Annotated in this window: 47 protein-coding genes, 1 tRNA gene and 1 pseudogene (2 of these 49 only partly in view); 37 read left to right on the top strand and 12 right to left on the bottom strand. The window is 46.3% G+C overall.

The features are described from left to right. Positions 1 to 938, top strand: partial view of a CobW family GTP-binding protein gene (locus tag Q399_RS0113725; RefSeq protein WP_031569352.1) — the 3' portion only. 115 nt of this gene lie to the left of the window's left edge; only the last 938 of its 1,053 coding nucleotides appear in the window; its start codon lies off the left edge, out of view; the stop codon is at positions 936 to 938. 5 nt (positions 939 to 943) lie between these two features. On the opposite strand, the gene Q399_RS21175 is transcribed toward Q399_RS0113725, so the two are convergent. Next, a complete protein-coding gene (locus Q399_RS21175) occupies positions 944 to 1,294 on the bottom strand; it encodes a rhodanese-like domain-containing protein (protein ID WP_084164328.1) in 351 nt (116 codons plus the stop codon). A gap of 18 nt (positions 1,295 to 1,312) precedes the next feature. Then, positions 1,313 to 2,206, bottom strand: a complete 894-nt coding sequence (locus Q399_RS0113715; RefSeq protein WP_031569348.1) for a hypothetical protein — start codon at positions 2,204 to 2,206, stop codon at positions 1,313 to 1,315. 167 nt (positions 2,207 to 2,373) lie between these two features. Between Q399_RS0113715 and Q399_RS0113710 the strand changes: the two genes are divergently transcribed. The 7 genes from Q399_RS0113710 (at position 2,374) to Q399_RS0113675 (ending at position 11,578) form a co-directional block, all read left to right on the top strand. Continuing rightward, positions 2,374 to 4,311 carry a methyl-accepting chemotaxis protein gene (locus Q399_RS0113710; protein ID WP_031569347.1) on the top strand — a complete coding sequence of 646 codons (1,938 nt, stop codon included), beginning with the start codon at positions 2,374 to 2,376 and terminating at the stop codon, positions 4,309 to 4,311. A gap of 147 nt (positions 4,312 to 4,458) precedes the next feature. Continuing rightward, positions 4,459 to 4,535: transfer RNA gene (locus Q399_RS0113700), tRNA-Arg, on the top strand. Positions 4,536 to 4,844: 309 nt separating this feature from the next. Continuing rightward, positions 4,845 to 6,575: an SNIPE associated domain-containing protein gene (locus Q399_RS0113695; RefSeq protein WP_084164327.1), complete on the top strand. Its 1,731-nt coding sequence runs from the start codon at positions 4,845 to 4,847 to the stop codon at positions 6,573 to 6,575. A 439-nt stretch (positions 6,576 to 7,014) separates the two neighbouring features. After that, on the top strand, positions 7,015 to 9,135 hold the full coding sequence (locus tag Q399_RS0113690) for a tetratricopeptide repeat protein (RefSeq protein ID WP_157836310.1): 2,121 nt from the start codon (positions 7,015 to 7,017) through the stop codon (positions 9,133 to 9,135). Between the two features lie 89 nt (positions 9,136 to 9,224). Next, positions 9,225 to 10,217: a DUF3644 domain-containing protein gene (locus tag Q399_RS0113685; protein WP_031569339.1), complete on the top strand. Its 993-nt coding sequence runs from the start codon at positions 9,225 to 9,227 to the stop codon at positions 10,215 to 10,217. A 62-nt stretch (positions 10,218 to 10,279) separates the two neighbouring features. After that, positions 10,280 to 10,978: a phospholipase D-like domain-containing protein gene (locus Q399_RS0113680; protein WP_031569337.1), complete on the top strand. Its 699-nt coding sequence runs from the start codon at positions 10,280 to 10,282 to the stop codon at positions 10,976 to 10,978. Between the two features lie 69 nt (positions 10,979 to 11,047). Next, complete coding sequence (locus Q399_RS0113675; RefSeq protein WP_031569336.1) at positions 11,048 to 11,578, top strand: DUF6680 family protein; 531 nt, start codon at positions 11,048 to 11,050, stop codon at positions 11,576 to 11,578. A 222-nt stretch (positions 11,579 to 11,800) separates the two neighbouring features. On the opposite strand, the gene Q399_RS0113670 is transcribed toward Q399_RS0113675, so the two are convergent. Further along, on the bottom strand, positions 11,801 to 11,998 hold the full coding sequence (locus tag Q399_RS0113670; RefSeq protein ID WP_031569333.1) for a helix-turn-helix domain-containing protein: 198 nt from the start codon (positions 11,996 to 11,998) through the stop codon (positions 11,801 to 11,803). A gap of 149 nt (positions 11,999 to 12,147) precedes the next feature. Between Q399_RS0113670 and Q399_RS0113665 the strand changes: the two genes are divergently transcribed. From Q399_RS0113665 to qatD, 11 genes are all read left to right on the top strand, one after another. Then, on the top strand, positions 12,148 to 12,384 hold the full coding sequence (locus Q399_RS0113665; protein ID WP_031569332.1) for a hypothetical protein: 237 nt from the start codon (positions 12,148 to 12,150) through the stop codon (positions 12,382 to 12,384). Next, positions 12,377 to 13,552 carry a site-specific integrase gene (locus Q399_RS0113660; protein ID WP_031569331.1) on the top strand — a complete coding sequence of 392 codons (1,176 nt, stop codon included), beginning with the start codon at positions 12,377 to 12,379 and terminating at the stop codon, positions 13,550 to 13,552. Before Q399_RS0113665 ends, Q399_RS0113660 begins: the two co-directional genes overlap by 8 nt. Continuing rightward, on the top strand, positions 13,552 to 13,854 hold the full coding sequence (locus Q399_RS0113655) for a hypothetical protein (protein ID WP_031569329.1): 303 nt from the start codon (positions 13,552 to 13,554) through the stop codon (positions 13,852 to 13,854). The genes Q399_RS0113660 and Q399_RS0113655 overlap by 1 nt, the downstream gene beginning before the upstream one ends. Further along, complete coding sequence (locus tag Q399_RS0113650) at positions 13,851 to 14,375, top strand: hypothetical protein (protein ID WP_031569327.1); 525 nt, start codon at positions 13,851 to 13,853, stop codon at positions 14,373 to 14,375. Before Q399_RS0113655 ends, Q399_RS0113650 begins: the two co-directional genes overlap by 4 nt. 17 nt (positions 14,376 to 14,392) lie before the next feature. Beyond that, entirely contained in the window at positions 14,393 to 14,758 is a 366-nt protein-coding gene (locus Q399_RS0113645; RefSeq protein WP_031569325.1) for a hypothetical protein, read from the top strand. Positions 14,759 to 15,320: 562 nt separating this feature from the next. Then, positions 15,321 to 16,229, top strand: a complete 909-nt coding sequence (locus tag Q399_RS0113640; protein WP_031569323.1) for a hypothetical protein — start codon at positions 15,321 to 15,323, stop codon at positions 16,227 to 16,229. A 208-nt stretch (positions 16,230 to 16,437) separates the two neighbouring features. Continuing rightward, entirely contained in the window at positions 16,438 to 17,466 is a 1,029-nt protein-coding gene (locus Q399_RS0113635; RefSeq protein ID WP_051685992.1) for a DUF6685 family protein, read from the top strand. Positions 17,467 to 17,690: 224 nt separating this feature from the next. Further along, complete coding sequence (locus tag Q399_RS0113630) at positions 17,691 to 19,556, top strand: KAP family P-loop NTPase fold protein (RefSeq protein WP_031569319.1); 1,866 nt, start codon at positions 17,691 to 17,693, stop codon at positions 19,554 to 19,556. Continuing rightward, positions 19,556 to 20,389, top strand: coding sequence for a hypothetical protein (locus tag Q399_RS0113625; RefSeq protein WP_031569317.1), 834 nt, complete (start codon positions 19,556 to 19,558; stop codon positions 20,387 to 20,389). Before Q399_RS0113630 ends, Q399_RS0113625 begins: the two co-directional genes overlap by 1 nt. Continuing rightward, complete coding sequence (qatC, locus tag Q399_RS0113620) at positions 20,386 to 21,651, top strand: Qat anti-phage system QueC-like protein QatC (RefSeq protein ID WP_031569315.1); 1,266 nt, start codon at positions 20,386 to 20,388, stop codon at positions 21,649 to 21,651. Before Q399_RS0113625 ends, qatC begins: the two co-directional genes overlap by 4 nt. After that, entirely contained in the window at positions 21,648 to 22,409 is a 762-nt protein-coding gene (gene qatD / locus Q399_RS0113615) for a Qat anti-phage system TatD family nuclease QatD (RefSeq protein ID WP_037046134.1), read from the top strand. Before qatC ends, qatD begins: the two co-directional genes overlap by 4 nt. Before the next feature lie 316 nt (positions 22,410 to 22,725). Here the strand turns inward: qatD and Q399_RS22260 are convergent, their stop codons facing one another. From Q399_RS22260 to Q399_RS0113600, 3 genes are all read right to left on the bottom strand, one after another. After that, the gene (locus Q399_RS22260; protein WP_211253333.1) at positions 22,726 to 23,025 is read right to left on the bottom strand and encodes a helix-turn-helix transcriptional regulator; all 300 of its coding nucleotides are present in this window, start codon (positions 23,023 to 23,025) and stop codon (positions 22,726 to 22,728) included. A 146-nt stretch (positions 23,026 to 23,171) separates the two neighbouring features. Then, on the bottom strand, positions 23,172 to 24,506 hold the full coding sequence (locus Q399_RS0113605) for a hypothetical protein (protein WP_031569309.1): 1,335 nt from the start codon (positions 24,504 to 24,506) through the stop codon (positions 23,172 to 23,174). Between the two features lie 437 nt (positions 24,507 to 24,943). Further along, positions 24,944 to 25,198: a helix-turn-helix domain-containing protein gene (locus Q399_RS0113600; protein ID WP_031569306.1), complete on the bottom strand. Its 255-nt coding sequence runs from the start codon at positions 25,196 to 25,198 to the stop codon at positions 24,944 to 24,946. Positions 25,199 to 25,350: 152 nt separating this feature from the next. On the opposite strand from Q399_RS0113600, the gene Q399_RS0113595 reads away from it, so the two are divergent. The 15 genes from Q399_RS0113595 (at position 25,351) to Q399_RS21630 (ending at position 48,302) form a co-directional block, all read left to right on the top strand. Next, the gene (locus Q399_RS0113595) at positions 25,351 to 25,974 is read left to right on the top strand and encodes a hypothetical protein (protein ID WP_031569305.1); all 624 of its coding nucleotides are present in this window, start codon (positions 25,351 to 25,353) and stop codon (positions 25,972 to 25,974) included. A 125-nt stretch (positions 25,975 to 26,099) separates the two neighbouring features. Then, a complete protein-coding gene (locus tag Q399_RS21640) occupies positions 26,100 to 28,856 on the top strand; it encodes a GlyGly-CTERM sorting domain-containing protein (RefSeq protein WP_157836308.1) in 2,757 nt (918 codons plus the stop codon). A gap of 11 nt (positions 28,857 to 28,867) precedes the next feature. Then, a complete protein-coding gene (locus Q399_RS21635) occupies positions 28,868 to 30,640 on the top strand; it encodes a S8 family serine peptidase (protein ID WP_051685990.1) in 1,773 nt (590 codons plus the stop codon). Positions 30,641 to 30,882: 242 nt separating this feature from the next. Beyond that, complete coding sequence (locus Q399_RS0113570; protein WP_084164325.1) at positions 30,883 to 31,956, top strand: type IV toxin-antitoxin system AbiEi family antitoxin; 1,074 nt, start codon at positions 30,883 to 30,885, stop codon at positions 31,954 to 31,956. Further along, positions 31,934 to 32,782 carry a nucleotidyl transferase AbiEii/AbiGii toxin family protein gene (locus tag Q399_RS0113565; protein WP_031569300.1) on the top strand — a complete coding sequence of 283 codons (849 nt, stop codon included), beginning with the start codon at positions 31,934 to 31,936 and terminating at the stop codon, positions 32,780 to 32,782. Before Q399_RS0113570 ends, Q399_RS0113565 begins: the two co-directional genes overlap by 23 nt. 425 nt (positions 32,783 to 33,207) lie before the next feature. Beyond that, complete coding sequence (locus tag Q399_RS0113560; protein ID WP_031569298.1) at positions 33,208 to 33,675, top strand: hypothetical protein; 468 nt, start codon at positions 33,208 to 33,210, stop codon at positions 33,673 to 33,675. A 451-nt stretch (positions 33,676 to 34,126) separates the two neighbouring features. Beyond that, positions 34,127 to 34,696, top strand: a complete 570-nt coding sequence (locus tag Q399_RS0113555) for a TetR/AcrR family transcriptional regulator (protein WP_031569296.1) — start codon at positions 34,127 to 34,129, stop codon at positions 34,694 to 34,696. Positions 34,697 to 34,755: 59 nt separating this feature from the next. After that, positions 34,756 to 35,916, top strand: coding sequence for an efflux RND transporter periplasmic adaptor subunit (locus Q399_RS0113550; protein ID WP_084164323.1), 1,161 nt, complete (start codon positions 34,756 to 34,758; stop codon positions 35,914 to 35,916). A 15-nt stretch (positions 35,917 to 35,931) separates the two neighbouring features. After that, positions 35,932 to 39,066 carry an efflux RND transporter permease subunit gene (locus tag Q399_RS0113545; protein WP_031569294.1) on the top strand — a complete coding sequence of 1,045 codons (3,135 nt, stop codon included), beginning with the start codon at positions 35,932 to 35,934 and terminating at the stop codon, positions 39,064 to 39,066. Positions 39,067 to 39,086: 20 nt separating this feature from the next. Further along, positions 39,087 to 40,487, top strand: a complete 1,401-nt coding sequence (locus tag Q399_RS0113540; protein ID WP_157836307.1) for an efflux transporter outer membrane subunit — start codon at positions 39,087 to 39,089, stop codon at positions 40,485 to 40,487. 53 nt (positions 40,488 to 40,540) lie between these two features. Further along, the gene (locus tag Q399_RS0113535; protein ID WP_031569289.1) at positions 40,541 to 41,200 is read left to right on the top strand and encodes a Rossmann-fold NAD(P)-binding domain-containing protein; all 660 of its coding nucleotides are present in this window, start codon (positions 40,541 to 40,543) and stop codon (positions 41,198 to 41,200) included. Positions 41,201 to 41,442: 242 nt separating this feature from the next. After that, the gene (locus Q399_RS0113530; RefSeq protein WP_031569287.1) at positions 41,443 to 43,344 is read left to right on the top strand and encodes a putative bifunctional diguanylate cyclase/phosphodiesterase; all 1,902 of its coding nucleotides are present in this window, start codon (positions 41,443 to 41,445) and stop codon (positions 43,342 to 43,344) included. Positions 43,345 to 43,353: 9 nt separating this feature from the next. Next, on the top strand, positions 43,354 to 44,955 hold the full coding sequence (locus Q399_RS0113525) for a methyl-accepting chemotaxis protein (protein WP_031569286.1): 1,602 nt from the start codon (positions 43,354 to 43,356) through the stop codon (positions 44,953 to 44,955). A gap of 143 nt (positions 44,956 to 45,098) precedes the next feature. Further along, positions 45,099 to 45,779 (top strand): type 1 glutamine amidotransferase domain-containing protein, encoded by a 681-nt coding sequence (locus tag Q399_RS0113520; RefSeq protein ID WP_031569283.1) that lies wholly within the window; start codon positions 45,099 to 45,101, stop codon positions 45,777 to 45,779. A 465-nt stretch (positions 45,780 to 46,244) separates the two neighbouring features. Next, positions 46,245 to 48,302, top strand: coding sequence for a sensor domain-containing protein (locus Q399_RS21630; RefSeq protein WP_169739323.1), 2,058 nt, complete (start codon positions 46,245 to 46,247; stop codon positions 48,300 to 48,302). A 283-nt stretch (positions 48,303 to 48,585) separates the two neighbouring features. Here the strand turns inward: Q399_RS21630 and Q399_RS0113510 are convergent, their stop codons facing one another. After that, positions 48,586 to 49,056 carry a PACE efflux transporter gene (locus tag Q399_RS0113510; protein WP_051685986.1) on the bottom strand — a complete coding sequence of 157 codons (471 nt, stop codon included), beginning with the start codon at positions 49,054 to 49,056 and terminating at the stop codon, positions 48,586 to 48,588. A gap of 87 nt (positions 49,057 to 49,143) precedes the next feature. Between Q399_RS0113510 and Q399_RS0113505 the strand changes: the two genes are divergently transcribed. Together Q399_RS0113505 and Q399_RS0113495 are read left to right on the top strand one after the other, a co-directional pair. Continuing rightward, complete coding sequence (locus Q399_RS0113505) at positions 49,144 to 50,016, top strand: LysR family transcriptional regulator (protein WP_031569278.1); 873 nt, start codon at positions 49,144 to 49,146, stop codon at positions 50,014 to 50,016. A gap of 336 nt (positions 50,017 to 50,352) precedes the next feature. Further along, the gene (locus Q399_RS0113495; RefSeq protein WP_169739322.1) at positions 50,353 to 51,801 is read left to right on the top strand and encodes an alpha/beta hydrolase-fold protein; all 1,449 of its coding nucleotides are present in this window, start codon (positions 50,353 to 50,355) and stop codon (positions 51,799 to 51,801) included. A gap of 40 nt (positions 51,802 to 51,841) precedes the next feature. Here Q399_RS0113495 and Q399_RS0113490 read toward each other — a convergent pair whose 3' ends face one another. From Q399_RS0113490 to Q399_RS0113475, 4 genes are read right to left on the bottom strand one after another with little or no spacing between them, the layout of a single operon-like run. Continuing rightward, positions 51,842 to 53,497 (bottom strand): PepSY-associated TM helix domain-containing protein, encoded by a 1,656-nt coding sequence (locus Q399_RS0113490; RefSeq protein ID WP_031569274.1) that lies wholly within the window; start codon positions 53,495 to 53,497, stop codon positions 51,842 to 51,844. Next, positions 53,494 to 53,799 (bottom strand): hypothetical protein, encoded by a 306-nt coding sequence (locus tag Q399_RS0113485; protein WP_051685984.1) that lies wholly within the window; start codon positions 53,797 to 53,799, stop codon positions 53,494 to 53,496. Before Q399_RS0113485 ends, Q399_RS0113490 begins: the two co-directional genes overlap by 4 nt. Further along, positions 53,792 to 54,055, bottom strand: coding sequence for a hypothetical protein (locus tag Q399_RS0113480; RefSeq protein WP_031569271.1), 264 nt, complete (start codon positions 54,053 to 54,055; stop codon positions 53,792 to 53,794). Before Q399_RS0113480 ends, Q399_RS0113485 begins: the two co-directional genes overlap by 8 nt. A 51-nt stretch (positions 54,056 to 54,106) precedes the next feature. Beyond that, positions 54,107 to 56,107 (bottom strand): TonB-dependent receptor domain-containing protein, encoded by a 2,001-nt coding sequence (locus Q399_RS0113475; protein WP_031569269.1) that lies wholly within the window; start codon positions 56,105 to 56,107, stop codon positions 54,107 to 54,109. A gap of 280 nt (positions 56,108 to 56,387) precedes the next feature. Here Q399_RS0113475 and Q399_RS21165 point away from each other — a divergent pair. Beyond that, positions 56,388 to 56,707, top strand: a pseudogene (locus Q399_RS21165) (IS3 family transposase); the annotation flags it as partial. Between the two features lie 181 nt (positions 56,708 to 56,888). On the opposite strand, the gene Q399_RS0113465 reads toward Q399_RS21165, so the two are convergent. Continuing rightward, positions 56,889 to 57,671, bottom strand: partial view of a LysR family transcriptional regulator gene (locus Q399_RS0113465; protein ID WP_031569267.1) — the 3' portion only. It continues 114 nt past the right edge of the window; the window shows 783 of its 897 coding nt (coding positions 115-897); the start codon falls outside the window, past its right edge; the stop codon is at positions 56,889 to 56,891.

Raw genomic sequence — 57,671 nt, 5'->3', positions numbered from 1 at the left:
TCAACGAATTTGGTGAAACCAGCCTGGACCATCTGTTGGTCAGTAAAAGCAGCGATGAGCAAATTGTCGAGCTGTCGAGCGGTTGTATCTGCTGCACTATTCGCGGTGATTTGGCCAAAACCTTAAGTGATGCCACCTGGCGTTTTTCCCGCAACGGCGTGCGCCAGTTTGACCGGGTGGTGATTGAAACCACAGGTTTGGCAGAACCGACACCGATTCTGCAAATCATCAGCAATACGCCAAAACTGTATGACAGCTACCGGGTGCAAGGCACTGTCACTGTGGTCGATGCGGTCAATGGCGCGGGTACTTTGGCGACCCATCCCGAAGCGCAAAAACAGGTGGCGGTGGCGGATTTATTGCTGCTGAGCAAAACCGACCTTGCCACTGATGCCCAACAAGCCGCTACGCGCGAAGCGATGGCGGCACTGAACCCCACAGCGCCGGTTGAGCGGGTGCTGCAGGGCCAAACCCGGGTTGATGAGATTTTAGCGCTGGACCATGCTGAGCCGGTGCAATCGACGGCACCGCTGCACAGCTGGCTGCCGACAGATAAGCTCAGCTTTGCGCCGGTTAGCGGTAAACAAGGCTTGTTGCGGGCTGAGCAAACGAGCTCCGAGCCGGTGGATGTGAACCGCCACAACGACCGTATCCGCGCTTATTGTTATGTATTGGAACATCCGGTCACTGCGGCGCAAATCGACCAGTGGCTGGACGCCTTAATGCCGGAATTGGGGCCGCAGTTATTGCGCCTCAAAGCAATTCTTAATGTCGTGGGTTTTCCTGGCCCGCTGGTGGTGCACGCGGTGCAACATCTGCTGCATCCGGCTGGTCTTTTGACCGAATGGCCGGACGCCGACCGGCGCTGTAAGCTGGTATTTATCACCGACAATTTAAGCGCCGAAACTATCGAGCAAAGCCTGCAGTTTTTGCAGTAAACCGGCTATTTAATCCGGTTTTCCGCTTTTTCTGCCGCTGCTTTTAGCGCCTCATAACCGCCGGCGTTATGTACATTGGTAAACCCCAGCTTTTTCAACTCCGCTTCGGCGAGGCCAGAGCGCCGGCCGGAGCGGCAATACAGCTGGATCTCAGCATTTTTGTCCTGCGTCACAGCGCTAATTTTCGCTGCAATTTCGGTATGCGGAATATTCAGCGCATCTTTTAAATGGCCAGCCTGAAATTCTTCAGCGCTGCGCACATCTATCCAGATTTTATCTGCTGCTAAAGCCAGTGGCGCGGCAAACACCGCAAGGCCAAGCAGCGCTGCTCTGCACAACATATTGAACTGTTTCATTATCAGGCTCCGGTTATATTAGAAATTTGTGCCATACGTCTGATTGTACAGGGCTGTCAGCTCAGCGTGAAGCGCCGGCGCAAACCAGTGTAAATGCGCATCCAGATACGCCTGCTGCTGGCTGACTTTGCTGATGGTCTGGTCGAGGCTGGTCAGTAGCAACCGGCCTTGCGGTGTGTCTGAACAGATGATGTGGCCAGGCAACAGCGCGGGCGATTCCTGCAGCGCAAAACTTTGCACGGCAGGTGGCTTTGGCAACTGCGCCAGATAATGTTCGACCACATTGGGGTACTCAATCAGCAGGTCAATCCGGCCCAGGCTAAACATCTGCAGCAAACCGCCGGCGTTATCCGGCCCGCTACGGGAGAATAAATTGCGCTGATTAGCGGCTTGTTTCAGCAAAGAGTCGAGTTGGTTGCCATAACTGCGATCTGTGTTGAAACCGAGTTTAAAACGTTGATGCGCCGACAGTACCCGCTGCAGGCTGAGTGGTTTGCCGCTGCTTAGCTGCGCCAGCCAGGATCTGAGCCCGGATGATTGCAGCACATAAAGCCTGAGCCCCGGAAAAATCACCTGCGGCTGATGGCTGATCATCCCCCAGCTGCGCCGATCCGGCGACGCTAGCTTGTTGCCTACACAAACATTAGGCCTGTGTTGCAGCAGTTTCGCCGCCTGTGCGGTCGTCGCTTGCTGTCGGCTGATTTTAACCCCCGGTAACTGTGATTCCAGCAGCCGAAAGGTCGTTTCATTGATATCCAGCACCTGCAACGCCTGATTCGGTGCGTGCTCGGTTAGCCAGATGAGTTCAGGCGCGGTGCTGGCCTTTGCGGCTGCAGGCAGACCGAGGCAAAACCAGATAAAAAGCCGGAAATAAAAGGTTTGGCAGTGCATCAGGGAAGCGCCCGTGGTCATTGGACTTGCTCCACTATAACCAATGTCGCGATGTTTGCGAATGCAGCACGCTCGACCTTTTACAGGTGAATAAATCTCAGCTGTAGGTGTTTTGGTAACACATATACTGGCGAAGAAAAACCGGCCTGTTTATCCGGCCTGGCGCCATCATTCAGTAAGGAGCACTGATGAAACACCTGCTGCAAAACCTGCCGATGCATCGCAAGCTATTGTTATTATTGTTTTTCCCTTCCGTTTTACTACTGTGGTTTGCCACCCAGAGTTTATTGGCGCAGTGGCAGCAATATCAAAATGCCGTGCAGGTGCGTGCGGCGATCAGCGACCATCTGCTGCTGGGCCAGCTGGTGAATGCCCTGCAGGTTGAACGTGGCAGCAGCGGGATTTTTATCAGCAGCAAAGGCGCGCGATTTGGCGCTGAAGTAAAAAAAGCCCGCAATGGCAGCGACGAGCGGCTGGCTGCACTGACTGGCCTGCAGCGCGCTGAACTCAATGATCTGATGCAGGCATTGCCGGGCCTGCGCGTCCAGATTGATAGTTTCAACCTGGACGCGACGGCTGCGGCTGCCGCTTATACCAAACACATCAGCCAGTTACTGCAGCGCAATGACGCTGTGGTACAAACGCTGACCGATCTGACGCTGGCACGCCAGCTGGCAACGTTAAATGACTGGATTGAACTGATTGAGCGGGCTGGCCGTGAACGGGCGATGGTAAGCCTGGCCTTTAGCCAGGACCAGGCGGAGCCAGCACTCATTAGCCGGATCGCGCAGAATCAGGGCGCATTTTTGGTCTTCAGCAGCCGCCTACAACAAAGTGCCGACGACAAAGCCTTATTGCAGCAAGCCGACAGTGCCGAATATCTGGCATTGCAGCCACTGGTGCTGCAAAGCGCCAGCGGACAAAAGTTTGGTCAGGATGCTGCGAACTGGTTCAGCGTCGCCAGCAAACGGATGGCGATGTTGATCAGCCGCCAGCAGCAACTGATGCAGCAAATTGGCGACGCCGCCGCCTCGCAGCAAGCAGCCGCCCGGGGCAGTCTGTTGCAGGCGGCTATTTTGCTGTTACTGGCCGTGTTGGTAGTCGCCGGTTTCAGTCTGGCTATTCACCGCAATATTCAGCAGGCGATGCGGCAAATCCGCAGGCTGATGCAACAGCTCACTGGCCGCGACCTGACGGCGCGCAGCCAGTATCAGGGCCAGGACGAATTTGGCCAAATCGCTGCCGGCATGAACCAGCTCGCCGAAGAGCTCCAACAGGTGATGCGGGAGATTTACTTTGCTACGCAGCAGGTGGCGACTGCTGCCGAACAAGCTTCAGCTGTGACGCGCGAAACCAGCGCTGGCGTCGCTCAGCAGCAGCAAGACACTGAAATGGCCGCCACTGCGATGCATGAAATGAGCGCAACTGTGCATGATGTGGCACTCAGCACGGCGGCCGCCGCCGAGCAGGCGCAGGAAGTGCAGCAAAAAGCCGGTCAGGGCCAGCAACAGCTCAGCCAGACTATCACGCTGATCCAACAACTACGCGGGCAAGTGCAGCATACCAGCCAGGAGATTCTGGCGCTGAATGAACACAGCCAGACGATTACTCAGGTACTGGACGTGATCCGCGGTATTGCCGACCAAACCAATCTGCTGGCGCTAAACGCCGCTATCGAAGCCGCCCGCGCCGGCGAACAAGGCCGTGGTTTTGCCGTAGTCGCCGACGAAGTGCGCCATTTAGCGCAGCGCACCCAGCAATCGACGGTAGATATCCAAAAGATGATTGAGACGCTGCAGCAAGGCGCGGCAGCAGCCAATCAGGCGATGCAGCAAAGCTTGCAGCAAGCCGACCGGGGCGCCGCGGTGATCCAGACCACCGGCGAACTGCTGGCAGACGTAGTGCACGGCGTGGCAGCAATCAACGACAAAACGGTGCAAATCGCCTCAGCGGCCGAAGAGCAAAGCACTGTCGCCGAGCAGATTAACGAAAATATCACCCGTATCAGCGACATCTCGCAGCACACCAGTTCCGGTGCCGAAGAGACCGCCGTCACTGCCGCCGAACTGGCAAAACTGGCCGAGCAGTTACAGGCCATGATCAACCGCTTCCGCCTCGCGGCGTGAAGCGGCGCTGCCGGTGCTTGTCACACGGATATATCGGCGGTTGTTCAAATTTTGGCTAATCGATTGATAAATTTTAATAAAGCCGAAAAACCAACGATTTTGCGGCTGGACAAGCGCCAACAGGCACAATACAATGCCCACCGTCGCGCACCCGTAGCTCAGCTGGATAGAGCGCTGCCCTCCGGAGGCAGAGGTCTCAGGTTCGAATCCTGACGGGTGCGCCATATAAATCAACCACTTAGAGGCAACTCAAGTGGTTTTTTTATTTATTGTGCCTTAAATGTGCCGTGAATGTGCCAAATCTAAACCTACCAACGTTGAATCATCTAAATATTTTGACCTTTGCCTCGCTCTGACTGTTGACCTTTTGCGAGATGCATCCGCATTAACAAATCGCTGCTAATTCGACAGATGCAATCATGCGCTCTCGACCCTGACATCTTTGCTAAAGGCTGAAAAGTTCCGATTTACATGCTTGTACCAATAGACAAAAATTGCATAAAAAGGTACAAAAATACAAAAAGGAGTTTGCAATGGATAATGCGCAGTTTGGCGTTTTGGTGATCATCGGTCTTTGCATCGGTTTTGTTTTGATCCTCCGGGCGATGTTCAAATGGAATTCTAAGCTAACAAAACAGGTTGCGGCACTGACTGCAGAAAGTGAAGAACTGCAGCGAGTTATTCAGGAACAAACAACCAGTGCCAACCAAGCACGCCAAATCATCAGCGAGCTTGAGACCAGAAACGAACAGCTCGCTGCTGAGATCCAATCACTAAGCCGTTTCAGCCATATTCGCGATACAACTCTGGAACTCGAACGTCTTACTGGGATCATCGCCCGCAACGACGAAGAAGCGAAAGAGCGGGTTCGCAAGCTCATGGCAGATGCCAATCGTGAGGCTGGCCTCATCACCGAAAAAGCCAATATTTACGCCGAAACGCTTAGGCGTGAAACCAACGCCGATGCCAAAGCAAAGCGGGAAAAACTGCAGGCAACCATTGATGAAGCCAATACTCAGGCAGCAGCTATTATCAGCAAAGCTCAGCAAAATGCTGAGGACATTGCTGGTGATGCTTATCGCGCATTGAAAGAGGCTGACCGGTTAGAAGCTGTTATAGAGGCGCTGAAAAACACCGTAAAAGGTTATGGTGACGCGCATCTGAAGCCAACTTATGGTCTGTTAGATGAGCTCGCAGAGATGTATGCCTTTAAGGATGCAGGGCAGGAGCTTAAGCGCGCTCGCGAGCGCACCAAACTGATGGTTACTTCTGCACGCGCGGCAGCTTGTGACTACGTTGAGAAAAACCGTGCTGAAACGGCCATTAACTTTGTGACCGATGCGTTTAACGGCAAGGTGGACTCCATTTTGTCCCGCTCAAAAACCGACAACTTCGGCAAACTGGAAGCAGAAATTCGCGATGCTTTTGCTTTGGTCAACCATAACGGCAAAGCATTTCGCAATGCACGTATCACTGAAGAATACCTAAAATCCCGTGTTGATGAACTGCATTGGTTAACCGCTGTGAACCTTATTCGTGAACAAGAAAAAGAAGAACAACGGCGGATCCGTGAACAAATCCGTGAAGAAGAAAAGGCCAGGCGTGAATACGAACGTGCCATCAAAGATACAGCAAAAGAAGAAGCGGCTATCCAAAAAGCGTTAGAAAAAATGCAGGCGCAACTGGAAAAAGCCAGTGAAGACCAACGGGCCGAATTTGAAGCGAAGCTAGCTGATTTGCAGCAAAAACTGATTGATGCCGAAACGAAAAATCAGCGCGCACTGTCGATGGCTCAGCAAACCAAAACTGGCCATGTGTACATTATTTCGAATCTCGGTTCCTTTGGCGAAAATGTTTATAAAGTCGGTATGACACGCCGCTTGGAACCATTAGATCGGGTTAAAGAGCTCGGTGATGCTAGCGTTCCATTCCCGTTTGATGTGCACGCGATGATTTGGAGCGAGGATGCCCCGGCACTGGAGCGCGACCTGCATCGTTACTTCCTGCGTGCCCAGTTAAATAAAGTGAACCCACGTAAAGAATTCTTCCGCCTGAGCATCAGCGACATTAAATCTCACATCGAAGAACGCGGCCACGAAGCAGCCTGGACTTTACAAGCCGAAGCCGCTGAATACCGGGAAACACTGGAAATCGAAAAACGGATAGCAGCAGATCCTGCAGTTGCAGCTGAGTGGACCCGGCACCAGATCGAGATGGATGCCGAGCAAGTTATTGATACTTTGGATGATGAAGATCTTGAGTGATATTTGGGGGATGGGTCTTTTCAATTGGCCGACGAGTACAATTGATACTGCCGAATCGTTGCTTTTCACTGAAAGCGGACCTTGCTGAGACCGCAACTGTAGTGGCTCTCGAAATTTTCGAGATGGTCCCACATTGTCCAAAGGCTAAAAATCCGAGCGCTATCCATGTCTATTTTGACTTGCTGGCCAGTTTGTAGTGCTCGATCCGACGAATACAAAGATGTTACATATATGCTGTAATTGCTTGGAGGGTTTGAACCTGCTTTGTTATTGTCGCCACAATGTGGTTGCCGGTAAAGCATTGATAGCGATTGATTTTTTCGCAAGCGCTGCAGGATATTAAAAAACTCAAAATGGCTGCCCCAGCTTAAGAGCGTGGCTATTAGTTGTAATTAAATTATTAAGTTTCAACCGCCATCAAATATAACGAAATTAATATATGACTGAAAAATATGTTACTAGAGTTTCTTTTGAAATTGATTTAAGAAACCAAAGAATGATTGGAGCGTCTGATAGCGATGCTGAAAACGCTCAGGACATTGGAAGGAAGATTGCAGAGTCGATCACACGTTCTTTAGGCAATTTATCTTCTGATTGGATGTATCTGTTTGGTAATTCAATAGCACAGGACGATTACCAAAAAGCCTATGATATATTTGACGAAAATAGGTGGAAGTTACAGTTTTCAGCTAATGTTGAAGTGCTCGATCGATTGAGAAGCATGGATGTATCAAAAATTAGTAGAGACTCTAGAAAAGATTATCTAATATTTTTGATTGGACTTTCTTCACATTTAGGTAAAAGAGAAAAATCTCTTAATGATATAGAAAGTCTACTTCATGAATATGAAGAGGAGTTAGATCCTATTCTTGTTCAGAATTTACTGTTGGAAAAGGCCAATATTGCTGCTATTAATGGCCTTATAAATAAAGCATCGCTCATATACAAACAAGTAATTTCATCTAGTGATAGTGATTCAGGAACCATTGCGTGGGCCTACCAAGGATTATCTAAAATCGCTGAAAACGTACAAGATGAAATTAGATATGCAGAAAAGGCTGCTGATAAACATTTAGAAGCTGGATCAAGAGATGAAGCGGTTAAAAACCTGATCAGAGTCTCGGATATTGAGTCAGCGGACAACCCTAAATTGGCGATCCAATTGATCGATAGGTGTATTGATTTATTCGAGTCGGAAAAATTAATAGATAGAGAATTATTGGCTTCGTTAAAACATAAAAAAGCAGCGTACTTACAAAGAATAGGGCGAGTCACGGAGGCGCTCCCTTTTGCCGAAGAGTCTTGTATTTTGAGACGAGGACTGATTGGTAATGAGATTGAACTTCATGCAAGTCTTGTCTTGGCAGAGATTCTCGCAGCTGCCAATGGAGAGGAAGACAAATCAAGAGAATTAAAAGCAGAGTCTGTGATTCTGGCTGAGAAAATAGATGACGATAACTTTTTTTTAAGATGTGAAATAGGCGATATAATATCGAGATCTGGAGTTATTAATGAGGATTTATTAAATAAAATTATTTCATCAGGCGATAGCTCTATATTGTCAGCTGCCCTGCTGTATCAATCAACAAACAGCACTCTCAGTTTAGAGGAATCATTGGAATTACTTGATAGGTCTAGAAAAGAGATTGAGTATCATAATGACAAGGAAATGCTAGGTCTAATTTTCTTTGCTATAGCTGAAAAGTATCGTGTTGAAGGGCTAGTTGATGATGCTTTTATATATTACAAAAAATCGTTATCTATTAATAAATTTTATCATTCATCCGCACAAAATTGCGCTTCAATGTTGTTCTGCGAAAAGCGTTGGGAAGAGGCTGAAATATTCATTAGGGAAAGAATGGCTCTAGTAGGTGAACTCCCTGGAATATGTTTTGCTTATGCTCGTTGCCTCTATGAGAATAGTAACTACCAGCTAGCACTTAAGTATTTTAAAAAATCAGACCCGTCTACAGAAGGAATTGGTGACTATATATCTTTATGCTTAGAGTCTCTCCATGACTCGGATATAAATGCTAATGAGGAAGCAAGCATTGTTACTAAAAAGACGGTAACTGCCGAACAATTTTATTATGCCTTGGAAGAGTTTTCTAAATCTATAAGTTCAGATTCAAGAATGCATTTTTGGGAGATGGATAAAGAGTCAGGAAAGTACAAGTGGGTTAAAAATCCTGAAGAATTATCAAAACAGATGCTAATTACTTTTCTAAATGGAAAATTTGGCAAAGGTGAGATTGAAATCCTTCAAGAGCCTAGAGCTGGTGCAGGTTTTATTGATTTATACGTATTATTGCCCGGTGGTTTAAAAATTGTAATTGAATTAAAGATGTGTGGCTATGGATATAGCTCAACTTATGCACTTTCAGGGGAGAGTCAGATCATCCACTATCAAATCAATAAATCCACAAAACTTGGTTATCTTGTTGTATTTGATGCTCGAGAAAGAGATTACGGAAAGCATTTTAAAAAGCTGCAGATGATGAATGAACATACAATTTACACTACTGCTATAGATATGCGGCCGGAAATCGTTAAGAAGTGAAATTTTATAAAGCGCTGCTCTCGGACAAATTTTACGCAGCACACCAAATTTTCCGAAGATCGCGGCATTAACTTACCCGAGGGAGCTTCATGAAGTCACGATCTCGATTAATGCTTGAAAAATCTATCGCGGCAATACTGTCCGCAATTGAGATATACAATAAACCCGACTTCAAATATCGAGAGGAGACTTTCTCTGTTTTGTGCATTAACTCTTGGGAGTTGCTGTTAAAAGCAAAAGTACTTAACTTGGCCAGTAATAAAGTTGCTTCGCTGTACGCAATGGAGTACAGGACACTAAAAAGCGGAAATAGGTCTAACGTAAAGAGGCCAAAGACCAATAGATCTGGGAACCCTCTTTCAATTAATCTCTTTGAAGCCTATAGAGTCGCTACCGATGATTATGGCGTTAAGATAGATAAAGCGGTATATGACAATTTGGTTGCGCTTACTGAAATTAGGGATAATTCAATACATTTTGTGAATGATGACTTGCTCTTGGCTCTGAAGATTCAAGAGCTAGGTAGTGCATCACTGCAAAACTACCTTCACCTTGTATCTAATTGGTTTGGTGATGTCCTATCAGGATATAATTTTTACTTAATGCCTCTGTCTTTCTTTCGAAACTTCAATGAAGCACCTGGCGTTTCATTGAACTCCAATGAACGTAAAGTTCTAGAGTACATAAAAAAATCTGAAGAGGGGTATGATGGCAACGGAGATGTTGGCGATTACAACTTGACTCTGAGAATTGATGTTAAATTCCAGAAAGTAAAGAGCACGTCTGGTTTACCTGTTCAGATCACTAATGACCCAGGTGCCACCGCAGTTTATCTATTGGAAGAGGATTTAACTGATAAGTATCCATGGGATTACGATATCCTTAGTACACGCTTGTCCAAGCGATATTCTGATTTCAAAATGAACCAAAAATATCACAGAATCAGAAAAAAACTGGAAGGAGAAAAGAAATTTGCGTACGAGCGGCTTCTAAACCCAAAGAATCCAAGTGGCGGGAAAAAAACATTTTATAACCCGAACATCCAAAAAGAGTTTGATAGACATTATACAAAGATAAGTTGACAAGGCATTGTAACGGACAAGCGGCTGAATACGGCGTTAGAGTTCTCAAAGGAAATTACAGCATGGAACCAGAAATAGTCTTAGCGCATTTGAGGGCTCTACTTGAAAGAGAGCCAAACCTAAAAGAGTACACACCTACCTCTAGAGAGCATCATACATGGTTAGGCCAAGCGCACGCTCTAATCGCTCGGTGGAGCAGCTCTGACGCGATTATGCTTCAAATATCATCACAAAATTTGACCTCGATACATACACGAGAAATGAATATAGGAACGATTTATGCAATTATTCATCGAGCAATAGCAGACCTAGAACTTAGGGTTCCTGCGAAAACTCAAAAAGAGTTTGGTGCTGGCGATGTGTACGACTTCTTCAAATCATTAAACAAAGTCGTTCAAAGTGCCGAAAAATCGATTTTCATTGTAGATCCTTATCTCGACAGCTCTGTTTTTGAGCATTACTTAAACTCCCGACAGAGCGAAGTGACAATTCGTTTGCTTACTTATAACAATGCAAACAGTCTGCTTCCAGCCAAAGACAAATATAATGCTCAGTATGGTAATGTCTTAGATGTTCGGAAGAGTAACAAACTGCATGACCGCGTCATATTTATTGATGGTTACGTTTGCTGGTTAATTGGCCAATCAATTAAAGATGCCGCAAAAGCCAAGCCTACATACTTGGTACCGTCTCCACCAGATATCGTTCCCGATAAACTGGATAGTTACAATGCAATATGGGATTCAGCTACAAAACTTTAACAATTACAAACAGGTACGATTTGCGATCCCTGTTGTGAATGTTAGTTTTACAAAAAAGGTTAACAAAATATGAGCCCACAAGAACTTGCAGAAGCGCAAGTACAAATCGCGAACCTTCAGCTTTGGATAACCGGGCTAGCGATATTTCTAGGCCCACTAGCAGGTGTGCTATTCACTCTTTGGTTTCAAGCGAGAAGAGAGAAAAATGCGGCTAAACAACAACTATTCATAACCCTAATGGGAGAGAGAAAGGGCTTAAAGATCTCTCCGGTTATGGCTAGCGCCTTAAATACAATAGATGTCGTTTACTCCGACTCGCAGCGAGTGAGGGGCCTTTGGCACAAGTACTATTCGCTTCTTGGGCAACCTCCGGGAGAGGAGAGAGGGCATACTTGGCTTGAGCTCCTGACAGCAATGGCGGAAGAACTGAATTACTCGCAACTTAAGCAAACAGATCTAGACAAGTTTTATGTTCCTCAAGGTCATGTTGATGAATTGGAGTTTCAGCGCAAAGCTGCCGAACATTGGGTACGTGTTCTTGAGAACACCGAGCGATTCTTGGTCGAACCACGAGATCAAGATAACAAGCAAAAAAACTAACAACTGGTTCCATACGACGTCGGCGCTAACGCGCCGCCGCGCCTGAACAGGAGCATCACATGCCCTAGTTCTCGAGAAATCGAATGTCCGCAAATAAGGCAAAGCTGACAGTCGTTTTTTGGCCTATCACTACTCACGCAGAGCTGAAGGTCAGATTAGCTTGGCAGCTATCCGCCAGACCATTAGGAGAGATACAAACAACTATCGTCAGCGGTCTGGCGCTCAAACCTTTTCAAACAAATCCTCAACTCGACAGTTAAACAGCTCGCAGAGTTTATCCATAGTTTCAAAGTCCACCCGCTGAGCGGTCTCTTTGTATAACAGCGTGATCGTATTGCGATTCAGTCCGGTCTCCCGCGCGACATCGACGATTTTCAGCTTGTGCTCGCCCATCAGTTTAGCTAAGTGGCATCTAATCAAAATTCACCTCAAACGACAAAATGCCATCTTAGATGGCAAAAAACTGTTGCAAATGTCATTTTGCGATGCTAAATTGCATTTGGAATGACATTTTAACTCTTTAAATGTGATTCTGTTATTTAGGATAACTCAATCGAGGAGTTTATACCATGGCAACAACGGCTACCTATCTGACGACCGAAGAATTGGCGTCATTGATTAAGTACGACGTGCGAACCATTCGTGAAACCCTGAAAGACAAGGTGTTGATGGAGGGCGTGCACTACATCCGGCCTTTTGGCGGCCGGAAAATACTGTTTATTTGGGATGCAATCGAGCGGGATATGGCCAAAGCGATCCCTGCAATGTTGATCCCGATGGCTAATGGAGGACGTGCTCATGGGTAGTATCAGAGTTCGTTCCGGTTCGCCGAATTTACTGCTTGATTTCACTTATCAAGGTGTGCGCTGCCGCGAGCAAACAGCGCTGCCGGATACACCGGCGAACCGCAAAACGCTGGCGAAGCTGATGCAGAAAATTGAAGCGGAGATCCTGCTTGGGACCTTTGTTTATCGCAACTACTTCCCAAACAGCAAGCTGGTCAGCAAGTTTGAAAAAATGGCCGTGCAGCAATTGGCTGTAAACGCGGCGGGTAAAGAGCCGAAGTTTTCCGAGTTTGCGGATATTTGGCTTGATGAAATGGCGGTGAGCTGGCGGCGTTCTTATCAGGAAACGATGGGCGTTTTGGTTGCCAATCGCATCAAGCCGTACTTTGGCAATAAGTTGATCAGCAGCATCACGAAAGCAGACATTCTCCAGTTTCGCGCCTCACTCGGCAAAGTACGTCGCGAAGATGGACAAGGGCTGTCAGCTGGTTATATCAACCGGAACATAAAAGTTCTTTTTATGATCCTCAATGAAGCCGCCGATCGCTATCAGTTTACTGCGCCTGAGCGTTTAAAACCACTGAAAACCCCGAAGTCGGATGTCGACCCCATGACGCTGGAAGAAGTGGAACTCTTCCTTGCGCATGTCGACGCCAAGTTCCGCAGCTACTACATAGTGCGGTTTTTCACAGGGATGCGTACTGCTGAGATTGACGGGCTGCAATGGCGTTATGTTGATTTTGATAACCGGCGGATTTTGGTGCGTGAAACCTGGGTGAAAGGGCGTTTCGAGTACACCAAAAATGATGGCAGCCAGCGTGAGATTGGTATGTCCGAGCCGGTGTATCAGGCGCTTCGTCGCCAGCTCGAGCAGACCGGTGGCAATAAGTTTGTCTTTGCCACCCGTAACGACACGCCGTTTAGCCACCGCAACATGACACAGCGCGTCTGGTACCCGACGCTGCAAGCCTGTGATTTGCGCCCGCGCACGCCTTATCAAACCAGGCATACCACCGCCACTTTATGGCTGGCGGCGGGGGAAAACCCTGAGTGGATAGCCCGGCAAATGGGGCATACCACTACCGAAATGTTGTTTCGGGTGTACAGCCGGTATGTGCCAAACCTGACCCGTCAGGATGGCTCAGCGGCAGACCGGTTATTCAAACGTTTTAGCGGAGGGGCGCAGTGATGATCCAGGTTGAACAAACACCGGCATTTAAACAGCAAGTATTGCAGCAAAGGCTGCACCGGCAGGTACAGCAGTTGGCAGGTTACCTGATGACCACCCTGTTTATTGACCCACATGGCCGGCAACTAGCCACGGTTATTACCCCGCTGACTAAGCAGGATAATACCGAGTTGGTGCTGAACTGGGTCCGGCAACAAGTTTGCTGTGTCAGCTGCTTGCAGGAAGTCGATTTTAAACAACTGCAGCGTGATTTTGTGCGCTGGTTACTCAACCACGATATTCCGGCAGGAGAGCTGCAATGAACGAACAACATGGTTTTTTCGGTATTTTTCAGGTTTGGTTGGGCAATTTTGTTACCGCTGACCATGGCTGGGAGGCAATGCAGCTTCGCAATGTGCCCCGCAAGCACCCGCGCTTTTTTTATCCATACACCAGGCTTGGGCAGCGTGGCTTGCAGCGGCTAAATACGCTGACTGAGCAGGCTTTTTGCCAAAAGCTCGCCCATATGGGCTGCATTCCAGCGTCTCTGTTACTGGGGTACAGCCTGACCCGGGAGTATGGTGACACTGGCCGGGTGATTTGCGAGGTCAGCGGTTATCAGTACCTATATTTTGGTATTGAAGGCATCCTGCAACACTACATCGAGCCCGGTTTTTACGAAGAAGTGCAGCTGTTTTTTGGTGACCAGCTGTTACTTGATGTCTGTTGGTATTTACTCAGAAGCTATGAGCCACTTGGGTTAGACCATGGCGACCATCCAGTGATGCAGTTCTGCCGGATGGTCACCAGCGAAAGCTGGAAAAATCCGCGGTTGGATTCGTGAGCCAGAGGAGGCCAGAGATGCAAACTTTAATACCGGTGCCGGCCTTTTCCGGCAAAAGTAACAACGAAATCGTACTGCTCGACCCGGCCCGGCTGGCGAGCTGGCATGGGGTTGATAAAACTCTGCCCAAGGTGATTTGTAAAACCGCCATTTATGGCAACCATGCGGCGGGTTGGAGCCTGTACTTACACGAAAACGGCTGTTACGAATGGCTGATTGGGTCGGATATTACCGGCAGCAGCAGCGGGGCACTGGATGTGATTGCGCTACTGGGCCACAACCTGTGCCTGATGCCCTGGCAAAAGCTGATATTTTGCAGTGAAGGGCAGGCGTGTACGGCGGTATCTTATATCCGGTTACCGGGACTGGCTGGGTTGAACTAACTGGTTGGATGGGCAGGAATCGTTAATATCTCTCAAGCCCTGGCTATAGCGCAGACAGCCGGGGCTTTTTATTGCAAAGTGTCATCCAAATTTACCACCACGCTCAGAGGCTATTTACTGCCGATTGCACTTTCAAATAGCCACCCGTTACAGCAATCACCCAGTTACTTGTTCGTCAGCTATGAGCATGATGCAGTCGTCCAGATCAGGCGTTCACGCAAGAAACGAATCTCTGCTTTACCTTATTTACGGCTGTTCTGTATTTCAAGAACTCCGCATATCACAGATCATCTAACAAGGCGGCACAGATTTAGTGTGCCACTGCATCGTAGTCAGTGATGTTTCCCAACTTGCAGAAAGACGAAATAAATCAGGTGAATTTCTGAAAATTGCAATTTGGCAGGGGACTTAAGACAATTTTCAACATCGATCATTTCAGATATTGACATTTGATTTCGCTCTGTTAGCCTAAATCTGGTCCTGAAGTAACCCACCAAGTGTATGGTTTACTCTTTCTAGCCCGTTGTTGCAGGACACAGCGGCTAACAAAAAGGGTGAACTCATGTCCAAAAATACGATCAACGAAATTGCAGATTTAGATAAACCACTTGAGCATTTAGCTCAGATGACAGAAAAAATTTGCCGAGAATGTTCTGTCACTACAGATAATGCAAAAAAATTAATTGCCAGTAAGTTTGGTATACCAACATGGTATCAGTTTGAGCGTCAACTCAATGCAACAATTCGACAGAGGGAGGGCGGGCGAGAGCTATTTAATCTTCTGAAAAAAATAGATGAATGTATTAGCCTAAGTAAGTTTGACAGAAACACATTATCTAATTGCAGTAAGCAACTTTTAGCTCTGAGCTTGCAAGACTGCATCGATTTGCCAACGCATTTCCAAGATCACCTCATCTCGCTCAACTACAGCGAATGGCATGACTATGCTGACGACACTGATGTCGATATTCATTTGGCTATCAACAACTGGGCGGAATACTCTAATTTTCGTTTTAGAGATACTTTAAGTGAACAATTAAATGAATTTGTTCGATTCAAAATAAATACCAGAAGCGTTTTCTCAAAAGGTGACTTATTGGATAAGCATAGCGGAATGCACACCTATGTCCGTTGTCATCCCGATGGTTCCAGTTTGACTTTAAGCGAGTTTTGGTGTCAAAAGTCGCCACATATAACTTTGTCGGATCACGAGAATTTTGTTAAGCAATCATTTCGAGTCATCGAAGACATTGTACAGAAACTGCCTGTAGACTTAGGGCTAATGGATGTCAGATTAGAATTTAAATCTGCTGACGGCGAACGTTTTTATCAGGACGTTTTTCTTAAGTCCAGGATTAGTCGCCTATTTCACAAGAAAAGACTTATTAGTTCGGGAGCTCATGATGGTGCAGTAGAATATCTGGAAATACAGATCGCTCTGTCCAGCTTGTATGAAAAAACACTGCTTTAGTAAATACATCAGAATAGCTTGAGAAATTGTTGGCAGCTCCACAAAGTGCTATGAGCGAATAACGGCTGTTTAGCTCTGGCTCTCTAAAAAACGAACCTCTGCTTTTCCCTAGTTAAGAACATTCGTTTTTTCGAGAACTCAGAAAATTAGCTCGGATCGGGTGGCCAAATTGAGTGAGCTACTACAACTAAACACAGGATAGTTATATATGAAAATAGAAGCAGGGAAGAATAAGATAAAATGGCACCACAAAATAATTCGTTGGCTATATAACAGAACTCCATATCTACAATCAGACAATTTGAATACGTTACAGTTAACGCCACCTAAATTCTACAAACCCAGCGTCGATGCAGGATTGCTATTTGACTGGCACTATGAACTTCATCGTTCATACCCACCTTATTTACCAAATGATCTGGCAGAAGCATTGAAAAAATTGGTTGTTACTGAGAAATACGAAATACCGAACTTTGATTTCTCGAATATAAGTAGTCTTTCACACTCAAAAAGTTTTGGTCCTTCACTTTACCCAGCAAGAATTAACGGTAGTTGGTTCGCGGATGCAGCATCTTGGGGCCAAGCTATGTACCCTTCGGATAACCTTTCGGGCTTAGATGATAGCGATTGGGAGCAAAACATTTGGTATATAGAGAATCGCGAGGGTTTTTCGAAGAGCAGGCCTATTACCATCAATTATTTTGAGTGGCTAAATAGGTTTGTGGGGGTACAGTCAGGTGGATCTCACCATGCAGCTATGGTTCTTCACCAAATTAAAAATCAGAAACGAAGCTATACACGACATGCTGTTGTAACCAAGTATTCTCTGAATTCAGAGGAGCTTGCCAATCTTCTAGACAATTATTGCATGTTTGCCACTGCTGGAAAACTGCATGCCCCGAAGCTTTCAGACTCAGATGATGTGACGATAGATCAAGCAGTCTGTGAATATATATCTTTCAATGTTTACACCCTTGCAATACACCGCAGCGTAAACGGTGCAGTGATGTGTTTTATCCCCTACAAAGACTTAAAAATAGGTAATGATGTTTTCCAGCAATGGTATAAAAACCAAATAGCTAGGAAGACTATTATCCCGTTACTCGATTTAGTGGATAACACTTTGGAGTACTGTACGACCCCTTACATTCATGAAATCCATAGCTGTCATCTGGGTGATCCTAGAAGGACAAACGACAAAATAGCAAAGAGTATATCGCCAGTATCCTTTGACTAGACCGCTTTAATTTTCTGAAGTTAAGGCCAAATTAAGCATGCCAATTTATATGTTGTTAATATTTGTTGATTATTTTTAATTTTGTGTTTATCGGTACTCGCGACACTACTAGTCACAGTTACGTTCCTAATTGAAACACAATTCTTATTCAGTTATCTTGAAGTTGAACTTATGTGGCAATGAAATTTCTTTTGCCGCACAACTTATAAAATGGATTTAAAGTTATGTGGCATGATAACGAAACAGCTATTGATTACCTTAATTTCGGCGTAGTGGCTGATGCATGTGCAAGCATGCTGAGCCGTGCTGATGGAGAGCCGATTTCTATTGGTGTTTCTGGTGGATGGGGTGCTGGAAAATCGTCTTTGGTGAAGATGATTGCAGCCCGCCTTAAAGCCCTCCCCGAAATAGATAAAGGCGGGAAATCCCCCAACAAGTTTGTTGTCCTCACTTTCAATCCGTGGCTTTACCAAGACTTTGAATCCGCTCGCAGTGCATTGCTTCAGATTGTGGGGGATGAGATTGTTCGACTTTCTAAAGAGAATCAGACCATTCAGGACAAGGTCACTGAACTATGGCGCCGCATCAACCTGCTTCGAATTGCCCAACTGAGTGGTGAGGCGGCATTAACATTGTCTACCGGGATTCCAATCGGAGTTCTTGGTAAAACATTTAATAGCATATTGGGCTTCTTTTCCTCGACTGAAAAATTGAGCGAGGTATCAGTAGATTCTGAGGTTATTGGTTCCGCTGTCAATGGTTTGTTGAAACCGAGCGAACCGTTTTCGATGCCCTCGCATATCCAAGCTTTCCGGGACACTCTTGAAGAACTTCTTGCCGAACTCGAAATTACCTTGGTAATTTTTGTTGACGACTTGGATCGATGCCTTCCTCAAACTGCAATTTCAACGCTCGAATCTATTCGCCTCTTGTTATTCATTCGCCGAAGTGCATTCGTCGTTGCAGCTGATAACGACTTCATAAAAGCCGCTGTAAAAGTCCATTTCGATGGTGCAGGCATCTCGAGCGACGTTGCTACAAACTACTTTGATAAGCTGATTCAGGTGCCACTTCATGTTCCGCGGCTTGGCCTCAATGAGGCAAAAGCGTATCTTGTGCTACTCCTACTAGAACGAGAAACAAAGGCCGGAACGCTAACTCATCACCAGTTCCAAAATGCACTAAAGCTTATTCCTGAGAGACTGCGAAATAGTTGGAAAGGCGAGACAATTAATCAAGTATTTCTCTATGAACTGGTTGGAACAAACGAAACTCTACAGAGCTTAATGAACCTTGCAGAAGGATTAGCCTCACTTCTCCATGGCTCGTCTGCGGTCAACGCAAACCCACGTCTCATGAAACGCTTCTTAAACACAGTTTATCTGCGTGAAGCCCTTTCCGCACCGCAGGGTATTAAGCTGGATATTGCTGCGTTGGCAAAATGGCACCTTTTAGAGCGTTGTGACGAATCACTGGCAGAAGTTATTGCTGGCCAAGTGCATTCGGACAACGACGGTCGAGTACAGATCCTTGCTGATGCTGAGACAGCAGCCGCTTGCCAAGGAGGTTTGCCAGCAGAGTTTAGCAATAATAATTTTACAAGGCAGTGGCTCCAGTTACCACCTGCACTCGGCACCGAGGATCTTCGACCACTATTGCACCTGAGCCGCGACTCTGGCACTCGCGACTTCGGCGATGACAATCTGAACCCAGATTCAAGAAAGCTTCGTGACGCTTTGAAGACTGCAACAAGTGGACATCAATCCCTTATAGACCTAATGAAAAAAGTTGGACCTGATCAGACTGAACTGGCGATGATTAAGGCTTGGCAGAGCTGTGCCACAATTCGCACCTGGAAACGCAGCGAAGATATTTTGATGCTTATTGAGTGCTGCAAAGTCTTCCCATTGCTTGGGAAAAAGGCAGCCAGTCTGCTGGAGCAAGCACCTTTAAAGCTTGTTGGTCCTGGAATTGTTCCAATGCTAGGTGCTCAACAATGGGCGCGTGAAGTTTTAGAACGTTGGAAGGATCTAAACGAATTGTCTAAACCGACCAAAAAAGCGATTGAAAATCTAGGGGTGAAGCGTTAATGGGGACTTCAACATCAAGCGGAGGCGGCCGTTCAGGCTCTCCTTTCGATCCTGAATGGCTTTCTCCTGATGGACTGGCATCAGGCGAATCCTGCAGCGGAAACAATTCGGATTCTGAACAGAATGGAAATGTTGATCCCGCTGACAATGATGAATCACCGGGCCCTGAGAATGTTCAAGCTCCTGAGCGTCGTTTTGGTCCTGCTCGTTCGCAAATGAGCTCATACCTTGGAAATGGTAGTCGCTCCAATCTTCGAAATGCGACTAAGAGTATGATCTCAAAAGGTATGGGGGGGGCAAGTCGCGCGGCTTCTACGATGAGGAATGCAGCCAGCGGAGCCGGGGCTCTTGGTCAGTTTCTAGTTGCTGCTCGCGAGAGTTCAGACCAAATAGTTAAAGATTGGGTAGCACATTGTCGATCAGCCAATCTCTCTGCTTCCGACTTGATACTTGAAGTCCTGAAGGTAGTTTATCCAGACTCGGGCAGCATTGATGAGGATTCGTTGCAAGACGCTGGCGCGGAGGCGTTAGCCAAACTTTACGAAAAGTATCCTGGAGTAGATATATTTGCTCTTACGGACTCACAAATTGCTGAGGTTATTGGAAGGACTATTGCTATCCAAATTTGTCAGCGAATTGATTTACTGCTCGGGCAGACATACGAAAAACTTGAGCATGATCCAGCATTAATCCAAGAACGACGGACAGATATTAGGGAATGGGTTTGGGCTGAGATTCGGGTAGTCATAGAACAAAATCAATCCGGACAGATAGACCCAAATGGTTTGGCCGAGTCAGTTCTTAAATCTGCGTTAGAGGTGTTTGCCGAATGAATAAAGTACTGTGCTCCAAAGCAGAGAATATCCCACAATTTTTAACGCCTGAAGAGCGAGTGTTTTCATATTTCAAGGCGGCAGGTCGCGATGGCGTCGGAGCAATTGCCAATCGCTGGCATGGGTCATTAAAACGTTCGGGTTTCCGGCCATCGCCAGTGGTGTGGGACTTCGTTCAATTCTGTTTGGCAGTTTGCAGTGCTGATTTGGCTAGCCCAAGAAACACTAGTGCGGATGGATGGACACGCACGATTCAGCTTACCGTTGGGCTTTGCGAACCGTGGCGGTGGGTTCCACTTAGACAGCGTCTTGAGGAAATGCTGAAGGTTTTAACTGGCGATTATTGGACTCTTATTTTTAATGATGCAGGTGTTGAACCGCCTGAAGGGGATGGCGCCTATCTCCAGAATGATTGCGTATCTTTGTTATCAGGCGGGCTCGACAGCCTGATTGGCGGTATTAATTTGGTTGCAGAGCAAAGACATCCACTGTTTGTGTCTCAGCTTGCTCATAAAGACTCGGAGTTACAACGGAACTACGCAAAACTACTTGCTGGTGCTGGATCTCACTATCAATGGAGCCACGGTATCAGCTTTAAAGGAACACGCGAACCTTCGACTCGAGCTCGCTCCTTGGCATTTTATGCGTTTGCAATACTAGCTTCAACGAAGATCAATCTGCCCAAGCCACAAATCTATATTCCCGAAAACGGGTTTATTTGTATTAATCCTCCATTGGTACCGGGCCGAGTCTCGAGCCTGAGTACGCGCACGACTCATCCTCTTTTCATCGATATGCTTCAAAGTGTACTAGGTGAGCTTGGTATATCCGTCGAACTGATATTGCCTTATCGTTTCCAAACAAAAGGGGAGATGATGCGGAGCTGCCTCGACCAGAACCGATTGAGTGAACTTGCATCAGGCTCCACAAGTTGTGGACGTTTCAGGACTTATAATCGTCAACACTGTGGTCGTTGTGTGCCTTGCCTTATCCGCCGAGCTGCTTTTCTAGCATGGAAACCAGGCTCCGATCAAACCAACTATCGCTTTCCGTCAGTAGTTGGCAGCAATAAGTCCAGCGGTCCTGACGATCCAATGGCAATGGCTCTGGCTGTGCTTGATGCTAAGCAAAGAGGATTGGATCGATTCCTTGGTGGTACTTTGGCATTTGCATCTATTAATGACCGCACTGCATATCGCAGAGTGCTGCAACAGGGTCTTACTGAATTGGAAGCCGTTCTTGTTAAGGATCAATTGCTTTGATCGACTTTCATTGTCATCTAGATCTTTATCCACAAGCAAAGGAAGTATATGCAGAGTCTCTGAGACGCAATGCATTCACATGGTTAGTAACTACAAGTCCAAAGGCTTTTCGCGCTACGAGCTCAGTGCTTGGCCGGCATGAAACGGTGTTGATAAGTCCAGGCCTTCACCCTGAGATAGTAAGTGATCGCTTTGATGAGTTGGAGCTGCTGACAGCTCAAATTGGTGACACTATTGCTGTTGGTGAAATCGGTTTGGATGGATCTAAACGTTATGCTGCTAGCTACCTAAAGCAAAAGCAAGTCTTCTCTGCGGCCGTGAGGCGATGCCATCAAATGGGTGGGCGGGCGCTTAGTATCCATTCAAGGCAGGCGGTTTCAGACGTTTTAGAACTACTCCGTTTGTTCCCTGACCATGGAGTTCCGGTACTGCATTGGTTTACGGGAACGGCATCGGAGCTTAAAACTGCTATTGGACAGGGTTGCTGGTTCAGTATCGGTCCAGCGGCCTTTTGTTCCGCTGCAGGAAAGGCACTAGCCACGAAACTTCCGAGGGATAGAGTTCTTCCTGAAAGCGATGGTCCTTTTGCTCAATTAGATGGTCGCTCTGTCATGCCTTGGGATTTCGATATTACGGTAGCTCTTCTTAGTGACGTTTGGTCGGTGCCTTTTGAGGAGGTCAGAGCTCAATTACTCAGTAACGCTAGAATGTTTGTGAACAAAATTGGCTATACAAAACTAATTGAAAAATTGATTTGAAGACAGTTTATTTTAATACTTGTTTTTGTTTTGAAAACTAGTTGAATAACTCAAAAATTTCGAGAAACACTATCCAGCTACCTTCGACAAGGTCTGCTTTCAGTGAAAAGCTGTGATTCGACAACTGCCAATCTCTTTGTCTGGAAATGGCGCAAAGCCACCTTCTGAAACAGTTATTCCGAATTTTAGATATCGATAGTTAAAGCACAGCTATTAGAATGGAATTTTGATTAAAGTTGTAAGTTAGCTGCAACAACGGGCTACCCGGATTGGCAACTTCTGGTAAATTTGCTCTGGAACTGAGTTATAAATTCAATTAATTATTGTTGAGCTTGTACAACATGATTGTGTTTTCGTCGTTTATGTTGTCGCAGTTGGCATTATACTTGGTTGTCATACCTTTGGTCGTTTGATTTAGTTGCTGATGCTTAGGCAACGCATCCAGCCATATGTCTAAATCTTCTTTTAGATACCGAATCGAGCGCCCAATCCGGATAAAGGGTGGGGCAGGTGTACGATTGTCCCGATTCCCCTCCATACGGGACTGGCGCAGATATGAGCGGCTCATGCCCAAATAAGCTGCGGTCTCAATCTCGGTGAATACGCGTTTGTCCATAGGATGTCCTTGCGAAAAGTGGACTGAATGCCCAAAACTAATGTATGGGAAAGCGTTTGACTTTGGGCATTATGCAGCCGCCGTTGTTGTCCTGTTCTTTACCGTTGAGTGCTTGAGAAAGGCCAATGCAGGTTCTTTCCCTTTTTTTATTTCGCTATAGAGCTAAACAATGCTGACACGTCAACTTCTGAAGCCTTAGCTGCAATAAGACGGATTTTTCTGGCCTGCAAAGCTGTATGCCCATTAACTTTGACTGTATTGAACTGTGATGCAGGAATGTTGAAAACCTTCTCTATCCGATTCTTGAAATATTCACTTCCGGCTTCTGGAACAATAATATCGACATTTCTATCTGGATGGCTGCGAAGTATATCGTTGAAGTGCTCATCAGCATTGTTGAAGGAGTATCCAACTACAACAATATGTTTTGCATCATTAACCCACTGTGATGCCTGTGACCATAGTTCAATGTATCTATGGGAAAGTATGGGCTTCAAGCGCAGTGGTGGCACCAATGCTGGAATTACATGGCGCTGCAGCCGTATGTCTTCATGAGTCACGTCAACATTTGGTGCGACAATCTCTCGAATGAACTCAGCAGGGTCGCATTTAAGTATATCTTCCACAGGCAACAAATCACGAGTATCCATTCGGACGTATTCCGCTAACCCACCATGGAAGTAAATGACTTGATCAGCACCAAGTTGATTTTGTAAAAAGGCAGTATAGTTCAGCGTCAATGCCCGAACATTATTTGGAAGTTTTCCATAAAATGGCATATTGGCGTCTTCTACCGTCGACATGACTTCTTTTTGTTTGGCAACCAAATACGCCCAGAGTGCCCATGAAATGTAGATATAGTTTTTAATATCAGATGGCTTCTCGTTATAAAAGCCAAGAAACTTCTCCACAAGTAAGGTTTCGATATTCAACATATCGGCACCGAGTGCACTCGCTACTGCATGGTGCTCACCGCTTAGCCCTAACTTGAGCGTACGCTTCAGTACAGTTTTAAATGTATCCGAAAGTGATAGTTTATGAATATCCAAAATTGAATCACTATCAATCAGATCTTCAGCATCTTTTGGAAACACGACACGAATCAGCGCTTCCGTCTCTTCATCCAGATAACTGTGTTCGGCAATGGTGGCAAGCTTCTCAAACAGACGGATAATGAGCTCACCATGCTTACGAACTGTATCTTGATCCTGTGGCAGGTTAGCAATAGCATCTCGAACACGCTGCACCATTGCTTTTTGCTCATGAGTTTCGCGAGTTGCAATCCTGTCCACTGCACGGGCAATCATGTTGTTGAAGCTGAATTTCAGCCCTGGTAACATTTTTCGCAGTGACACATCAACGGATTTGCCTGGCCCCTCAAGATATCTGGACACATCAGCTAACAAAGTATTGGCAAGTGGAAAATCAATACCTTGTGTACGATCTACGCCGGCACCGATAATCAACAATTTGTCGTTCATAAAGACTATTCCTTTTACATCAAATCCGTACCTTCAGTTGCTATAAAGACGCTAACAGGAGCCAATTTTTGTTGCAAGCTCAGAAACAACTTTGGAAGCCACGAAAATATTTTAATTCCACACGATTATTCGATATGACTAATTTTTACCAATCTATTTTGGAAATTTCGTATTGACATAAGGATCTTCAATATTGTCGATTTGAATAGGCAATAACGGAAGTCAGTTGTTAGTAAAAAGCAGCTATTCGGCTGCAACCGTTGGCGACTGACACAAAGTGCGTTTGAGCCGCACCCTAACCAGCATTAAGATCGCAATTGGACCTGTGGCGTTACTGAACTAGTTAGCATATGCATGCAGGCAGGCAGGAGTGTATTTGCTAGTCGAGCTTTTGGTTAGTGCTGCGTATTGGGTAGGAAAAGAGCCCATGCGTCTTGTTACGCCTTGTTTTGCGAGCTGCCTTTTAAGAGTATCGATAATCCGTCATGCGGGTTGATTCCGATTTTCTCGCATATGTTAACGAATTCTAAAATATCCATCCGGCGCTCGAACTGTTCAATTTTGGAAATGTAAGTTGAATTGGGATAGCCAAGCTTCTCCGCTAATTCTAGCTGAGTAACCTTTTTGAACTTCCGCTCCGCGATCATCCAGCCGATCAGCTGTCGATAGCGTTCATTGAATATGCTCTTCATGGTTGAAAAACATATCCTTTTGATCAATATTATCGAAAATCGATAAATTTGCCATCATGTTTGCTTTTAGCGTTGAATCGCAGGGGGAGTTGGAAAGTACCTCAGCATGTCGTCTTCGCTCATCAAACTTGAAATTAGCTGTGGGGTGAAAGATGGATCTATCAGTAAGTTTGGTCGAAGGAGTGCTACTGGAAAGCAGCAAACATGCAGAAACCAGTGTGTATTCAACAGGTCGTGGAACTCGTCATGACCCTGTCAGAGTGCATTCTCAAACGAGCACTGTTCAGGAGTTTTGGATAAAAAAATTAGACGGCACCGAGAGCCAAATCACTCTGCATGACAAGGAGGTGAAGGCTCGGGAGGGGCATCGACTGGTCTTACTGCGTGGCGAGAGCGAGGACGGACTCTCCGGCTACGTCGGTTATTTAAACATCGACACGGATCAGTATGTCATTTTTAACAACGCAGGCATCGCAAGAGCCTTCGCCTCTAAAGGGCTGCCATTTTACGCCACAGGCTTTTTAGCCCTGATCGTCGGAGTATTTGTGGCTTTTGCTAGCGAGTTCTTGGCTGGCTTCCTGGTTTTTATGGCCGGTATTTGGTGCGCCATCATCGTCCGAAATATTCATGGTTATTTCATCGACCCCAAGTTAACGCAACTTGCCAAAGATGCGGTTCAAAAAGCGATCCGCACAAACAGTTTTACCGGGACCCCAGAAAGCGAGATCACTCTGGATCCACCTGCTGAAGAACCCAATCCCTGGTTACAAAACTAATTCGAATCAAGTTTGCGAAAGGTTACCTGCAGAGTCATGCGCGTGCTGCATTTGTAAGGGGGCCTTTCTGTTTGAGTCGCACAATTTTTGATTTTCTGGTGTAGGCAAAAGGAGTACAGAGAACGATGTGGAACAGGAACTTGGTCACGCAGAGTATGCTGTGTGGTTCATTGGCGTTCAGTGCAGGGGCGCTTTCAGAGGGTGTCACTGCGACGCATGCACCGCTGAATATTCAATACAAAGACGGAGCCGGCATCGGCGTGAATGATACGACGCAACTGACGCTCTCTGATGGTACTCAGACGACGGTGGGGGCTTTTCGTAAAAGCACCATTGAGCATGTGGCGCGGGCAGTAGCACTGCAGTTTCATAACGCGGCGCCACTGAATTGGAGTGTGATGTTTCAAACGAATGCGGGTTACGATGCGTTGACCATGGGGCCTGCATTTACCGAAGTCACTTCCAGAAACCAGGATAAAAATGGATTCGCGAAGCTCGGTCAGTGGTATCCCATCACTTTACTCTCGGGACTCAATGGCTTTGACGTCGGCTTTATCCCGGGAGAGCCTCACGCCGAAACGCAGTTCCTGGCAAACCCACAAAATATACAGTCCGCCATCGCGCCAAGCAGCGGTCAGCCAATCCTGACCTCGATTGTGTATCACGAACTCATTCACCTGTACGGCTTTGCAGAAAACTCCTGTTTGGGGTCCTGTATTCCTGCCCGGATGTCGCATAACAGCCACATGACGCCTTTGCTATGGTACCGAAATACAGACAATTCGCTGGTCAGCTACGAGCAGTTGGATTTGGATGGCCGGGAGGCGGCCGGCAAAAGTGGCAACCGGTTCCTCGCAGGTGGCACTTTAAGCGCGCCGCGGACTTCTGCGGCGGTGCGCTCCGAATTAACCGGTGGGACTTATGTTGATAGCAGCGGTGGTTACGTGCAGATGTTTGCCACACCAACCAGCAAGGGTGATTGGGACGGTCAGGTCGGTAGTCACATTTCCTTTGATGTGCAACCGCAGCAATTGATGTATTCAGCTGCTGCCCGGGTTCAGGACATGGGGATTGCCGCACACATGCTCTGTGATGCCGGGTGGTGTCGCAAAACCGGCCAGGTTATTGATGTGTCGGCACAGGCAACGCTTGATACAAATGCCAGCACCGCGAGCAAAACCTACATTGACGTCACCTTTAAAAATCACACGAATGCAGACGTCGACAAGCTGCAGGCGCAAGTGCGTTTGGACGCCAAATATACGGGTGTGACACTGTCGGGTGACCAGCAGGGCTGCGTGCTGGAAGCGCAGGTGCTGAGCTGTATATTTGACCTCGCGGCACTATCCAGTAAAAAAATGTCGCTGACACTTGGTGCGTTAACCGATTCTGGTTATGTCATCGCGGGCGAGGTGTATTCCACCGACTTCGACGTTGACCGCAATGGCTTTAACAACATCCTGGATGCGACGTTAAAGGCTGCGCCTTCAAATCCTGGCACCGGTGGAGGTACTGGAAATGGTGGCACTGGAACTGGCGGTTCAGGCAATACAACGACACCATTATCATCCGAAAGCAGTGGCGGTTCGATGCCGCTGTGGACTATCGGCCTGCTGGCTTTAGTAGGGTGGCGTCGTTTCAAAGCGATTAAACGGATAGCGGTCCCGGTCACGGCGGCGCTGTTATTGTCAGCCTGCGGAGGAGGTGGTGGCGGTGACACGGCAACCACGCCTCCTGTGGTAACCAAACCCGATTTGCGGGTAACGCTTCAAGGTAGCAGCACTGTTCCTGAAAGCAGTGCCATTGATGTCCCCGTGACTATCACCGGTGCGCAGGGTGCTGTGAATGTGTCGGCAACCCATAACGGCCCATCCAATTTCACCGTCACCCCAACGATGAGTAGCACAGGCGGTACGCTGCGATTGCAGCTCGGGGAGCTGTTCAGTCATCAGCAGGCCAATGTGCAACTGGTGGTGAGTGATGCGGACGGTCGCAGCAGTACCGTATCGATGGCGGTTTCCTTACAGAACTCACCAGGGTTTCACCGCGTGGTGGCGAGCATTCCTGAAAGCGGTATTGAACTGAAAGAGAACAGCAGCGCCACTATTCAGTTCACCTTTGACGGGGCAAGCGGGGATGTCAAAGCTGCTGTTGAACCAACCACGACTGAGCAAAGCATCACCACAAAAACAACACTCACAAATGCCGGTGGCACGTTGGAGGTCACGGCTGGCGAATTGGTACGGGTCAATCATGAGCTCAAATTGGCTCTGGCGTTTACCGATGCGGCAGGTCAGGTGCAAAAACGTACCCAGTCGTTTTCATTGATAAACGCCACAGGCGCCAAACTGCTTGAAGAGTTCAATCAGACCTACGCCGCAGCTCCAGCCTTCTCGGAGCTAAAACCCGAGCGGGAACTGGTGCGTCGGCTGTCTGCGCTCGCGGTCCTGACGAACGCCGCCTATACCGGCACAGAATCAACGTTACTGGACCGCCTCCAACAAGAAGTGAACGCCAAGGGTAAGCAGGCAGCCATTACATCCTGGTTGCAGTCTCATGCTGGGGATGCCGCGCGCTATCAAAGTGGCGCAGCAGAAGAGACTGCTTTAAAAGCGGCCACTGCAGAGCTGATGGGATTACTACAGGCCCATGGCAGCACTGTCGATACCGTCATCAGTGACGCAGTCAGCGCCAACAACGGTGTCGTGCCTCAAGTCGCACTGGGCGCGCTCTTGTTCGACAGCACCAGCAAAAAACTGTCCCGCTTTATCGGCAATAACAGCCTCGGGCAGTACAAAGACGGCAAGTGGCAGTTCAACGCCAATTACGCATTCCTCACTCCTATCGTTTTTCCTGAAACGCAAACGTGCAAGGCAGAATAGGACTTATCATTATGAAACATTTTGCAATTCTATCGTCCATGTTAGGCCTTGCTGGTGTGTTGATGCCGGCTTATGCCGATGAAACCGTGCGATTGGTATTCAATCAGCAGCAGGCCATCAGCCAGTCGCAAACTACTTCACAGAATGTGGGGCAAGCCGGTTGTGTCAGCACGCCAGATGGTTTGACGCAGTGGTGTATTCCAGCTGGTGAGGCGAAAGCCAATTCCGCTGCAGGTACTGAGCCGCTCTTTGCTGTGCATGAACTTCCGGCACATGGCTATGACGCCAGCTACATCGCGCACTTATTTACTCAAAGCGGCCAATTTGGTGTGGTTGAGGCGGATTTGATAACAAGCGCTCGCCCGGTTGAAACCATGGACATGACGGTTGAGAGCGATTCAACACAAATCAATGACCCATATTTTACCTCGTATCAGCTGAACCGGTATTTTGCGAGCCCGAGCAAAGCGAATGTGGGCAGTGGAATTATTGACCTGTGGAATATGGTGGGTCTCCCTGCGGTTTTGGAGCCCAAAGACCCGATTGACCTCGTCTTCATCGATTCGGAATTTGAAACCAGTAAGGAGGTGACCTATCACTCAGGTCGTTCCCTGACGACTACTGCTTTGACCAAGGGTGGCCCGTTTCAGAAACCCAATGATGATTTTAGCGTCCGCCCGGAAGTGGATGATGTCTGTGATGCGCACGGTCTGCAGGTCATTGCAACGGCCAGCGCCAAGACCAACAATGAATTTGGTGGTGCAGGCATTACCAACAATGTAAACCGACATGCTATTCGTTCTATGACCTGTGGTACGGGCTTTTTGTCAGACTCGGCGAATTCGCTGCTATTCCTCGCTGGCAAGCCATTTAAGGACTCGAACCTCGTGACGCCTTATGCAGGCAAGCCAGGCATCATCAACATGAGCTTGGGTAGTAAATCAGAGTCATGTCCTGTGTATCTGCAAACAGCGATTGATGAAGCCATCAAGGCGGGATTCACCATTGTGGTCTCTGCCGGCAATGAGGGCGCTGATACCGGAGTCAAATCCCCGGCGAACTGCCGTGGTGTGATTGTCGTGGGTGCTCTGGATACGGATGGAACCATAGCGTCCTATTCCAATACCGGGAAAGAAGTGGATGTGATGGCACAGGGCAGCTGGATACCAGTCCCCTGTGAGGATAACGACGAGAAATCAACCTACTGTTTCAGTAGCGGTACGTCGTTCTCAGCGCCTGTGGTCTCTGGCGTGTTAGCAACCGTCAAACGGGAAACCGGTGTCGATGATGACACGCTCAAATTGGCGTTGCTGTTGACCTCTGAGTCAGTCAGAGATGCACGCTGTGATGTGAAGGACACTTGTGGGGCCGGTCGTTTAAATGCCGCAGGGGTGATGGGGATTGCCCGTCTTGCCAAAGCCGGAGGCCTCAATCGCATCGAGCACGCGCTTGGCTCCAAGACCGAATGTGAGCAAATCTGGTTGCTGGACCATTTTGGTCAAAAGGCCCGGCTCTGCAACCTGTTTAAAGTCACGTTCATGAACGGGGTTTTGCTCAATAACGTGAGTTATCAGTTGGTCTCCATTCCAAAAGGGGAGCAGTGGGATAAGTCGACTCCGGCTGTCGTTGGAACCTTTACTCAGGCCGAAGTGCAGCTGGGGGCGCTGACGCCTGATACGCTGCAATACGGCATGCAAGTCTGTGAAAACGGCGCTTGTGGCGAGGTTCTGGTCATGAACACCGACAAGGCAACGAGTGCTAGCAAACCTGCGGCCTGCAAATAAACACCATGCTCAGTTAGCTTCGACCGGAGTAATCTGGTCGCAGCTAATGACACTTGCAGAATGAGTCATTTAGCCGGCGCATTTTTGATGAAAGAGTTTGTTGTCTCAAAGTTATCTGTGAAATTCATCCTTTAATCACTATCAATGTTACATGCAGATTTGTTCATTAATAATGAACAAAATTAATTCGTGAACGATGTCTGGATATTCCTGCGTTCAGTAATCTATAATGTTCATTAATAATGAACGATCGTGATTCCTGTTTTGGAGGTGCAATGTCTCACAACAATGAAGCTGATTTACTTCGATATGCAGTGAGTCATGCTAATGACACTTACAAGCTTGGATTGCAGATCGAAGCATTTGAAAGCGATATGGACGACGCAAGGGTTCGGCTCAATCTCGCGGACAGCTTTGTGTCACTAGTGGTGGAAGTGAAACGCTGGGCTAACCATATCGACACAGACCTGTTGCTGATGAAACTCAGCAGGAAGTCACCCATTCAGAACCTTATTCTGGTTGCACAGTACATCAATCCTAAAATGGCAGAACGATTTAGGGATGCCGAACTTCAGTTTATAGACACTGTCGGCAACATTTATCTCAGGCAGCCTGGTCACTTTTTATTTGTGACAGGGAACAAGGAGGGAGACTTGAGTCATGACAAAGGCCAGTCTGTGCCAATGGCAAAGGCTCTGTCAGCAAAAGCTCTCGTGGTGATGTATACCATTTTGAAAGAGCCCGACGCATTGAAGTGGTCATATCGCATGTTTTCAGAGAAAACTTCGGTATCAATCGGCATGATTTCTCAAGTGATGCGTGAGCTGGAACAGCAGGGGTATCTGACAAAATCATCAACCAAAGTGACAAGCATTTTGCAGCCTGACGAACTGCTCCAGCGTTGGACTGCAGGATATATGGATGTCTGGCGTAAGTTTCGCAGTCCTGAGCGCTGGGTTTCGAGTGAACCGTTCTGGCAGGATGAACAACAACTTTCCGCCTCTACTGCTGTCATCGGTGGTGAAATTGCAGCATCTCATTATCTGAACTATCTGACTCCGGGCTCAGCAATGTTTTATGCCACAAGGCAAGAGATTGATAGCATGGCCCGAACTTTCAGGCTACGAAAGGCGAGAACAGATTTTGAATCTGGTTATAAAATCAGTTTTATGGAGCCTATGATGCCTAAAGAACTACTTATAGGGAATGATGGCTATGCACATCCGCTATTGGCCTATGCGGAGCTGATGGCATCAAAAGATCCACGCAATATTGACACTGCTAAGCGACTATATGACAGATATTTTGGTCATTGACCAACTGCCACAGGGCGTCGTCGCGATTTACCGTGATGTAAATGTCCTTGCGAGAGAGCTGAATATTCCTTATTTGGTTGTTGGCGCTACAGCACGTGATCTCATTCTCTACCATGGGTTTGGAGCTGCAATTGTACGCGGCACCCGTGATATTGATTTTGGGATTAAGATCAGGACTTGGGAAGATTTTCACAAGATGTCGATTGGACTTGTAGCGAAAGGGTTTGTGCAAGACCAACAGGTTAGGCATCGTTTTCACCGCGCAGACATGGAAGGCCTGCCATGGGAAATTGATATAGTTCCTTTTGGTTTTGAAGAACATAGCAGTGAAATTGCATGGCCACCCAGTGGTGACGTCGTCATGACGATTTTGGGTTTTCAAGAAGCTTATGAACATGCAATGAAGGTCCAGATCGAAAGTGATACGCTGATAGACGTATGCTCTCCAGCCGCGATGGCTGCGCTCAAACTGGTCGCCTGGATTGAGCGTGACCTCTCTGTGCGGCCAAAAGACGCTTCAGATTTACTTTATATGATGAAGTCTTACGCCAAAATCCCGCTAATACATGATTTGCTTTACAGCGAGGGGGTGATGGAACGTTGGGATTATGATGAAGATTTGGCCGCCGCATATAAGCTTGGTGCAGATATGATGACTATCATGTCAGATCCGACACGTGCTTTTCTCTGGACTAAAATTTTTAGTCAACCAACCACGATTGCAATGTTTGCCCGGCATATGAAGGTAATGAGCTATGAATCTTTGGATAGGTGTAACGCGTTGATTGATGCATTAATTACAGGAGCGAAGTTCAAGGCGGGCTAAATTTTTATTCAGGCGAATGCAAAACGTAAGTCCAATTTACCACCTCAATAGTTGGTGGATTAACACCTAAAATAGACGGCAAAAAAGTCCATTTCAGGCCACACCAGACTGTTATCTACACGCTGCCTAGTGATTGAAACTGACGGATCCCCTGTAATAGGCCCGAGCCTCAACTCCTGCGGCGGCTAGCCCTGTATCACTGTCGTTAATATGCTGAACCAGTCCGGGCCTTCGATGTTTCTGCAGATATATTTGGCGATATAACCCGTTGCGGAGCCTCTGGCCTAGTCAATTTAAACGACTGCCACCCAGTTGGTGGCGGGCGGTTGTCAAAATTTTGTAAGTCACTTTGGCGCACAAATTGCAATACATGGCCTTTAAATCCATCCCTCGCGATAGCCCGACCGACAAGGATGACATAACCGATGAAACTAGACAGCAGCCTGTTTGACACTTTTCAGCAATTGCGCGGTCGCGAGCAAAATCGCAAACTGGCGCTACTAAACCAGTACAGCGACAAAATTAAACAACAGCAGACGTATAAAAATGGTGTCACATCCCAACCTGACACGCCGATGGTCAGCGTGCCGGCCAAACCGTCGACGACGCTGACTTTTGCCAATATTAGCAGCAAGCAGCTGAAACAGTGGCTTGAGCAAAGTGGCAGCAAACTGACGGAAGAACAAAGCGGCGCACTGAAAGCGCTGATTTACTCCGCTACTGGCGGAGGCAGCAAAAACGAACTTACCCCAGTCAATTTTTTTGAAAAGGCACAGCAGGTTCTGCAAAGTGCGGCTGCTCGTAAAGACAGCACGGCGATGTTGTTCTGGGCCAATACACTCAGCGCGATGAAAAAATTCGAAGGCGAAGCGCTGAGCCCGAAACAAAGCTGAGCTATGGTGTGTTGGCTGAAGCTGCGGACATGTTCTGCTTTGCCAACACCGGATGCATTACTCAGTTGTCTGTCTTGTCGATGGCTGGACATAGTATTGGATGGGCATGGGGGCCAAAGCATGTACTTGAACAACACGAGGTTCATAAAAGCACTGCCTATCGCCGATAAGTGAGCAACCATGTTACCGCTTCAGTTGGAACTCTGGCAAAACAGAAACAAAAAGGTAGGTCCAGCCGCTTTAAGGTTATGGCGAATATTGCTATCAACAACCTGCTTTAGAGCTTCGATTTCCAATACCCTTGATAGCTCATAAGTAAATTTTATAGAGTTGTTTACAATTGACATAGCAAAAACGAATGTGGATTGCTTGAATTTTGCGCATTTATTGAGTTGAAAAAAACTAAATAAAAGCCTATAATGAGTGAGTACTCATTTAATGGTTGTAATTAATGGCTAGACCAAAAAGCACTGATAAACAAGTTGCATTGCTAAAAGCCGCGGTTCAAGCGATAGCGAGCGATGGCCTTGGTGCTCCTACTTCTAAAATCGCGAAGCTTGCGGGAGTTGCTGAGGGGACTCTGTTTAGGTATTACGCGACTAAAGACGAGTTGATTAATGAGGTCTATCTATACTTAATTAACTTAATGAACGAGTCTATCTACAAAAAATCTGATCCCTCTTCTACTCTGTATGAGAGAACTGAAGCGATATGGAATAACTATATCGATTGGGGTGTGGCACACCCAGTTGAAAATTCAGCGATAAGTCAATTGGCTGTATCCGAGAAAATTACTGCAGAATCACACGAAAGGGTCATGCAGCTCTGCATTGATTTACACGGAAAAGATATTTCAGATCTATTTCTAACTGAACAAAATGTTTCGACATTTTATGTTGATGCGGTCATGAATGCGCTCGCACAAGTCACTGTGAATTTTGTGATATCGCACCCTGCAGAAGCCACAAAGTACAAACAAGTCGGGTTTAAAATCATGTGGAAAGGGCTGACTCAAAGTTAGCCTTTTTTTGGAGTTCTTAACTGAGTGATCAATCACTCATGTAAGTAATCGAGATTTATATGAAACATAACAAACGCGGTCATATCCGCAAGCTCAGCAGTATTAGTTTGGTAGTCGCTGCTGGACTTTTAATAAATATCGCCGGATGCACGAAAGCGCCTGATGAGTCCAGTGCCCCATCTTCAGCAGGTCTTAACCCAACGATCTCTGTCGGGGTTGAGATTGCAAAGCCTGTTGAACATCCCTTTGTGCTAGACGTTGTTGGACAAGCGGAGGGCTCGCGCGTCGTACAAGTAAAGGCGAGAGTATCTGGTTTGCTTGAACAGCAGCTTTTCAGTGAGGGTGAGATTGTGGCTGCTGGTAAACCATTGTTTTTGATCGACCGAGTTCCTTTTGAGCTCGCGTTGAAACACGCAAAAGCGGACGTTTTACAGCGTCAGAATCTGTTTGAACAAAGTCTTCGAGAAGTCAACAGGCTTAAACCGCTCGCTGAAAAGAAGGCTGTTTCAAAAAGAGAATATGATGATGCTTTGTCTGCTGAAAAAGTCGCAAAGGCTGCTTTGGATAGCGCAAAGGTAAGTCTTGAAGAAGCTGAGCTCAATCTTTCTTACACAACCGTTACGTCCCCTATTTCCGGGTTTACTGATAGAGCCTATTTTTCGGTCGGCAATTTGGTAAATTCAAACTCAGAAACAGCACTTACCTCCATTACTCAAGCCGATCCGATTTGGGTTCGATTTTCAGTATCAGAAAGTGAGGCTCATCGGTTAAAAGCTACACAATCAACCAATATTCAATTGGTTTCTGCTGATGGAAACGAGCTACTCAAGGGAGGAAGACTTAATTTTTCAAGTTCTGAAGTTGATCCCCAATTGGGTACTGTTCAAATTCGGGCAGAATTCTCTAACCCTGAACACAAGGTAATGCCAGGACAATTTGCAAAGCTCCGTGTCGAAGCTGGTAAATCAATTGTGTTTAAAGTTCCTCAGGTTGCGGTTGTTCAAACTGAACAAGGAAATATGTTATGGATTGCACGCGAGCATAAGGCGACCATTGTTCCTGTCGAGACTGCAGAATGGAACGGATCTGATTGGATCGTCGCAAAGGGATTGCAAGAAGGTGATGCAGTTATCGTCGACAATCTAATGAAGCTAAGTCCTGATGCTGCGGTAACAACGACTGTTGTTGAGTCAGATCCAACTTCATCATTGTCTAACTAAGGGAGAATTTATTACATGTTCTCTCGCTTTTTTATTCATAGACCAATTTTTGCAGCTGTATTGTCGATTATTTTGGTATTAGCCGGTTTAGTGGCAGTCAAGATATTACCCATATCGCAGTACCCCGATATTGCACCTCCATCGGTGACGATTACAGCGACATACCCTGGTGCCTCTGCAGAAACACTGTCAAAGACAGTAGCCGCACCTATCGAGGAGCAACTTTCAGGCATAGAGAGTCTTCTGTACTTCAATTCAAATTCATCCTCTGACGGCACCGTGACGATCACAGCTACTTTTGAGGTTGGTACCGATGCCGACAAAGCTGCATTAAATGTCAATAACAGAGTGCAGATGGCATCTCCAAGACTGCCAGATGAAGCAAGAAGAAATGGGATTGTTGTTGCTAAACGGTCTGATAATTTTTTACAGGTTATCTCTCTGATTTCACCAAATGGTAGTAAGGACGAGATGTTCCTTTCTAACTTTGCAACCCAAAATTTGGTTGATGAAATCAAACGCATTCAAGGAACTGCGGATGTGTCCGTCTTTGGTGCTCGTGAATATGCAATGCGTATATGGTTGCAACCCGACAAAATGGCGCAATTGGGCATCACAGTCAGTGATATTTCTGCCGCTATATCAGCACAAAATGCCCAGTATGCTGTTGGTAAAATAGGGGCCGAGCCCTCGCCAAAAGACCAATTTTTGTCTTATACCGTGACAGCTCGTGGGCGATTAGTTCAGGCAGAAGAGTTCGGTAACATTGCACTTCGTGCCAGCGGCCCTAAAGGCGTTTTGCGTTTAAAAGATGTCGCAACGGTCGAGTTAGGGGCACAGAACTACGAGCAATCAAGTACCTTAAACGGTAAACCTGTTGTGTCACTTGCAGTTTTCTTACAATCAGGCGCAAATGCGTTGGAAGTGGGCGATGCAGTAAAAGCCAAAATGGCCGAGCTTAAAGCAACCAAGTTTCCGGCAGACCTTGAGTACTCTATTCCCTACGACACAACAACGTTTGTCTCTGCATCTATATCAGAAGTTGTCCATACCGTGGTTGAAGCAGCTTTGATTGTTTTAGCTGTCGTGTTTTTGTTTCTTCAAACTTGGCGTGCGACCTTGATCCCGATGTTAGCGGTGCCGGTGTCGCTCATTGGAACCTTTGCAGGCTTATGGTTGTTTGGTTTTTCAATCAATACCTTAACTCTTTTCGCAATGGTACTAGCGATTGGTATCGTAGTTGATGATGCCATAGTCGTGCTTGAAAACGTGGAACGTCTGATGCGCGAGAAAGGGTTAAGCCCTGTAGCCGCCTCAATTGAAGCCATGCGGGAGGTCTCAGGTGCTGTTGTTGGGATTGTTTTAGTACTTTGCGCCGTATTTATACCGGTCGCTTTTATGGGCGGAATTGCTGGGCAATTATATCGGCAGTTTGCAGTCACAGTTGCAATCGCAGTTGTGCTATCGGGTGCTGTGGCATTGACTCTAACTCCGGCACTTTGCGCGACATTGTTAAAGCCTCATGAGACTGACACCAGTCGTTTCGCTGGATTTTTTACCAAATTCAATACCGCATTTGAGTGGGTTACTAGTCACTTCACAAATGCTGTGAGCTTTGTTCAACAACATCGTTTAGCGTCCGCAGGAACATTCTTGGGAATGCTTATTGTTATGGCGGTGTTATTTAAAAGTATTCCTACCAGCTTTGTACCCGAAGAGGATCAGGGATACATTATCGCGGCAGCAATGCTCCCAGACGGTGCAACACTGAAGCGGACAGAACAAACAACTGAAGAACTCAGACAGATGAGCGCTAACAACAGCGCCATTGACTCCTTTTTCACAATCAATGGGTTTGACATGATTGGTGGAGGTGCGAAAGGAAATGCTGCAACCATCTTTATCACGATGAAGGATTGGGAAGAACGAGAGCAGTCCGCACAGCAATTAGTCGCCGAAATTGGTGGTGCTGGGATGGCATTAAAAGATGGCATTGCCTTTGCCTTTAATCCGCCAGGCATTCAGGGTTTAGGTGAGGCCGGTGGATTTGAAGTGTATGTCCAAAGTCGCAATAGCAGCGATCCCAAGAAATTGGCAGCTGTGACTCAAGAGTTCATCTCAGCCCTCTCTCAGCATCCGGCACTTGCAGGAATGCAAACGTTCTTTAACGCGAATGTTCCGCAGTTATTGGTCGACGTGGATCGCGAAAAAGCAATGTCCTTGGGTGTGCCATTGGAAGATGTTTATGGTGCATTACAGGCCCAAATGGGCTCGTTGTATATCAATGATTTTAACCGTTCCGGCCGTACATACCGAGTGACTATTCAAGCGGAAGCAAGATTCAGAGCGAAGCCTGAAGACTTGGGGAATTTATATGTGCGCTCTACAACGACTTCTAAAATGATTCCGCTAAAGGCATTGATCAAGGTGCAATCAGTCGTGGGTGCTGAGCAAATCGAGCGCTATAACGGATACATTTCTGCCAAAGTGATGGGAGCCGCAAAATCAGGATTTAGCTCAGGTGAGGCCATTGCGGCTGTAGAGCAGGTCGCGGCAACAACATTGCCAAGTGGTTATGGTATTGAGTGGACAGGCCAAGCTTATCAGGAAAAACGAACTGGAAGTGCGTCCATATTTGCCTTTGGATTTGCCATGATCATGGTGTATTTGATCCTCGCCGCAATGTATGAGCGTTGGGGCGTCCCACTTGCTGTAGCACTCGCAGTCCCCTTTGGAGTGGTTGGCGCACTTTTAATGGTTTGGTTAAGGGGCATGCAGAATGACATTTACTTTCAAATTGGCTTAGTCGTGCTGATCGGCCTTGCGGCAAAAAACGCAATTCTAATCGCAGAGTTTGCGATGCAAGCAATGGCCGAAGGCTTAAAGGCTGGAGAAGCAGCCCTGGAAGCAGCCCGTCTTCGTTTCCGTCCTATTGTGATGACCTCACTAGCATTCATTTTGGGTGTAGTGCCACTGATTAGCGCCACCGGTGCTGGAGCAGCTGCAAGGCAATCAATGGGAACAGGTGTCTTTGGGGGCATGCTACTTGCGACTTTCATTGCACCGATGTTCATTCCTTTATTCTTTACAGTATTAGCTCGAAAAACTAGTCAGCCACAAACGAATGAAATAAACGCGGAAGATAAATAATGTGCCTTCAAAATAATACGATGAAGAAAAAACATATATCTTTGGCTGTTATGCTTGCATCAGTGATAGGAGTTTCTGGCTGTAGTTCAGCTCAGTTAAATAACCGTCAGGATTTGAATTTACCCGATTCATATATTTCAGATTTGAAAATCAATCAAAATATCAATGGTATTAATCAGTTGTCTATTGAATGGTGGTTGAATTTTAATGATCCAGCCATGACTAATTTAATAGAACGGTCACTTGAGAATAATTCTGACATATTAAAAGCTGTTGCAAGAATTGAACAGGCAAATGCGCTTAGTCGGGTGATTGAAACCGCAGAAGTGCCAAATGTTGAACTAAAAACTTCCGGAACACGTTCAAAAGCAAATGATCAAGCTAAGGGTAATCAAGTATCCAATACCTTCAGTGCATCGTTATCTAGCGCATTTGAAATAGACTTCTGGGGCAAGCTTCACCATGAAACAGAAGCCGCCAGAGCGCAAACTCTGGCGACGACTTATGCTGCAGAAGTCGTACGTCAGACGATAGCAACTCAGGTCGCACAAACTTACCTTAAGTTACTGACTACCGATTTACAGATTGAATTAACCCAGAGGAATATTCAAAGTTACATCGAAAATTACAAACTTCAGCAATTGAAGTTTACGCAAGGTCAAATCGGACAATTAGAGTTAAAACAAGCAGAAATACAGCAAATTGATGCCAATGTACAACTCAAGGAATTAAAGCAACAGCAGTCATTACTAATTTCTAAGCTGAGCGTACTTGCAGCTGACCCGTTAATTGATCTTAGCCAGAGAGCAAAAAGCCTCCCTGAAACTCCGGCGTATCCCGCACTTGGCGTTCCTTCAGAATTATTAAGTCGTCGACCAGATGTCCGTCAAGCAGAGCAACAGTTGATTGCTGCGAACTCAAAGATTCAGGTTGCAGAGGCGGCACGATTACCATCGTTTTCCCTGATATCAAGTGGTGGTGGTGAGAGTGCGACTCTTAAAAATTTATTATCGAATCCTTCGGAAGTATGGAGTTTTGGGCCAAGTATTGATGTTCCTATCTTTGACTCAGGACGGCGAAGAGCGGCTGTAGAGCAGGCTATTGCAGAACGAAAAGCTGCAGAAGCCGATTATAGAAGTGCTGTATATGTCGCCTTACAGGATGTTTCCGATGCGCTGACGAATATAAAGTTCGCCGATTCATCACAAGCTGACACAGAAGCCAAATTACAGGCTGCAACTATTGCACTTTCCCTATCGAATGCTCGTTATGACGCGGGTTATTCAAGTTTCTCTGAGGTTCTTGAAGCAGAACGAACAGTGAATAGCTCTGAGATGCAGCTACTGAACAATCGTCAAGCGCAGTTAATAGCGATGATTGATCTATTCAAATCATTAGGTGGTGGATGGTCTTCTACATAAATTAAAAACCGATACCAATAAAGAATTTTTAGTATGTTTTTAGGAGTAACGTTTTGAAATTGAGTAATAAGAAAATTAGAGCATTGATTATTGGTCATACTGGAGCAACTGGTAAAGCACTCTTAGATCAGCTCATTGCATCTGATGATTGTGAGTCGATTGTAGCGTTCGGGCGACGGGAAAGCATTGAGCACAAAGGTGTGGCGAAGTTAACACAGCACATTGTACCAAATATGCTTGAAATAGCTTCACAACCACTTGCACATGCCATAGGTGCTAATTCAGCATTTTGCTGCATTGGCACAGCATTTCACGACGTTTTTAAAAGTAGCAAAGCCGCAGAATATAGATCCACAGATTTTGGAATCGCAACGGAATTTGCCAAATATTCTAAAGCCGCTGGTGTTGAGTTCTTTAGTTTTATATCAGGGCAAGGGGCTAACTCAAAAAGCAGCATGAACATGTATCGCGTGAAGGGCGAAGTTGAAGATTTTGTCACTGAACTCCAATTTGAACGGGCTGCTTATTTACGACCTGGCAGTTTAGACCGTGGAAATGACGCATCGACCACAGAAAAAATTCTTACTCTGTGGGGATTAATTGGTTTACCGGTAGCTGACCTCGCAAGAGCAATGTTCAACATTACGATGACTCAAACCAACAACGTGCAAGTGTATGATGGAAAATCAATAAGGTTCGCTGCAAAAAAATAAATACCAAATCTTAATATTATCCATTAATGATCTTGGTTGCCTTGTAGAGTTTATTTACATTATCAACTTGTATGGTTTTGTGTGTCGTGTACATCTATTTTGTTTAAATAGACATGCATTAGATTTTTGCCTCTTTTTAAATGAAGAGGCAAAGATTTTGGTAGATTCGCCAGATTTAATCAATAATATTTGGTAAAGTGTCGCCGGTCCAACTATAACTTTAGTTTTGGAGTGAGTTTCGAATGTCAGATAACTCGGATGCATTACGTGGGACATTGGATATACTTTATAAAAATCTAAAGACTGGTTTGATAGGTGCAGGTGTTGCGGCCGTGTCAGCATCAGTATTATTGTACTATCAGAACGATGATGTAATAGTATTCATCTGGCTGATTTTAATGTTGTTGAGCCTTTTGCTGCGTGGTTATGATTTATGTCGCTGGAATAAGTTAGAACTTGAAAAAGATAAATACCACCCAATTGTACTTAAGCGTTATTCTGCTCTAACGCTCGGTACGGCACTTTTATGGTGTGTGTTCGGCCTTTATTTTAGTACTGGTGCCGATTCTAATCAAATGGTAATTGTATTCTCAGCGCTTGCGGCTGTAAATGCTGGCGTGACAAATTCAATGTCATCAAGCAAGTCATTAATAATCAGTTACATCACTCTGACGTTATTGCCGTTTGGGCTATGGTCCTTTTACCAGGGAGGAGAGCAAAAATTATTTGGATTTTTGGGTGTGACTTTTACTGCCTTGCTATCATTTTCTGCACGTAATAGTTACATCTTCACGCTTCAGTCTATCAGATTACGTCGGGAGCATCAGCATCTGTTGGTTAATCTGGAAACTGAAGTCAAACTTCGCACGAAAGAGCTATTGCATCTTTCCAATACCGAACCTTTAACAGGTTTATATAATCGGAGTAGATTTATTGAATTAACTTCGGAGCTTATAAAATTAAGCCAGATAAACGGTCTAAAATTAGCGTTTGTAATAGTAGACCTAGTAGATCTTAAAAGTATAAATGATAGTTTGGGTCACGAGGTCGGAGATGAATATATTCGCGCTACTGCTAATCGGCTTCGCGAAATTATTCAAGAACCTGCCATTTGCTGTCGATGGGGGGGCGATGAATTTCTTATTGCTATCCCGATTATCGACAGTGCTTTAGCTGACTTCGTAAAAAACTTACAACAATCTACCATACGGCCATTGCTACTTCAGGGAAATGTTCTCAAAATTAAAAATAATATTGGTGTATCCATATATCCAGACCATAGCCAAAAAATCTCAGAACTTATTATTATGGCTGATCTTGCGTTATATGATGATATTGAAAAATGTGGCAAGCAGTTGTTTACGATTTACAACAGAAAAATAGGTGAAAGGTATCAGCGTAAATCTATGTTACGGAGCCGATTAGAACACGCTATTGAGAAAAAGGAACTGCGGTTAGTATTCCAACCAATTGTCCATCAAAAGGATGTGAAAAAAAGTTATTACGAAGTATTGCTGCGATGGAATTTGAATGGTGAAGCAATCCCCCCAGATGAGTTTATCCCGCTAGCAGAACAAAGCGATTTAATTAATTCAATAGGCCATTGGGTCTTCGAGCAATCTTGCTTGGTTATTTGGCAGAGTCTACAACGAAATCAGCCAATAGAATTGGCTGTCAATGTATCGGCTGTACAATTCCAGCAGGAGGAATTTGTGGGTGAACTTTTGAAGTTAGTTGATAAACATCACATCCCGCGCAATTTACTTCAGATTGAAATTACAGAATCTATATTCACAGCCAATAAAAATGTGCTGATCGATAAAACCAAACAGTTGCGCTATGCTGGTATTGCTATTTCAATCGATGACTTTGGTACTGGGTACTCATCTTTGTCAGTAATCAATGAATTACATCTAAACAAGGTCAAAATTGATAAGGCTTTTATCGAAAAAATCGAGCATGGTGGGATGCCGGTTCTACATGCTATTGCATCAATGTCACAATCGATGGGCTGGGAGGTCGTCGCTGAAGGAGTTGAGACATCTGCACAGGTTGAGATCCTTCGTAACATGGGGATCCAATACTTACAGGGGTATTACTTCAGCAAGCCTGTCGAATATTCAAGTCTTTTTCCAAAGTTATAGAGGTTCTTAATGAATTACCATGGTCTGCGTTTCAAAATTAGTGTACCCACTATATTGATGTCTATTACTTTATTTTTTATGTTTTTTTTATCCTCAGTGATAGTTTCAAAGCTGCAAAAAATAATTAGAGATGAATCTGAAGTATTTCAGCAAGCGATCTCACTTGTCCTTAATGCAGACCGAGATTTATATCAAGCAAAACTTGCCATTGTGGAATTTAAAACAGATTACAGCCCACAACATCAAATCGACTTTCAAGAAAACGTTGAGCAAGCTAAAAACGGTTTTCAGAAATACGAACAGTTGATGAATACATATCCTGAGTTTACTGGGAAATTTTCAGATTTTAACGAGAAATATAGTGAGTGGCTTAAGGATTCAGATCAACATTTTATGAAGAATGGACGTTCGGATCATGATTTTGTGCAACAAGAAGAACGTGAATTCAAAGCCTTAAGAAAAGTATTTGATGATGCAGGCGAATTTTCGCTGGAACTGTCAAAGCAATACATCGACGCTGCTAACAGCGAAGTACGTAGTACTGAATTTTTAGCGTTGATTATGAGTATCATAGTGTTTGGGGTTTCTGCTTGGTACAGTTATAGGGTACCAACTATAATTAAATCAAATGTTGAAACTATTATCCGAAGGTTGGATGAAATTACTCAAGGAGAAGGTGATTTAACACAGCGTATCGATGTACAGACGAAAGATGAACTTCGTGACTTAGCTGATTCTTTCAACCGTTTTCTTGATGCGCAAACACTCATGATTTCAGATATTTTAGGTAGCACTAAGCAACTCGCCGCTGTTACTGAAAATATGCTCACCTCGGTCAACGAAACCAAACGCATTACTCAGAACCTGAATTTTGCCACTGATTCTATCGTAAGTGCAGTTCATGAGATGTCTGTTGCTAACAAAGAGGTTGCAGTTGTTGCTGCGGACACAGCTCGCGAGTCTGAAGATTCTCGTGTTTATGCTGAGAAAGGGATCAGCTCAATTGGAACTGTCACGACGAGCATTGCAAGAGTGTTAACTGACGTAGATACAGCAATGAATCTGTCAGAGGTTCTCAATAATAGTTCAGTCGCAATTTCTGGTGTAATAGAAGTTATTAGCAATATTGCCGGTCAAACAAATTTGCTTGCGTTAAATGCAGCCATTGAGGCGGCGAGAGCAGGTGAGCAAGGACGTGGCTTTGCTGTTGTCGCAGATGAAGTTCGCAAACTTGCTTCTAAAACACAAGAGAGCACTGAAGAAATCAAAGCAACTGTCCAACAGTTACAGCAGCTTGTATCGGAATCAACGGAAGCAATTCGGCGTGGGCGGTCATCTGCAGATAGTTCCGTTCAACATACTGAAGTGGCTGAATCAGTGTTTAGTCATCTAATGAAATCATCCTCGGAAGTCAGTGGTATGTCTTTGCGCACAGCTGCCGCGACTGAAGAACAGTCCCAGGTATCAGAAGAAATAAACCGGAACCTCCATCAGCTTCATGATCAGGCAATTCTTGCCGAGCAGATTGCTGATAAAAACTCCACAATGATAAATGAGTTGAAACGTGTCGCGGGGCATCTAAGCCATTTAGTTGGTCGTTTTAAACTATAAATTTATTGAATAGTCATTCTTTGGCAAATTTTTCTAGCGAAGTCACTAGATAAAGCCTATATGCAGATTTGTCTTTAGTGATTTTTTATGAGTTGTGTACGTTCGAAAACTTCAAAACAGCAGACAAATAAGCGAGGTTGTTAATGAAAATTTTAATCGTGTTAACATCACACGAAGATCTTGGTGATACAGGTTTGAAAACTGGTTTTTGGCTTGAAGAGCTTGCAGCTCCTTATTACGTTTTTAAGGAAGCGGGAGCTAGCGTAATTTTAGTATCTCCAATGGGTGGACAGCCACCTTTAGACCCAAAAAGTAATGATCCTATGTTTCAGACTGATGAAACCCGAAGATTTGAAGCAGATAAGGACGCGCTTGCTGCATTGGCCAATACAGGGAAATTAGCTGATGTCGATATTGACGAATTTGATGCAGTATTCTATCCCGGAGGCCATGGACCGTTATGGGATTTAACCGAGGATAAAAACTCAGTTAGTCTGATTGAAAATAGCATTAAAGCAAATAAACCAGTTGGGTTGGTTTGTCACGCACCAGGCGTTCTCCGAGATGTTAAAAGCTTGGACGGTAAGCCGATAGTCGCAGGTAGGTTAGTGACCGGATTTAGCAATACTGAAGAAGATGCTGTTGAGTTAACTAAGGTTGTGCCATTTTTGGTTGAAGATATGCTCAAGGCTAAGGGGGGCATCTACAGTAAAGTTGCAGACTGGCAGCCTTATGTGGTGACTGATGGATTACTGATCACGGGACAAAATCCTGGCTCTTCGGCAATAACAGCCGCAGAGTTGTTAAAAGTATTAAAAGGTTAATGAATTTGCCTGAGCACATGCGCTCAGGCAATGCCACTCAAAGTCGAATAAACGCTAACCTGATTCTTCCTGAGCAGTCACGTCAGCATTTTAAATCAAAAGTTTAGTTTTATAGATTTTTGTACACTTGAAAATCGTCGTCATAAAATCTCCATTAAATCGACCATTGAGCCTGTCTTTAGATTTGTTGTCTATTATTGGGTTTCGGATACATTGTGATTGGTTTTTAGTGCTGCCCCTAAATGTCAAACTGTCAACAATCACTCGATGTTTAAGCTGGGCGATTCGTTTAGAGTGTAGGTGATGCCCAATACATTAAGTTTTGCTAATGGGCGATTTTCATTACCTGGTGGAAAATGAGGAGTGCGAATGGAATGCTAGATTACCATGATTAAATATGACCCGAGGTTGGAGACCGTTCTTTGCAGTATAGCGCGCTCAGCAGCCACAATTTGCGGATGCCCTTTGGCAAGTATTCGTATTCGCCAACTTCAGGGACCTGAATTGCGGTTCGCAACAGGTTTTGATGGTATTGATACACTGGTAGATATTGATAATTTATGGGACTTCTTTGATGGTATGGAGGGCTTTTTAGAAGTTCCTGATGCTTCAATCGACCTAAGGTTCAGTAATGCTTCAGTGGTAACTTGTTCTCCTTTCGTACGTTTTCTTTTCTCTGTGGTTTTGCGTTCGGCGGACAACAATATTCTTTGCGCCCTATCGGTTATGGCACCCCATGAAGTTGAGCTCACCGATCTTCATCGCGTCGCGATCAAAGAAATTGCTGGAATTGCTATAGCTGCTTTGCGTAGCCATGATATTCCTGTACTGGGATTAGAAGATACGCCTCTAAAGACAGAATTAGCGACTAACAACCTCCTTGAAATGGCTATACAAGACAATGATATCGGAACATGGGAGCTCGATCTTGCCAGTGGAGAGTTGCAATGGAATGACGTCATGTTTGAGCTCTTTGGGGGAACGAGAGGCACATTTGGTGGTTTAGAGGAAGACTGGCTTAAGTTTGTTCATCCTGAGGACGTTTCACGTGTTAAGCAAGAGTTGTTATGTGCTTTGGAAAATTCCGCAACTTTTAGCAGCGAGTACCGAATTCGCAACATAGAGGGTGTAGTTAAATACATAAATGCGCATGGCACAGTAATCCGAAACAGTATAGGACAGCCGACCAGATTAGTGGGGAGCAATCGGGATGTTTCTGATCGAGTATTAGCCCAAGTCCAACTACAAAAAAGCGAACGTCGTTTGCGCATGATTACCGATAAGTTACCAGTATTAATCGCATCTGTAGATAAAGAGTATCGTTACACCTTTGCCAACAATAATTTTGACATTTGGTATGCCTTGGGCGGTTTGAACATTCCCGGTCATCAGGTGCCAGGGGTTATTGGTAAAACTGTTGGAGAAGTTTTTGAAACTGCTTCTTTTAATGCCATCAAGCCTTATATCGATCAAGCGATGAATGGGAATGAAGTTTCAGTTGAACTAGATATGCCACCATCTAATGCTCCTCCCCACATATTTTTGTATTGTGCGCCAGAACTTGACGATAGAGGACAAATTATTGGTGTGCTGGGTCTTGTTATCGATAGAACCGCGGAGGTTCAAGCACGAAAAAAGATTGCCGAAAGCGAAAACCAATTGCGAGCAATTACTGACAACTTACCCGCTTTAATAGCATACGTTGATGCAGAAGAAAGGGTTCGGTTTATTAATCGCACTTACTGTGAGCGACTTAAAATCACAAAAGAGTATGCTATTGGTAAAACGATGTTGGAAGTTGAAGGACCAGAGCTTCATGCAAAACGTAGGGATTTCTTCCTCCGAGCCTTATTAGGGGAGCATGTTGAATTTGAGGCTCAGTATGGCGAGAGTAGTGCACCTGTCTATATGCAAACAAAACTGGTCTCTGATGTAGATCCAGATGGCCAAGTCAAGGGGGTCTTTAAACTTTGTACGGATGTTTCTGATCTTAAACGAGTAGAGGCTGAACTTCGTAAGTCTGCCCGCATTGATAGTCTAACGGGATTACCTAATCGCGTACAGTTCAATGAATCTCTAAAGCTAGCTCATGACCGTAACATTCGCTCCGGTGCAATTACTGCACTGCTTTATTTGGACATCGACTATTTTAAGCAAATTAATGACTCATTGGGACATGGTGCAGGCGATTCGGTGTTGAGTGAGTTTGCAAATCGAATAAAGTCGGTCATCCGCTCAACAGACACGGCTGCAAGACTAGCTGGTGATGAGTTCGTTGTGATTTTGGAGGATCTAACGTGTGCGCAGCAAGCTAAAACTATTGCTTCAAAGATCAATAAAATTATGCGCGCTCCGATATGGATTAATCATGACGAAATAAACATCACCACTAGTATCGGAATTGCATTTCACCGGGGCCCTGCAACTGACCTGAATGATTGGATTAGCCGAGCTGATAGAGCACTCTACCGCGCCAAAGCTGTTGGACGTGACACCTTTGTGGTTGAGTCTGCTGGTTTTTGACTATATGCGCTAGATTTGAACAGTTCATACTGTGAAGTGTGTTTAAAGGTTAGTTTTACCGATCTTGAACAAGAAGTCGTTGCCATCGTTTTCATCTAAATAAACAGGATGTCTAGGGATGCAGACATGGCAACGCCCATCATCGCTAAGTTAGTTGTGCTGCCTCTCCAAAAAGACCTGACAATAACAGAGATGACAGTATACGGAACTCATTCAAAGTGATTCGAAGTTGAAAAAATTCGATTTATTTAAGATGCTCTGAATAGACTGAGTCATCAGTCACTTAATCTGCAGTTACTAATACGCTTTTGGTTGGCGGGAAAACTACATCATAAAGCCAATGATAGAAGTAACCATACACCAGGTAAAAAAGCATAAACCCGATGTCAAGTAGCAGAGCATTCCACATGCTAATATCGAGATACCATGCTGTCAGCGGTAAAATGGCGACCAACAGCCCCATTTCAAATCCAAATGCATGATAAATACGTTCGGACTGTGTTTTAAATGCTCTGCCACGTGGAGTTAGATAGTATTGGTCAAACAGCTTATTGAACATATAGTTCCACCACGTTGCAATCACTGACATTAGTACAGCAAGCCATCCAAGTTCAACGACTGGTTTGTCTAATACAAAGCTAGCACTAGGTATTAAAATTAACAGGCCTAAGATTTCAAAACCTACCGCCATTCGTAGTCTATCTCTCGTAGAACGTCCGTGACTCACTTTTCTTGTTTCAGATGATTGTTTCATAAAAATAGCCTACGAAAATAATGATGATGTCAGTGTATCTGCTATATTGGGCATTAATAAGTTAGATAGCATCTGAAAAACAGATACATGAATCTACAACAACTTGAAACTCTGCTAACAGTGGTCGAAACAGGCTCGTTTTCCGCTGCGGCCAGAAAGCTCGGTAAAGCACAGTCTGCGATCAGTACAGCAATAAGTGAACTTGAGATAGATTTAGATCTGCATCTATTCGACCGTAGTGGAAGATACCCACAGTTGACAGAAGTAGGAGCGAGGATTCTACAGCAAGCAAAACTAGTGCATATGCAATGCAGCCAACTAAAAGAACTTGCTGTTGATTTAGCTTCAGGAACTGAAACATGCTTGCGCTTGGCAGTCGATGATGAAGGCCAATTACCTTGGCTAGCTCCTATCTTAGCGGAGCTGGCTGAGAGGTTTCCGAAACTCGAGTTACAGATCATGTTTCCGCTACTTGAGGATGTAACGCATCTTTTAGCTGATGATGAGGCTGATTTGGGGATTTGCTTTCAGCCTCAATCGCCTTCAGAGCTATTTTTACGCTGGCCACTTCATCAATTACACTTTGTGGCTGCAGCGTCGGTGGATCACCCGCTTTCTAAACTTGTTTCCGTTACTAATACGGATTTGCAACAGTATAGACAACTCATGGTTGCAGGCCGTGGAAAGGGTGCAGAAAAACAACGAGGGCGTTTGTCTGGCCAGGTTTGGTGGTTGGAGGGAGATATTGCTGTCTTGGCGATGGTTGAGCAGGGGGTTGGCTGGGCATGGTTGCCAGAGCATGTACTTGAACAAAACAAAGTTCATAAAAACATTAAAGCACTACCTATAGTCGATAAGGGAGCAACCTTGCTGCCGCTTCAGCTGGAACTTTGGCAGTGCAGAAACAAAACTGTCGGTCCAGCAGCTTTGTGGTTAAAGCGACGATTGTTGACTAGATGAAAGAAGTTGAATCTTATTTTCAGACAAACTCACAAACTCACAAACTCACAAACTCACAAACTCACAAACTCACAAACTCACAAACTCACAAACTCACAAACTCACAAACTCACAAACTCACAAACTTTCCAACGAATCACTAAAATGTATTAAAATAAGAATCATTGTTATTCGTGTTTGTGTGTGATCTCGAGGTTCTTACCAATGAAAGCAGCAGCAATATCAGTGATGTTAGTTTGTATTCCTTTGATAAAACCCGCAGTTGTCAAGGCCATGGAACAGCATGTTGCCCCCTTGGAATTCAGCTTGCAGCCGGGGCAGAGGCAAGTAGTGCCATTGGCAGACACTTCCGGCCAATACTGGCATGGTGAACTACACAGTGATAGTCCGGTACGGCTACAGCTGGTTGATAAGCATCACAACGTGCTCCGTGAGTTTCCACTGCAGTCCGGCCGGCAAAGCCTGCATTTGGTGTCAGATCCAGCCGGACAGCAACTTCTTTTGCACAGCCAGACGGCTACTAAGGTGCAATTAACCTGGCGCGCTAAATATCCACGCATTGATCAGAAATCTACAGCACCTGATGAACCATTGCTGCAACGAATAGCACAGTCAGCTCAAACCGGGGCCGATTGGCGTTCTGCCTGGATCGGATTAAAACAACAAGGCATGCCATTAAAAACAGCGCTCAGTGATGGCAATTACCGGGTGACATTTATCTATCAGGGCGCGAAGCGCAATGTCCGGCTGTTAGGTGGCCCGTCCCCGGATCATGACTGGTTGAGTCCAATAGCCGGCACTGACCTGTGGTATCGCAGTTATATAGTCCCAGCCAGTACCCGGTTGTCTTATAAACTCGCCCCGGATGTACCGGATATTCTGGCTCCGGCACGGGCGCAGCGGGTCGCCATTCTGGCCACTGCACAACGGGACCCACTGAATTCTGTGGTATACCCGGCGGATGAAACTGACCCATACCAGCAAAGTTCGGTGTTGGTGTTACCAAAAGCACCGGCACAACCTGGCAGCGATGGCAATATCTCGCTTAAAGGCGCTGTGGACAGCTTTATCCTCAGCAGCAAACTACTGGGCAACAGCAGAACCATTGCGGTCTACCACAGCAGTAATTTTGTCAAAGGTAAACCCGGCAATATCCGCCTGCTGGCCTTTGATGGTCCTAAGTATCAGCGGCACATTAACACGCCGGCCATTGTTGAGTATCTGAGTCAGCAGGGCTTGATCCCCCCCGTTCAGTTAGTGCTGATCGACCCCATTGATAATGAAACCCGCGCTGCTGAGTTACCTGACAATACAAATTTTGGCCAGATGCTGACCGATGAGCTCCTGCCCCTCTTGCAGCAAAAATACGGCAGTCGCTTTGCGGCAGCTGACACCATCCTGACCGGGTCCAGTTTTGGCGGTTTGGCAGCACTGCAGTTAGCCTGGCGTCACCCACAGATCTTTGGCAAAGTGATCGCAAAATCACCATCGCTTTGGTGGGACAACCGCCCACAGCCGCCAGCGGGTACCTACTTGCTCAGCGAGCGATTCTTGGCCAGTGAACGGTTACCGTTACAAGTCTTTATCAGTGCCGGGATCTATGAAAGTACGCACGGTGGGCAGGGAGATAAAGGCATCCTGGATGGCAGCCGGAACCTTAAAGACGTGCTAAGAGCAAAAGGTTATCAGGTGACCTACCGGGAATATGCTGCTGGTCATGATTATCTGGCCTGGCGCGGAGCTTTGGCCGATGGCCTCATTGCACTGTATTCAGCTGCTGATTAAGTAACGTCAGGCCGGCTCTGGTGGCCGGCCTTATTGTGAACTAACAATCCGGATTCCGTTCTGGCAGGTTGTTGTCCGGCAGAGTTCGTTCTCCCTGATACCAGATACTGTCACTGGCCGCGTTGCGAAATCGCCTCTGTAACAGCGTTGCGCCACTGAACAGCAGAAATGAAAGCAGCAGCGCAGTTAAGTCCAGCATTGCCTCGGCGATTTCACGCGTGGGCCACACGCCACTGCCAGGCAGAAATGGTCCCAGCATCGAACTGAGCGGTACCGCAAACAACAGCAGGGCACACAGCTTCAGTTGTGGTACTGCAGTTTTCGCAGCGCCTTGTAGCAGAGTCCACCCCAGCACAATACCAAAGGTCAGATAATACAGCGTCAATAATGCGCTGTTTACTTCATTCACTAGCGCCGGCAGCCATTTAGTCGCCAGAAACACCACCGCAAGCCCAAGTAAACATCCATTGCTGATCCCTGTTGTCAGTGCTGCCAGCCAGACCACTTTGGCCGGTTGCCTGACCGGCTGGCCTTCTGCTGAATAACCCCGGACCTGTTTGCTTCGCCGGCTCTCCAGCCACAGCAGATTGCCGGAATAAAACAGCAGGGCTCCGCTGATCCCAAGCAAAAAGTACAGCCACTTCACGCCGTAGCCACCATAGCTGCCAAAATGACTGGCAAATAGCAGGTCAACGATGGCGGCGTAACCGGGCTGTGCGCCAGGAACCATCGCCGCGTTCTGGACCTTGCCACTGAAAGGGTCCAGCAGCAGATAGCCAGTGCGCGCGCCGCGGCTATAGTGTTTCGGTGCATCCAGTGCTGCGCGGACTGTTTTCCGTGGACCGCTTAACATCAGACGAAGCTCTGTCACGCTGGCACCATTGGCATGTTGCTGCGCTGTCTGCACCAGCTTACTCACCGGCAATAAGGTTGCCAGATCTACGCTGTCGCGTGGTGGTTTTACAGCAGCTGCGACCGTGGATCCCGGAGCTGACGGAGCGACCCACTGCTCCAACTGATCATAAATCGGATCATGAAATGCAAAAACCACGACGGTCAGACTAATCATGATGTGAAAAGGTAAACTGGTGATCCCAAGCAGATTATGGCTGTCCATCCAGAACTTCTTCGCGCTGTCAAGGCGCAGCGTAAAAAAATCCCGGATCAAATTGGGCAATAACAGAATCAGTCCCGACACCAGTGCAATGAAATACAACAAGGCCGCAACGCCCATGACAATTTCGCCAACATAATGATGTCCGGCAAGACCCGGGATGCCCGCAGTACGATGTAACAAGTCGATTAATTGGCCCAGTTGCGACGTCGCTTCACAGCGTATTTGCAGCAGCTTGCCTGCATCCGGACCGGCAAAACACTGCGGATTATGCAGGGTAAAGCCACGGGAAGGTGTTTGCTGCCAGACAAAAGGAGCTGGTGCGTCGCTGCTCAGTGCTATTGTCAGATCTGCAGCTGCTGCAGGTTCTTGTGCCAGTAACTGTGGCAGCAATACGTCATATTGCGCCACATCAACCGGCGCAAACCGTTGCAGCTGTGGCTGTGACCAACGGTTGATCTCAGGTTCAAACATTGTCAGGCTGCCTGCGACAAAGCAGATAAACAACAGTAAACCGGCACAGATCCCGACCCAGCTGTGCAAATCGCGATATACCTTTAACACACTGCCATGTATTTTCATCCGGCACTCCCTGTCAAAATTTGCAGGCCTTTTAGTAAGGTCCAGCCAAAAAGCGTTGCGCTACCCAAAACCCACCAGGCACGTTGACCGCTTCGCAATAAAAAACTAAAGGCGAGCAATAGCAGCACAAAAGCCGCGACAGACCACATGATCAATTGAATACGGCTCTCTCCCGGTGGCAACAACATTTCCAATAACCCGGCCAACGCCAGTGCCAGCGGATAGCTCAGCAAGATTATCGCCAGTGTTTTGCTCCACCAATCCGGTTCAATGCGCTGAGTACGCCGGCTGCGTTCAGTCATGGCCGTTCTCCTTGCCGCGTTTTAGCAAAGACAGAAAAGGGACTGTGCCCAGTAATAACATCGTTGTACAAATCAAAATCAATGCCGCAGTTCCGGCACTGAAATCACGACCTAATAAAAATATTGCTAAAGCAAAATTCAGAAAACCAACGGCCTTCACGCCAAGACCTGCAGGTCTGGTCAGCAATTGCTGGTTGGGATGGCTCAGATACAACAGAATGGTTCCCGTCAGCATCAGGATAAATGCGACAAACATAGCGCGCTCCAAATGCGGGCCCGGTGGCGACCGGACCCGGCTTCGCTGAACTTAGAAGCTGTATTCAACACCGGCAAAAACAGACTTGCCCTGCAGATACAAAGTGGAAGTACGGTCTTTTTTCCGCGGCTGTGTGCTGCCGGCGTTGCTCAGACCAGCTTTAACTGTCAGCCCGCTGGCAAACTGATAACGACCGCCTAAATCGGTCACCCCGTAGCTGTCCTGCTCTTTGTCTGCCAGATAAATGTCTGATTGTGCACCGTAATAGTTATGGCTCAGATACAGGCTAAACTGCTCTGTCAGATCCATATCCAGTTTGGTGAAGGCTTTATGACGTGGCCTGTTATCCAGGCGTATGTCCGCGCCATCTCTGGCATCGAGGTAGCTGTAATTGCTGTCAATACTGAATATGTCACTCAATCGCCACCAAAATGTGACTTCAATCCCTTGCAACGTGGCTTCATCAATATTGAAGTAACCGCGATTGCCGGCCCGGGCGTGACCGGCCGGATAAAAACCAACCTCCATCAGCTCATCTACTTTGTTGCGGAACCAGGTCAGACTGGCGTTCCAGCGGTCTCGTTCGATCAGGACTGACAATTCAGTATTGACACTGGTCTCTTCGCTTAAATCAGGATTTCCGTAAATGAAGCAGCTACCGCCACAACTGATGGACTGGAACAACGGTGATGCCTGAAACAACGTCGGCGCCCGAAATGCGGAACCTACGCCACCTTTTACCGTAATACCGTCTGACAGTTCATAAACCAGGTAGGCGCGTGGACTCAGGTGTGAACCATAAATTTCGGCATCTTCAGCGCGCAAACCAACAGTCGCAATCAGACTTTCAGTCAGGTCAATTTGATCTTGTAAAAACAATGATTTGAGGTTCAGACTGGCGCCGCCGGTCAGCGGATACTGGATATCGTCTTTCACTTCGGTTTCCAGATATTCTGCACCCAGGGTCAGCGTGTGATTGGCCAGGTTGACAAAAGTAGTGCCCCGCACTGTGGTGAATATTTCATCAGGTCGCAGATAGCGCTCATCCCGTGCCGTCGTTTTCAGGTCAACATAACGCGAATTAAAATCCATCATCGAAGCGTCTGAACGGTTCAGCAGAAACTCTGATCCGCCCCAGGCCCATTCACTGCGCCAGGTCAGGCCATAAGTCCAGCGATCGATATCCTGCTGGTATTTGGCATAGCCGTAACTGGCCAGAGGCACTTCGTCTTGATCATGAGATACATCAAAGCTCAGGCTTTGCCCTTGCTGAATTTGCCAGTCCAGGGTTCCGGCAAACTTCGTCGCATCACGAGGTTCAATCAACGTATGATCGGCACTGTCGCTGATAGGCGCATAAAACCAGGCATCCTGTTTGGCTTTTTCAGCGCTGAAGGTCAGACCTAACAGGTCATTCAGTTTTCCACTGGTGACCAAAGCGGTTTTGTCACGATCGCCCCCGTCACCTTGCTGCATCATACTTTTTTCATAGCTCAAGTGCGTTTGCCACTGCTGCGCCGGCTTTTTGGTGATGACGTTGACAACACCACCGACGGCATCAGAACCATACAAAGCCGACATTGGCCCCCGGATCACTTCGACACGTTCAATAAATTGCAGCGGAATGGAAGTATTGTCGAAGTTGTTGGCCCGCCAAATACCGTTACTTGAGGACACGCGTTTGCCATTGACTAACCGCAGCACATAGTCTTCGTCCAGACCGCGGATCATAATGCCGTTGCGGCCCCCTGAAGTTGGTCTGTTGGTGACCCCGGGTAAAGATTCCAGAATATCGACCAGATCTTTCACCGGCTGGCGGGTGATTTCTGCCAGATCAATCAGCGAAATCGACGCCGGCGCCTGCGCCACACTGGTCTGGTTACCACTCGCCGTCACCACAATATGTTCCAGTGATTTATCTGCGGTAGCATCCTCAGCCTCAGCGGCCAGACTTTGTTGTGATATCAACAGTGCCAGTGTCAGCGCCGATAACCTCAATACTTTTTTTTGTTCACTGACTCGAGTTTGTTTTTGTACGTTCCGAACACCCATTTTCCGTTTCCTTTTTTTTATAAGCAGCTCATTTTAGATCGGAATAGGAATGATTATCAATTGCAGCCAATATAAGTAACTGCTCATAAAGGAATATGATTTATTGTTCCTGTTTAAAATCAGCTAAAGGCTTTTCGAAGAAATACAAAAAAGCCTGCATCTGGCACAGGCTCTGTCCTGAAACAATGGAAGGATTATCACAAACTGATTGGCTGGTTTAACCTTTTGCCAATAGCGCCGGATCGAGCAGTTTTCGCAGCTCAGGTTCAAGAATTGTCGTCTGTTCCAGCGTGGTTGCCATGAAGGGGTTATCGTGCACAGCGACTGGGGCAGCCAATATTGCTCGATGGTTTATCAGAATATCATTGCAAAACATCAGCTTACGCAAAGCGTGAGTCCGAAAGGTAACTGTTGGGATAATGCGGTAGCGGAAAGCTTCTCTCATATGGTGAAGGTCGAATTGCTCAAAGATGAACCGTTAACGGATCGGGCCACGCTGAAACAACAGGTATTTGAATATATTGAAGCTGATTACAACAAAACCAGACGGCATAGTGCTATCTAAGCTCGCAAAACTATGAGTTAAAGAAAAGAGCTTAGTGGCGTGTCCAGTATTGGCGGATCAGATCATAATTCTAAGCTCGCTCGTCTGCTTCCGAGGCCTAAGCGGATTAAGGGTTTGCCCAAGCATAAAACAGGTTTTCGAGCTTTTTTATCTAGAGGGCTGACATCCCTACTTAGATATATCACTCTGCGGATTTGCTAAAACGTTGAGTACAGCTCAAGCATAACTAATCGATGCCACCTGCTCTCTAAGCCACTGATATGCCTGATGGTGATGTGTCCGCTCATGCCAAACCATATATTTTGTAAACCCCTGGACCAAGATAGGCAAATCTGTCACGTGTAAATCTGTTGAGTTGGTTACAAGTCTTGAAGGCACGACAGCGATGAGCGAGGTTTTCTTGACCAAATCCAGCAAAATTAAAAAACTGGGTACGGAAATAGTGACATTCCGCTGGAAACCTAAAGACGCCAACGCTTTGTCTGTTGCTCCCGAGAACGCTCCGCCAAGGTACGAAACAATGGCATGGTCTGCCTTACAAAAATCATCAAGCGTTAAAACTGGCAGCTTTGCCAACGGGTTGTTTTTACCCATTACACAGACATAATCTTCGGTAAAAAGTGTTTTGCCGCGTAACCCTTCAGGTGCGGTGTCAGGCGTCATTAGCGCAATGTCCAATTCGCCTTTTTCCATTTGTTGCTGAACCAGTTCATCACGAATAAACCGGGCTGATACTTTGATCCCCGGCGCCAGTTTTTTTAATCGTTCGATCAACGGCAAAATAATCACTGACAACGAATAATCAGTACCGGCGATTGAAAGTACCATCTCAGCCTGTTCAGGCACGAACTTTTCGGATTCAAGCACTATAGCCAGTTCGTTCAGCAACCGTTTCAGGGGAGCAGCGAGTTCAGTTGCTTTCATGGTCGGCGTCATGCCGTGTTGGGTTCTGACAAACAATGGATCCCCGAGACTGTCCCTGAGTCTGGTTAAAGCTCC

This window comes from Rheinheimera texasensis DSM 17496, from assembly GCF_000711985.1.
GTDB lineage: Bacteria > Pseudomonadota > Gammaproteobacteria > Enterobacterales > Alteromonadaceae > Pararheinheimera > Pararheinheimera texasensis.
The sequence above is the reverse complement of the archived record's forward strand: the minus strand, read 5'-3'. Positions and strand labels throughout refer to the sequence as shown.

Excerpts from the sequence above, each read along its gene's own strand:
- Q399_RS0113540 (WP_157836307.1), top strand. The coding sequence starts at position 39,087 with ATGAAGAAAAAACATATATCTTTGGCTGTTATGCTTGCATCAGTGATA.
- Q399_RS0113605 (WP_031569309.1), bottom strand. The coding sequence starts at position 24,506 with ATGAACGACAAATTGTTGATTATCGGTGCCGGCGTAGATCGTACACAA.
- Q399_RS0113560 (WP_031569298.1), top strand. The coding sequence starts at position 33,208 with ATGAAACTAGACAGCAGCCTGTTTGACACTTTTCAGCAATTGCGCGGT.
- Q399_RS21635 (WP_051685990.1), top strand. The coding sequence starts at position 28,868 with ATGAAACATTTTGCAATTCTATCGTCCATGTTAGGCCTTGCTGGTGTG.
- Q399_RS0113690 (WP_157836310.1), top strand. The coding sequence starts at position 7,015 with ATGACTGAAAAATATGTTACTAGAGTTTCTTTTGAAATTGATTTAAGA.
- Q399_RS0113565 (WP_031569300.1), top strand. The coding sequence starts at position 31,934 with ATGACAGATATTTTGGTCATTGACCAACTGCCACAGGGCGTCGTCGCG.
- Q399_RS0113475 (WP_031569269.1), bottom strand. The coding sequence starts at position 56,107 with ATGGGTGTTCGGAACGTACAAAAACAAACTCGAGTCAGTGAACAAAAA.
- Q399_RS21175 (WP_084164328.1), bottom strand. The coding sequence starts at position 1,294 with ATGAAACAGTTCAATATGTTGTGCAGAGCAGCGCTGCTTGGCCTTGCG.
- Q399_RS0113510 (WP_051685986.1), bottom strand. The coding sequence starts at position 49,056 with ATGAAACAATCATCTGAAACAAGAAAAGTGAGTCACGGACGTTCTACG.
- Q399_RS0113625 (WP_031569317.1), top strand. The coding sequence starts at position 19,556 with ATGGGGACTTCAACATCAAGCGGAGGCGGCCGTTCAGGCTCTCCTTTC.
- Q399_RS0113675 (WP_031569336.1), top strand. The coding sequence starts at position 11,048 with ATGAGCCCACAAGAACTTGCAGAAGCGCAAGTACAAATCGCGAACCTT.
- Q399_RS0113505 (WP_031569278.1), top strand. The coding sequence starts at position 49,144 with ATGAATCTACAACAACTTGAAACTCTGCTAACAGTGGTCGAAACAGGC.
- Q399_RS0113490 (WP_031569274.1), bottom strand. The coding sequence starts at position 53,497 with ATGAAAATACATGGCAGTGTGTTAAAGGTATATCGCGATTTGCACAGC.
- Q399_RS0113480 (WP_031569271.1), bottom strand. The coding sequence starts at position 54,055 with ATGTTTGTCGCATTTATCCTGATGCTGACGGGAACCATTCTGTTGTAT.
- Q399_RS0113555 (WP_031569296.1), top strand. The coding sequence starts at position 34,127 with ATGGCTAGACCAAAAAGCACTGATAAACAAGTTGCATTGCTAAAAGCC.
- Q399_RS0113660 (WP_031569331.1), top strand. The coding sequence starts at position 12,377 with ATGGGTAGTATCAGAGTTCGTTCCGGTTCGCCGAATTTACTGCTTGAT.
- Q399_RS0113645 (WP_031569325.1), top strand. The coding sequence starts at position 14,393 with ATGCAAACTTTAATACCGGTGCCGGCCTTTTCCGGCAAAAGTAACAAC.
- Q399_RS0113485 (WP_051685984.1), bottom strand. The coding sequence starts at position 53,799 with ATGACTGAACGCAGCCGGCGTACTCAGCGCATTGAACCGGATTGGTGG.
- Q399_RS0113545 (WP_031569294.1), top strand. The coding sequence starts at position 35,932 with ATGTTCTCTCGCTTTTTTATTCATAGACCAATTTTTGCAGCTGTATTG.
- Q399_RS0113655 (WP_031569329.1), top strand. The coding sequence starts at position 13,552 with ATGATCCAGGTTGAACAAACACCGGCATTTAAACAGCAAGTATTGCAG.
- Q399_RS0113525 (WP_031569286.1), top strand. The coding sequence starts at position 43,354 with ATGAATTACCATGGTCTGCGTTTCAAAATTAGTGTACCCACTATATTG.
- qatC (WP_031569315.1), top strand. The coding sequence starts at position 20,386 with ATGAATAAAGTACTGTGCTCCAAAGCAGAGAATATCCCACAATTTTTA.
- Q399_RS21640 (WP_157836308.1), top strand. The coding sequence starts at position 26,100 with ATGTGGAACAGGAACTTGGTCACGCAGAGTATGCTGTGTGGTTCATTG.
- Q399_RS0113520 (WP_031569283.1), top strand. The coding sequence starts at position 45,099 with ATGAAAATTTTAATCGTGTTAACATCACACGAAGATCTTGGTGATACA.
- Q399_RS0113570 (WP_084164325.1), top strand. The coding sequence starts at position 30,883 with ATGAACGATCGTGATTCCTGTTTTGGAGGTGCAATGTCTCACAACAAT.
- Q399_RS0113600 (WP_031569306.1), bottom strand. The coding sequence starts at position 25,198 with ATGAAGAGCATATTCAATGAACGCTATCGACAGCTGATCGGCTGGATG.
- Q399_RS0113630 (WP_031569319.1), top strand. The coding sequence starts at position 17,691 with ATGTGGCATGATAACGAAACAGCTATTGATTACCTTAATTTCGGCGTA.
- Q399_RS0113595 (WP_031569305.1), top strand. The coding sequence starts at position 25,351 with ATGGATCTATCAGTAAGTTTGGTCGAAGGAGTGCTACTGGAAAGCAGC.
- Q399_RS0113665 (WP_031569332.1), top strand. The coding sequence starts at position 12,148 with ATGGCAACAACGGCTACCTATCTGACGACCGAAGAATTGGCGTCATTG.
- Q399_RS0113635 (WP_051685992.1), top strand. The coding sequence starts at position 16,438 with ATGAAAATAGAAGCAGGGAAGAATAAGATAAAATGGCACCACAAAATA.
- Q399_RS0113710 (WP_031569347.1), top strand. The coding sequence starts at position 2,374 with ATGAAACACCTGCTGCAAAACCTGCCGATGCATCGCAAGCTATTGTTA.
- Q399_RS0113680 (WP_031569337.1), top strand. The coding sequence starts at position 10,280 with ATGGAACCAGAAATAGTCTTAGCGCATTTGAGGGCTCTACTTGAAAGA.
- Q399_RS0113650 (WP_031569327.1), top strand. The coding sequence starts at position 13,851 with ATGAACGAACAACATGGTTTTTTCGGTATTTTTCAGGTTTGGTTGGGC.
- Q399_RS0113695 (WP_084164327.1), top strand. The coding sequence starts at position 4,845 with ATGGATAATGCGCAGTTTGGCGTTTTGGTGATCATCGGTCTTTGCATC.
- Q399_RS0113530 (WP_031569287.1), top strand. The coding sequence starts at position 41,443 with ATGTCAGATAACTCGGATGCATTACGTGGGACATTGGATATACTTTAT.
- Q399_RS22260 (WP_211253333.1), bottom strand. The coding sequence starts at position 23,025 with ATGGACAAACGCGTATTCACCGAGATTGAGACCGCAGCTTATTTGGGC.
- Q399_RS0113550 (WP_084164323.1), top strand. The coding sequence starts at position 34,756 with ATGAAACATAACAAACGCGGTCATATCCGCAAGCTCAGCAGTATTAGT.
- Q399_RS0113685 (WP_031569339.1), top strand. The coding sequence starts at position 9,225 with ATGAAGTCACGATCTCGATTAATGCTTGAAAAATCTATCGCGGCAATA.
- Q399_RS0113640 (WP_031569323.1), top strand. The coding sequence starts at position 15,321 with ATGTCCAAAAATACGATCAACGAAATTGCAGATTTAGATAAACCACTT.
- Q399_RS0113715 (WP_031569348.1), bottom strand. The coding sequence starts at position 2,206 with ATGACCACGGGCGCTTCCCTGATGCACTGCCAAACCTTTTATTTCCGG.